Below are 47,775 nucleotides of genomic sequence, written 5' to 3'. Positions count from 1 at the left end.
TCGGCGCGAAACTGTCCACCCTGACCAAGGAACAGGCCGCCTACCTCGGAATCTCCCCCGAGGGCCCGTTCAAACCCGACCACTACCGCTACTGAGTCACGAACTGCCGGGCCGTCGCTGACCACCAGCGGCGGCCCGGCGGTCTCAGTCCGGCTCGCGGCGGCGCCGGGCAGGTCGGACCCACGTCCATCCGCACCACGCGAGCCAGGCGAGCGAGACCGCCGCGGCTCGGGCCGCCGAACACCGCCGGATTCAGCAGGGACTGGGTCGCCACGGGGTACGGCTCCTGTCGCCCTCCCGCGCGACCGGTGTGACAGGGGTGGCGCCGGTGGTGGCGCGGACCGGCACACCCAGGGATCATGGTGACACGCGGGATCCGATCGGACGGCCCCGTGGGCCCGGCGGCGACGTCGCGGGCGCGGGTTGCTGGGCTACGGCGGCCGACGGCAGTACCGTGCCGGAGGACGCGGATCCCACCGAAGGAAATGGGGATGGAAAATTAATCCCATGAGAGCCCGGGTACTGGTGGTCGACGACGACCCCGCGCTCGCGGAGATGCTCGGCATCGTCCTGCGCAGCGAGGGGTTCCTGCCTTCGTTCGTGGCCGACGGGGAACGCGCCCTGGCCGCGTTCCGGGAGAACCGGCCGGACATCGTCCTGCTCGACCTCATGCTGCCCGGCATGAGCGGCATCGACGTGGCGCGGTCGATCCGGGCCGAGTCGGGCGTTCCGATCGTCATGCTCACCGCCAAGAGCGACACGGTTGACGTCGTGCTGGGGCTGGAGTCCGGGGCCGACGACTACGTGGTCAAGCCGTTCAAGCCGAAGGAGCTCGTGGCCCGGATGCGGGCCCGGCTGCGGCGCGGTGAGGACGTGGCCCCCGAACTGCTCACCATCGGTCCGCCCGGCAACCAGATCACCATCGACGTGCCCGCCCACACCGTCAGCCGCAACGGCGAGGAGGTGAAGCTGACGCCGCTGGAGTTCGACCTCCTGGTCGCGCTCGCCCGCAAGCCGCGGCAGGTCTTCACCCGGGAGGTGCTGCTGGAGCAGGTCTGGGGTTACCGGCACGCCGCCGACACCCGGCTCGTCAACGTGCACGTCCAGCGGCTGCGGGCCAAGATCGAGCCGGATCCCGAGCGACCGGAAATCATCCTCACCGTGCGGGGCGTGGGCTACAAGGCGGGTACCGGATAACCTGGTCACACTGTGGCCAGCCCCCCGATCTCCGACCTCGCGACGGCAGCCTCCCAGCGGCGTGGCGCCGCCTGGGAGCTGTGGCGTGCGCTGAGCGGGCGGGGCGCGCGGCTGCTGGCGGGGCTGCACCAGACCTGGCGCCGCTCGCTGCAGGTGCGCGTGGTGACGATCACACTGCTGGCGTCCAGCCTGCTGGTCGGGGGCTTCGCGTACCTGATCGCTGACAAGATCACCAACATTCTGCTGGAGAACGCCAGGAACGACGTGGAGACCCGCCTGGACAGCGGCGCGGGGTACGCGGCCAAGCAGTTCGGGCTCTACAACCAGCCGCAGGAGGCGCAGTTCCAGGAGACCGTCGACGGCACGGTCAACTACCTGGCCGGCGGTGACCCGCAGCAGACCAACGGCGTGGTGGTCGCCCTCACCGCCGACAACTTCAGCGGTGTCATCCAGTCGCGCACGTCCCCGGCGGTCGGCAACCTCAACTCGGTGGTCAGCCCCGAGCTGCGCGCCACCGTCGCCGGGGGCAGCGTCGCCAGCCAGATCCGCACCGGCCGGCTCGGCGAGGAACGGACGAAGTACCTGGTCTACGGCTCGCCGGTGCCCACCCGGTTCGGTCAGGTCGAGCTGTACTACCTGGTTCCGCTGACCCGGCAGGACGCCGCCGCCACCGAGGCCCGGGCCACCGTGGTCGCCACCGGAGCCGCCCTGGTGCTGCTGCTCGGCCTGCTCGCCGCCCTGGTGACCCGCCTGGTCGTGACGCCGGTACGGGTGGCCGCCCGAACGGCCCAGCGCCTCTCCGCCGGCCTGCTCGACCAGCGGATGGTCGTCAACGGGGAGGACGACCTGGCGCTGCTCGCCGCCTCCTTCAACCAGATGGCGACGAACCTGCAACGGCAGATCCTCCGGCTGGAGGAGATGTCCCGCCTGCAACGACGCTTCACCTCGGACGTCTCGCACGAGTTGCGGACGCCGCTGACGACGGTCCGGATGGCCGCCGACCTGATCTTCGCCGAGCGGGACGAGTTCGACCCGGCGGTCGCCCGCAGCGCCGAGCTGCTCCAGGCCGAGCTGGACCGGTTCGAGGAGCTGCTGACCGACCTGCTGGAGATCAGCCGCTTCGATGCCGGCTTCGCCGCGCTCGACGCCGAGCCGACCGACCTGGTGCCGGTGGTGCACCGCGTCGCCGACCGGTTGTCCTGCCTCGCCGAACGGGTCGGGGTCACGATCGAGCTGGACGTGCCGAGCGGTCCGGTGATCGCCGAGATCGACCCGCGACGCGTCGAGCGGGTGCTGCGCAACCTGGTCGGCAACGCCGTGGAGCACGGCGAGGGCAAGCCGGTGCGGATCACCCTCGGCATGGACGACACGGCGGTGGCGCTCACCGTGCGCGACCACGGGGTCGGCCTCAAGCCGGGCGAGGAGAAGCTGGTCTTCAACCGGTTCTGGCGGGCCGACCCGTCCCGCGCCCGGCAGACCGGCGGCACCGGGCTCGGCCTGTCGATCAGCCTGGAGGACGCCCGGCTGCACGGCGGGTGGCTCGAGGCGTGGGGGGCGCCGGGCCAGGGGGCGCAGTTCCGCCTCACCCTGCCGGCTCGTGCCGGTGACCGCCTGACCACCTCGCCGCTCCGGCTCGTCCCCGCCGACGCGTCGCTGCCGTTCGGCGGCCCCCGCGACGGTGGCCTGCTGGCCATCGGCCCGGGCACCGCGGGCGCGCTGGCGGTCGGGCCGGCGCCGGCGGTGGAGCGCGCGGAGTCGCGGCCGTGAGCCGGCGACAGGTTCTGGGCGGCCTGCTCGCCGTGCTGCTGCTCGGTCCGGTCGGCTGCGGCATCCCGGCGAACACGGAGGTCCGCGTCGAAGGGTCGGGTCCGGCGGCGGAGGCGGGTGCCAGCAGCGGCGGCCGGGTCGAGCCGCCGACCCGGACCGCCGGCGACAGCCCGGAGGAGTTCGTCCTCAACTTCCTCTCCGCGGCGGCCGGTGAGCCGGACGGGTCGTACGACCGGGTCCGCCAGTTCGTCGACAGCGCCGACCGGGCCCGTCTCAAGGAGAAGCAGGGCAGCGCGGTCTCGCTGACCGTCGTCCGGCTGATCGCGCCCCCACGGATCGTCACCTCGCCCGACCAGAGCCGGGTCACGCTGCGGGTCCAGCAGGTCGGGCAGTTGCGGGCCGACGGCGTCCTGGAACCGCCGGAGGCGACCGCGACGTCGTACGAGTTCGGGCTGCGCCCGACCGTGCAGGACTCCGGCATCGAGACGGACTGGTACGTGGTCGACCCGCCGGCCGTGCTCCTGCTCAGCGTCGAGGCGCTGGAGCGCTACTACTCGCCCCGGCCGGTCTACTTCTGGAGTTCGGACCGCAGTCGCCTGGTGCCCGACGAGCGCTACCTGCCCCTGGCCGTGCCCAGGGACCGGCTGGTCAGCGAGGTGGTGCGGTGGCTCACCGGTGGCCCCTCGGACTGGCTGCGCAAGGGTGTCAGCCTCCTACCGGACCGCACCGAGTTGATCAACAACGCCACCCGGACGGACGGCCGCTGGGAGGTCAACCTGAACATGTCCGGTGCCGACCGCACCCAGCTCGATCAGTTGGGCACCCAGCTCGCGTGGTCGCTTCCGGAACTGGAAGGTCCGGTCGACCTGAAGATCAACAATCAGTCCCGGTTGACCATCGAGGACGTCGCGCAGCGTCGCCGGGCGTTCCCGGCCCACTCCGTCGACGACGCCCCGCAGCGGTTCTGCGTCTACGAGGGCGCGGTCCACTCCCTCGCGTACCCGGGCGAGCCGAGCGGCCCGGTGCCGGTGGCCGCGCCGGCGAACACCCGGGTGGTCGCGGCCGGGCTCAGCCGCCACGAGCGGGGCATCCTCGCCGCGCTCGTGGTGGCGAGTGAGAACGGCCGGCAGTACCTGTCGGTGGGGGTCGGCGCCGACCCGGTGACCACCTTCACCCGCAGCCGGGGCGCGGGCTTCGGCACGATGGGGCGGCCGGTCTGGCTGCGCTCGGCCGATCCGCCGTCCGGCCTGGTCGTCGCCGACAAGCGGCTGTTCCGCTTCGACGCCCAGGCCAGGCTTACCCCGGTGCCGTTGGGTGTCGCGGGGGACGTGACGGCGGTGGCCGCCTCCCCGGACGGCCACCGGCTCGCGGTGATCGTGAACGGTGGCCTGTACGTGCTGGCACTGAACCACGACGGCGGCGTGCTCGACGCCGGGTCTCCCCGCCGGTTGTTCACCGCGCTCACCAACCTCTCCGCCGTCGACTGGTACGGCGAGAACAGCCTGGTGGTGGGCGGGTCGGCGGGCCAGCCGGCGATCTACGAGATCAGCGTGGACGGCGCCCGGGAGAGCGCGTTGCGGGACTCCACCGGGGCCGCCGTGACGCACCTGTCGGCGTACCCGGCGAACCCGGCGGCCCAGTTCAGCGGCAAGGTGATGTACGAGGCCAACAGTGTGGCCTACCGTGGCGTCCCCTTCGAGCGGATCCAGCGGGAGCAGGTGCAGGAAGCGGCCGGTGTCCGGGCCGGCAACCCGACCGCCCCCTTCTTCCTGTACTGATCGCCGTGCGGGACGTCGGCCGGCTCCTCGCGGACCTGGGTGACCTGGTGCTTCCGGTGGAGTGCGCCGGATGCCGGGAACGCCGTGCGGGGCTGCGGCACGGCGTGTGCGCCGGCTGCGTCGCCGCGCTCGACGGCCTGCGCCCCCGTTCGGTGCGCCCGACGCCCGCACCGGCCGGCCTGCCGCCCTGCGTCGCGCTCGGCCCGTACGCCGGCCCGCTGCGGGAGGTGCTGCTGGCGTACAAGGACCACGGCCGCCACGGGCTGGCCCGGCCGCTCGGCGCGCTGCTCGCCGAGGTGGTGGCCGTCGCGGTCGGCGACGTACGCCCGGTGCTGCTGGTGCCGGTGCCGGACACCGCGGCGGCGGCCCGCGCACGCTACGGAGACCACCTGGGCCGGCTAACCCGGCACTGTGCGGGCCGGCTGCGCCGGGCCGGCTGGCCGGTCGAGGTCCGCCGGGCGGTACGCGCACTGCCCCGCCCCGACTCGGTGACGCTGGACAGCGCCGGCCGCGCCGCGGCGGCCGAGTCGGCCTTCCGGGTGCGGGACCGCCGGGCGCCGGTCCCGGCGGGCGCGGCGGTGGTCGTGCTGGACGACATCGTGACGACCGGCTCCACTCTCGCCGCGGTCAGCCGTGCGCTGAGCGCGACCGGTGGGTCACCGGCTGTGGCGGCCGTGCTCGCCGCGACGGAGAAACGCGCTCCGGTGTAACCGTTCGTGTTTCCGTTTCACCCGTTGGTGTATGAGCTGTGAAAATTCCTGGGCGGTCTCGGCAACCAGGGGTGACTGCCGGGCGAACAGGAGTTAGCGTTCTGCTGTCGGGGGTAGGAGGCTTCCCATCCACTCCCGGCGGTGAGAGGAGGCGTAGCCGTACCGACCGGTCGACGCCGAGTGGGGCCGCCCCGAGGACGCGCGACCGGGTAACGCATCGAACGACCGTCCGATCGAGGGAGGTCACGTGGACATCGTGGTCAAGGGCCGAAATGTCGAAGTGCCGGACCATTACCGGGTGCACGTAGCGGAGAAACTCGCAAAAATCGAACGCTACGACCACAAGCTTATCCGTGTCGATGTCGAGTTGTTCCACGAGCGCAATCCGCGCCAGTCGGACCACTGCCAGCGGGTGGAGATCACCTGCGTGTCCCGGGGCCCGGTGATCCGGGCCGAGGCCTGCACGAACGACTTCTACAGCGCGCTGGACTCGGCCATCGCCAAGCTCGACACCCGGCTGCGCCGGGCAGCCGACCGCCGCCGGGTCCACCGGGGCCGGCACGCACCCATCTCCGTCGCGGCCGCCACCGCCGGCCTGCCGGTCACCGACCTCGTCGCCTCGTCGCTCAACGGCGACGGCGCCTCCGCCGGTACGGCCACCGCCGTCGCGGAACGGGTCGAGGAGGAGTACGACGACCAGCCCTGGCACATCGCGCGGGAGAAGGTGCACCCCGCCGAGCCGATGACCGTCGACGACGCCCTGTTCCAGATGGAACTGGTCGGGCACGACTTCTACCTGTTCCAGGACAAGGAGTCCGGTCGGCCCAGCGTCGTCTACCGGCGGCACGCCTACGACTACGGGATCATCTCCCTGGACATCTGAACCGGCGCGTGCCGGGGGCCGGGTCGGGAGGACCGATCCGGCCCCGGCCGGCCGTCAGTCGGTCAGATCCGCGGGCAGGAGCCCGTAGACCGCGTCGTCGATCCGGGCGCCGTCGAGCCCCGGGACCGCGCCGCGGACCAGTCCCTCCCGGCGGAAGCCCACCCTCTCCAGCACCCGCTGCGACGCGGTGTTGTCGGTCAGGGTCGTGGCGGACAGCCGGGCCATCCCCACGGTGCCGAAGGCCCATCCGGCGAGCAGCCGGACCGTCCGGGTGGCGTACCCGCGTCCGCGCCACGCCGGCAACAGCGCGTACCCGACGGTGCCCTCCCCGGCCGCGTCGTCGTACGACAGCCCGGTGCTGCCGGCCGGGTCCCCGGTGGCGGCGTCGAGGATCAGCATCCGGGCGATGCTGCCGGTGAGCCAGGCGCTGCCGGACAGCGCACAGCGCCGGTCGACCGCCGCGCGGGTCGGCGGCACCGGGGGCGCCTGGTTCGCCACCACCTCGGGGCGGGTGTGCAGGGCGTACATGAGGTCCGCGTCGTCCGGGCCGAGTGGGCGCAACGTCACCGTGCCGTCGGTGAGCCGGCCGTCGGGCAGGTCGGGCAGCAGCCGCGGCGTGGGGCCCGTCGGGTCGTCGGCGAGGCGTACCCACGCCAGCAGGTCGTGTCGCCCGCCGCCGCGGGTGGGGTTCGCGTCCCGGCGTACGCCCTCGTGCCGGAAGCCGGCCGCCAGCGCCACCCGCTGGCTGCCGACGTTCTCGCCGCCGGTGAGCAGTTCCAGCCGGGCGGTTCCGGTGGCGAACGCCTGGTCGGCGAGCGCGCGGGTCGCGGCGGTGGCGACCCCCCGGCCTCGCGCCCGGGGGGCGACCCAGTAGCCGATCTCCGCCTGGTTGCGGGTCGGGACGGGGTTGCTCAACCCGATTCCGCCGAGCAGCCGGTCGCTGGTCCGGTCCGCGATCGCGTACGCGGCGCCGCCGGTGGCCCAGGCCGCCGGCGCGCCCTCGGTGATCCACCAGCGGGCGTCCGCCTCGGTGTACGGCGAGGGCAGGCCGGAGATGAACCGTTGCGTCTGCGGGTCCGCGCAGGCGGCGGCGGTGTCGGCGGCGTCCTCGGGGCGGAACAGGCGCAGCCGCACCCCGTACGCCTCGATGGTCTCGGGGGTCATGCCAGGTCCTCGGCGAGCAGCGCGCCGACCCACGCGTCGGTGCGGGTGCCACGGTGGTTCAGCGCCGCGCGGGCCGTGCCCTCGACGGTGAAGCCGGCCTTCTCGGCGGCCCGCCGGGACGCGGTGTTGCCGACGTTGGCCCGCCACTCGATCCGCGCCAGGCCCAGCGTGGTGAAGCCCCAGGCGGCCAGCGCGGCCAGTGCGGCGGGCAGGTAGCCGCGGCCCCGGGCGTGCGGAGCGGTCATGAAGCCGACGCTGGCCTGGAGCGGGTCGGCGGCGGAGAGCCGCAGGTCGATCGCGCCGGCGAAGCGGTCGTCGGCGCCGGCGATCGCGTAGCAGGCGCTCGTGCCGGCCGCCCACGCCTGCCGGGCGTACGCCAGGTAGTCCTCGGCGTCGGGACGGTCGTAGGGGTCGGGGACGGTGGTCCAGCGGATCGTGTCGGCGTCACGGCAGGTGACCACGATGGCGTCGACGTCCCGTGCCTCCATCGGGCGCAGCCGCACCTCGCCCTCGCCCGCCGTGGCGAACAGGACCGGCTGGGGCCGGCCGAAGACGGTGGCCCGGCGGGCGTCGAGCGTGCCCGGGCCGGCCGGCCCGACCTCGTCCGGTGCGGGCACCTCACCGGGCAGCAGGGAGCCGAACCACTCGTGGGTGCCGTACTCGGGGTCGGCGGCGCGGAGTCGGCCCTCGATCTGGAACCCGGTCCGGAGCGCGACGAGCCGGGAGGCGTGGTTGCCGACGAGCGCCCCCCAGAGCAGTCGGCGCAGCTTCAGCTCGTCGAACGACCAGCGGGCGAGGGCCCGGGCGGCACGGACGGCGACCCCGCGCCCGCGCGCCCAGGGTGCGGTCCAGTAGCCGATCTCGCTGGCCTGGTGGGCGGTCCGGTCGATCGTGACGAGCCCGCAGGCGCCGAGCAACTCGCCGGTCGCCGGGTCGCAGACCGCGAACGGCGCTCCGGTGCCGCTCTCCCACTGCCGGGTGGAGAACTCGGTGACGAACCCGCGGGCGTGTTCCGGCAGGTACGGGCGGGGAACGGTCGTCCAGCGCTGGATGTCCGGGTCCTGGCAGGCCCGGTGCACGGCGCCGGCGTCGGCGGCGCGCCACGGTCGCAGCAGCAGGCCGGCCTCGGTGATCTCGACGGGCTCCACCCGTGCCATCGTGCCGGATCTTTCGCCCACGGCGTAACCGGATATCGCGCCACCCGCGACCCAACCGACCCTTATGTCGGTTTCGCCCGTTCGGACCACCGCCACCAGTGACCATCGCGCTGATGGAGCGCCTACGATGGTTCGAGACCGTCTAGGGGAGCGTTGATCCGTGTCGATTCTGGAAAGGGTCCTCCGCGCTGGCGAGGGCCGCATGCTGCGTCGGCTCAAGGCCATCGCGGCCGCCGTCAACTCGATCGAGGACGACTACGTCAACCTCACGGACGACGAGCTGCGGGGGATGACCGAGCAGTTCAAGGACCGGCTGGCCGACGGCGAGACCCTCGACGACCTGCTGCCCGAGGCGTTCGCGGTCTGCCGGGAGGCGGCCGCCCGCGTCCTCGGCCAGCGCCCGTACGACGTCCAGGTGATGGGTGGCGCGGCGCTGCACTTCGGCAACATCGCCGAGATGAAGACCGGTGAGGGCAAGACCCTGACCTCGGTCATGCCGGTCTACCTCAACGCGCTTTCCGGCAAGGGCGTGCACGTGATCACCGTCAACGACTACCTGGCCCAGCGCGACGCCGCCTGGATGGGCCGGGTACATGAGTTCCTCGGCCTCACCGTCGGCGTGGTGCTGCCCAACCGGCCCGCCGCCGAGCACCGGGCCGCGTACGAGTGCGACATCACGTACGGCACCAACAACGAGTTCGGTTTCGACTACCTGCGCGACAACATGGCCTGGTCGAAGGACGAGCTGGTCCAGCGCGGGCACAACTTCGCGGTCGTCGACGAGGTCGACTCGATCCTCATCGACGAGGCCCGCACCCCGCTGATCATCTCCGGTCCGGCCGAGCACTCCGCCCGGTGGTACGGCGAGTTCGCCGCCGTCGTCGCCCGGCTACAGCCCGGCAAGGACGGCGAGGGCGACTACGAGGTCGACTACGCCAAGCGGACGATCGCGGTGACCGAGCGCGGCGTCGCCAAGGTCGAGGACCGGCTCGGCATCGACAACCTGTACGAGTCGGTCAACACCCCGCTCGTCGGCTACCTCAACAACGCGATCAAGGCCAAGGAGCTCTACAAGCGCGACAAGGACTACATCGTCTCCGAGGGCGAGGTCCTGATCGTCGACGAGTTCACCGGCCGCATCCTCCACGGGCGCCGCTACAACGAGGGCATGCACCAGGCGATCGAGGCCAAGGAGGGGGTGGAGATCAAGCAGGAGAACCAGACCCTCGCGACGATCACCCTCCAGAACTACTTCCGCCTGTACGAGAAGCTCTCCGGCATGACCGGCACCGCCCAGACCGAGGCGGGCGAGTTCAACAAGGTCTACAAGGTCGGCGTCGTGACCATCCCGACCCACCGGCCGATGGTCCGGGAGGACCGCCCCGACGTCATCTACAAGACCGAGAAGGCCAAGTTCAACGCGGTCGTGGAGGACATCGCCGAGCGGCACCACGCCGGCCAGCCGGTGCTCGTCGGCACGGTCTCGGTGGAGAATTCCGAGATCCTCTCCCAGCTCCTGCGCCGCCGCGGCATCCCGCACTCGGTGCTGAACGCCAAGTTCCACGCCCGCGAGGCGGAGATCGTCGCCCAGGCCGGCCGCAAGGGCGCGGTGACCGTCGCCACCAACATGGCCGGCCGTGGCACCGACATCCTCCTCGGCGGCAACGCCGAGTTCCTCGCCGCGAGCGAACTCCGCCAGCGCGGGCTCGACCCGATCGAGCACGAGGAGGAGTACGCCAAGGCGCTGGAGGAGGTCCTGCCCAAGTGGAAGCAGGCCTGCGAGGCCGAGGCGGAGGAGGTCGCCGGCGCCGGCGGTCTCTACGTGCTGGGCACCGAGCGGCACGAGTCGCGGCGGATCGACAACCAGCTGCGCGGCCGGTCGGGCCGGCAGGGCGACCCGGGTGAGTCCCGCTTCTACCTCTCCCTCCAGGACGAGCTGATGAAGCGGTTCCGCTCCGGGGCGGTCGAGGCCGTCATGGAGCGCTTCAACATCCCCGAGGACGTGCCCATCGAGTCGAAGATGGTCACCCGCCAGATCAAGAGCGCCCAGGCGCAGATCGAGGCCCAGAACGCCGAGATCCGCAAGAACGTCCTCAAGTACGACGAGGTGCTCAACAAGCAGCGCCAGGTGATCTACGCCGAGCGGCTGCGCGTGCTCAACGGCGAGGACCTGTCCGACCAGGTCCGCAACATGATCGACGACGTCGTCGAGGCGTACGTGCGGGGTGCCACGGCCGAGGGGTACGCGGAGGACTGGGACCTGGAGCAGCTCTGGTCCAACCTCAAGCAGCTCTACCCGGTGGGGGTCACCATCGAGGAGCTGGAGGAGGAGGCCGGCGGCTCGCGGGCCAGCATCGACGTCGACTTTTTGCTCAGCCGCCTCAAGGAGGACGCGCACGCCGCCTACGACCGGCGCGAGGAGCAGCTCGGCGAGGACGGCACGCGTCAGCTGGAGCGCATGGTCCTGCTCCAGGTGATCGACCGGAAGTGGCGCGAGCACCTCTACGAGATGGACTACCTCCAGGAGGGCATCAGCCTCCGAGCGTACGCCCAGCGCGACCCGGTGGTGGAGTACCAGCGCGAGGGCTTCGACATGTTCGCCACCATGATGGACGGTATCAAGGAGGAGACGGTCGGCTTCCTCTACAACCTGGACGTGCAGGTCCAGGAGCCGGAGCCGGCCGCCGACGAGGTGCAGTTGCTGGAGAAGCCGGTCGAGATCCGGGCCAAGGGCCTGGGCCGGGCGCCGCAGCAGCAGGGTCTCCAGTACTCCGCGCCGACCCTGGACGGCGAGGCGGGCGCCGGTGCCGTGGCTCTGGAGACTCCCGACGAGGCAGCGCCGACGGCGGGCCGGCCCGCTCCGGCCGCTCCGGCGGCCCCCGGGCGGACGGCCCCGACGGCTCCCCAGCGGCCGGCGAGCGGGCTGCGCGGGCCGGTCGTCCCGGCCGGTGCCGCTCGCCGGGCGGCACCGGGGCAGGCGGAGGCCGGCAACGGTCCGTCCCGCAACGCACCGTGCCCGTGCGGCTCCGGCCGCAAGTACAAGCGCTGCCACGGCGCGCCCAACGGCGGCGCCTGACGGTGATTCCGGCGGGCTCGCCCGCCGGTCCGCTTCGATCCGGGCCGCGGTCCCTCCGGGGGGCCGCGGCCCGATCCGTCTCCGGGCGCGCGGGCGTCGCTGTGGTTCGGGTCGGCCCGGTGCGGGTCGCGCGGGCGGTCGCCGCGGTTCGCGCCAGCCCCGGTCAGAGGACCTGGAGGGCGGTGCACAGCCAGGTGCCGCGGCGGTGTTCGAGGCGGAACGCCATCGCCCACACCCGGCCCGCCGGCCCGGCCAGCACCGCGGCCGCCTCGGCCGCCCCGCCTCGTGGCTCGCACACCCGCAGCCGGCGCAGGTGCACCGCCGGGCGGGTGGACCGGCGGCGCGCCGGACCGGAGCGACCGATCGCCCGGCCCACCTCGGGCAGCAGATCGGCTGCCCGGGCCGGGTCGAGCAACGGCCGGAGCTGGCCGGGTGGCCGGTAACCGTTGACGACCTCCAGGCAGGTGGCGACGAAGCGGTGGGCTGCCCGGGACGCCTCGGCAGTGGCGGTGACCAGGGCATCGGGCGGCACCGGACGGCCCGGCCGTCCGGGCGCGGGGCCGGGCCGGCGACGCCGGTCCGGCGGGCGGGCCGTCCCGCGCCGGGCCGCCTCGAACAGGTCGAGCGCGAGTTGACCGTGGACCGGCCAGCCGGCCGGGTCGTCCTCGACACAGGGCGGGTCGAAGGACGGGGCCGGGCGGAGCCGGACGGGAGGTCGGACCGGACCGGGGCGGCGCGAGTCGGTCATCATGATCTCCCGTTGTTCTTACGTTTGCCTTCGTTTGCCTCCGACTGACGTCATTCTCGGGTATGGGAGAGCCCAGGGTCAATGCCTCGCCGCACTCGCCGGCTCACTCCGGGTCGCGGTCGGCGAGCGGGTTGCCGCGCACCCACTCGGCGGTTTCCGCGTACTTCCGCTCGATGTACTCCTCCAGCCGCGCGCGCTCGACGCGCCACTGGCCGCGCCCACCGATCTTGATCGCGGGCAGTTCGCCGCTGCGCACCATGTGGTAGACCTGCGAATCCGACACGTTCAACTCGGTGGCCACGTCGGACAGGAGCAGGAACCTGGGCTCCGCCACGGAGACTCCCTCGGTTGACGGCGTTTGGTTCAGTTTGCCACCACCGCCTGACCCCGCCGAGGGACGGATCTCCGAGCGCTCACGAATTCGCCGGAGGACACTGCGGGGGAGAACTTCCACGTTCGCGGGTGCGAGGTGTATGACGGTCACGGCGTACGGCATGATCGGCGCCCGGGCCGGCACCCGCCGGTGGAGGACCTGAGCAGGGGAGACGAGCGGTGACCGACGAGCTTGTCCGGGTGTACGTGCCGGCGACCGTCCCGATGCTGACCCTGCTGCGCGCCGACGGCCTGCCGGCGGCGTCCGCGCACGCGGTCACCCCGGCGCTGCGGGAGTGGTACGCGGAGGGCGACGAGGAGGAGTTGGAGTACGTCGCCTTCACCCGTGCAGCCCAGGACGCGTTGCAGCTGCTCCGAGCCGATCCGGCCGCGCCCCGCCGCCGCGTCGTCGTGTCGGCGGACGTGCCGGCCGCCCTGGTCGGGCGCGGTGGCGGGGACCTCGGGTCCAGCACGGTGGAGCTGACCCGGGCGGTACCGGTGTCGGCGGTGGCCGCGATCCACGTCGACGGGACGGACGCGGTCGAGGACGTCGCCGCGGCGGCCGAGGTGGTGACCGAGGCGCTCGCCGGCGACCCCGACGCCCAGTTCACGGTCGACGGTGCCGAGGACCACGAGCTGGAGTGGTACGACGCCTCCGAGCTGGACCAGCTCCTCGACGCCGGCTGACGGCCGGTGCCGGCGTGACCTCAGTCGGCCGGCTCGGCCTCGGTCTCGTCCTCGTCGCGCGGCGCGGGGCCGAGGGTGCGGCCGAAGGCGACCATCGCGGTCAGCGCGCCCACGAAGAGCACCCAGATGGCGTTGTCCACGCGTGAGGTGCCCAGCGAGGTCTGCGCCACGGCGTCCGCCTCGCTCAGCGCGCTCGCCAGGTCGAGCAGCTTCCGGCCGCCGGTGCGGAGGATCACCTCGGCGACGAGCAGCAGCAGGCCCGGGCCGGCGCCGGCGAGCAGGTACGCCGGCCAGCGCAGGGCGGGCGCGGCCGGATCCCGCCGGGCGGCCCGGCGCCGGGCCCAGGTGAGGTAGCCGAAGGCGAGCAGCCCGGCCACCAGGCCGGCGAGCAGGGACTCGGTCCGGGAGACCCACTTGGCCGCGTTGAGCAGTGACTCCTGCGTCTCGCCCGCGCCGAAGAGGTCGAAGAGCGGGTCCCGGGCCCGGCTGAAGGCCACCACGAAGATCAGCGTGCCGAGCGCGGCGGCCACGACCGCGCCGACCACCGGCGCGGTGCGGGCACCGGCGACGGCCCCGCCGATGATCGCGGCCGCGGCGGTCGTGCCGGCGATCACGTTGGTGGTGGCGTTGTCGGCGTACGTCAGGTTGACGGCGAACGCGGCGGCCAGCCCGACCAGCAGGCCGGTGGCGACCGCCGCCACGAAGCGGAGGGTGGCCCGCTCCCGGCCCCGCCGGGCGAGCAGGTCCACGCCGAACAGCGCGAAGGCGGCCCCGGCGACCAGCGCGGCCGAGATCACGCCGGGAAGCGCGAAGGCGGAGAGGCTGATCGCGGTGACGCCGGCGGCCGCCGAGTGGATCGCCTCGCGGGTCGACCAGAGCATCGCGGCCAGCCAGCCGAGGGCCAGCAGCGCCAGGGCGGGCGCTCCGGGAGCGGGCGGCGGACCGGGCGAGCCATCGTCGGGGGCCGTCTCCGGCCGGTCCGGGGTCACGGGTGCCTCGTCGGTGACCGGGCTCGGCTGCTCCGACTCCGCGGCGGAGGAGCCGCCGGGCTGCTTGGTCATCGTCTTCCCTTCGACGGACACCCGGCCTCCAGCGGGGCCGGCGTTCACCGGTCACCCAGGGTACGCGCCCACGGCCGACGGCTCCGAGGGCGCGTCGACCAGCCTGCGGAGGCCGGGCGGTGGTGATGGGGCGGGGCGCCCGCCGTGGGAGAATCGGCCGAGGTCCCGCCGCCGTGACCGGCTCTGCCGTCCGGCGCCCGGCACCCGGCCGTCCGGCCGGTGCCCGCGGGTCCGATTTCGCCACCGCTGTCGAGATCGCACAGGAGCCTGTGATGGACGCCGTGTTCTCCGTACCCGAGCCGCGCAACGAGCCGGTACGCACCTACGAGCCGGGGAGCGCCGACCGGGAGCGGCTCCAGCGGCGGCTGACCGAGCTGGCCGCCGAGCGGATCGACCTGCCGATGACCATCGCCGGTGAGCAGCGCATGGCCGGCGGCGATTCGATCGACGTCGTGCAGCCGCACCGGCACGCGCACGTGCTCGGCGTCACCGCCCACGCCACCCACGACGACGCCCGCGCCGCCGTGAAGGCCGCGAAGGACGCGGCACCGATGTGGCGGGCCCTGCCGTTCGAGGAGCGGGCCGCGATCTTCCTGCGGGCCGCCGAGCTGCTGGCCGGCCCCTGGCGGGACACGCTGAACGCCGCCACGATGCTCGGCCAGTCGAAGACCGTGGTCCAGGCCGAGATCGACTCGGCCTGCGAGTTCATCGACTTCCTCCGGTTCAACGTGCACTTCGCCCGCAAGCTCCTCGCCGAGCAGCCGATGTCGTCCCCCGGCGTGTGGAACCGGTTCGACCACCGGCCCCTCGAAGGCTTCGTCTACGCGATCACCCCGTTCAACTTCACCGCGATCGCCGGCAACCTGCCCTCGGCGCCGGCCCTGCTGGGCAACACCGTGGTCTGGAAGCCGGGCCCCACGCAGCAGTTCGCGGCGCACTTCACCATGCGCCTGTTCGAGGCGGCCGGGCTGCCCCCGGGCGTGATCAACATGGTCACCGGGCGGGGTGAGGAGGTCTCCGACGTCGTGCTCGCCGACCCGGACCTGGCCGGCATCCACTTCACCGGCTCGACCAAGGTGTTCCAGCACCTGTGGCGGACCGTCGGGGAGAACATCGCCCGCTACCGGGGGTACCCGCGGCTGGTCGGTGAGACCGGCGGCAAGGACTTCGTGGTCGCCCACTCCAGCGCCGACGTGGACGCGCTGCACACCGCCCTGATCCGGGGCGCCTACGAGTACCAGGGCCAGAAGTGCTCGGCCGCCTCCCGCGCGTACGTTCCCCGGTCGATCTGGGAGGGTGGCCTGCGCGACCGGCTCGCCGCCACCGCGGAGGGCCTCGCCTACGGCGACGTGACCGACTTCCGCAACTTCGGCGGGGCCGTCATCGACAACAAGGCGTTCTCCCGGCACACCGCCGCGCTGGAGCTGATCTCGGACGACGACACCTGCCGGATCCTCGCCGGCGGCACCGCCGACGACTCCGTCGGGTACTTCGTCCGGCCCACCCTCTTCGAGTGCAGCGACCCGGCGCACGAGACGTTCACCACCGAGTACTTCGGTCCGATCCTCGGCGTGCACGTCTTCGACGACGGTCGCTTCGACGAGGTGGTCGCCCAGGCCGAGTCGATCGCGCCGTACGCCCTGACCGGGTCGATCTTCGCGACCGACCGTCAGGTGGTCGACGCGGTGGCGGAGAAGATGCGGTACGCGGCCGGCAACTTCTACGTCAACGACAAGCCGACCGGCGCGGTGGTCGGGCAGCAGCCCTTCGGCGGCGCCCGGGCCAGCGGTACCAACGACAAAGCCGGCTCCTGGCACAACCTCATCCGGTGGATGTCGCCCCGGACCATCAAGGAGACCTTCGTCCCGCCGACCGACCACACCTACCCCCACATGGGATGAGCTGCAAGGAGGGGCCCCTTCTTAACGCCTCGTGTAGAGCAGGGGCCCCTTCTTAACACCCGAGACGGCTGGGGCAGCGGATGCCACCGGTGGCGACCCTGCGCACTGTCGCCGGCCGACAGTGCACATAGGAAGTCCCAACGGGTGGCGAAACTGTGAAATCCTGGACGCCACGTCGGCAAAGTGGCAGCGTGAGGGGCATGGCGGATTCCGGAGTCAACCCCACGGCGGCGGCCCTGCTCGGGCTGCTCCATGAGGGCCCCATGACAGGTGGCCAGTTGATGGCCGCCGCCGAGCGCCGGCTGGCGCCGTACTGGTCGATGACCCGCAGCCAGGTCTACCGCGAACTGCCCGTCCTGGCCGAGAAGGGACTGGTCCGGCTGGGCAAGCCGGGGCCGCGGATGAGTCAGCCGTACGCGATCACGGCGTCCGGCAAGCGGACGTTCTCCAAGTGGCTGGCGGAGGACCCGGGCCGGGACACCATCCGCAACCCGATCGCCCTGCGGATCGCCTTCGGCAACCTGCATTCGGCCAGCCAGCTCAAGAGCCTCCAGGCCGCCGCGAACGAGTACCACACCGAAGCCCTGGCGCGGGTCCGGGAGCAGGTCAAGAGCGCGAAGAAGGAAGGCGACCCGTACGACGCCAGCGCGCTGGAGTTCGCCGTCGCCTACCACAAGGCCGCGCTCTCCTGGCTGAAGTCCGCCCCGGTCGGGTGACGCAGTACGCTTGTCTGTCGTGACCGCTGCCGACTACGCCGAACAGCTCAAGGCCCTCGACGCCACCCTGCGCAACATCGAGTCGGTGCTCGACATCGACAAGCTGCGGGCGGACAAGGCTCGCTTGGAGGAGGAGGCCTCCGCCCCCGACCTGTGGGACGACCAGGCCAAGGCACAGGAGGTCACCTCCCAGTTGTCGTACGTCAACGGCGAGATCAGCAAGCTCTCCGGCCTCCGCTCCCGCCTCGACGACGCCCAGGTGCTGCTGGAGCTGGCCGAGGCCGAGTCCGACCCGGGTGTCCTCTCCGAGGTCGAGTCGGAGATCACCGGGCTGTCCAAGGCCATCGAGGAGATGGAGGTCCGCACCCTCCTCTCGGGCGAGTACGACTCCCGGGAGGCGCTGGTCGCCATCCGGGCCGGCGCCGGTGGCGTGGACGCGGCGGACTTCGCCGAGATGCTGCTCCGCATGTACCTGCGCTGGGCCGAGCGGCACGGCTACCCGACCGAGGTCTACGAGACCTCGTACGCCGAGGAGGCGGGCCTCAAGTCGGCCACCTTCACGGTCAAGGTGCCGTACGCGTACGGGACGCTCAGCGTGGAGTCGGGTACCCACCGGCTGGTCCGGATCAGCCCGTTCGACAACCAGGGCCGCCGGCAGACCAGCTTCGCCGGCGTCGAGGTGCTGCCGGTGGTGGAGCAGACCGACCACATCGACATCCCCGAGAACGAGATGCGGATCGACGTGTACCGGTCGTCCGGCCCGGGCGGGCAGAGCGTCAACACGACCGACTCGGCGGTCCGGATCACCCACATCCCGACCGGCATCGTGGTCACCTGCCAGAACGAGAAGTCCCAACTTCAGAACAAGGCGTCCGCGCTGCGCGTCCTCCAGGCCCGGCTGCTGGAGCGGAAGCGCCAGGAGGAGCAGGCCAAGCTCCAGGGCCTGAAGACGGACGCCGCCGGCTCCTGGGGCGACCAGATGCGCTCGTACGTCCTGCACCCGTATCAGATGGTGAAGGATCTCCGAACCGAGCAGGAGACCGGCAACCCGTCGTCGGTGTTCGACGGCGAACTGGACGCCTTCATCGAGGCGGGCATCCGCTGGCGCAAGCAGCAGCAGCTCGCCGGCGACAGCGCGTGACCGATCGTGGGCGCAGCGCGTCGTCGATGTCCACGATCCCCAGTTAATCGATGACTCGTCCCGCAACCGTGGGGCGTGGGACTTGGCTCTCCGGTTACACCGCGTAGACTCACCACCCGTGATTCAGCTTGAGCAAGTGACGAAGACGTACCCGAAGGCGTCCCGGCCTTCGCTCGACAACGTGTCCGTCTCGATCGAGAAGGGCGAGTTCGTCTTCTTCATCGGCCCATCCGGCTCCGGCAAGTCCACGATCATCAAGATGCTGCTCCACGAGGTCAGCCCCAACAAGGGTCGGGTCGTCGTGAACGGCAAGGACGTGACGTCGATGCGCTCCTGGAAGCGACCGCACTTCCGGCGCTCGATCGGCTGCGTCTTCCAGGACTTCCGTCTCCTGCCGAACCGCACCGCGTACGAGAACGTGGCGTTCGCCCTCGAGGTGATCGGCAAGACCAAGGCGGTCGCCCGCCGGGTCGTGCCCGAGGTGCTGGAGCTGGTCGGGCTCGGTGGCAAGGAGCACCGGTACCCGCATGAGCTCTCCGGTGGTGAGCAGCAGCGGGTGGCCGTCGCCCGGGCGTTCGTGAACCGTCCGCTGATCCTGCTGGCGGACGAGCCGACGGGGAACCTCGACCCCGACACCTCGATCGAGATCATGCGCCTGTTGGACCGGATCAACCGCACCGGCACGACCGTGGTCATGGTCACCCACGACTCCAACATCGTGAACCAGATGCGCCGCCGGGTCGTCGAGATCGAGAGCGGCCGGATCGTGCGTGACCAGGCCCGCGGCGTCTACGGGTGAGCCGGCGCTCCACCCCGCCTGACGACGAAGACATGCCGGAGACCCGGAGGAATCCCCGATGCGCGTGAAATACGTCCTGTCCGAGGTACTGGTCGGACTGTGGCGCAACGTGACCATGACCATCGCGATGATCATCACGATGGCGGTCTCGCTGACCATGCTCGGTGCCAGCGGTCTTATCTACACCAAGGTCGCCGACATGAAGGAGCTGTACTTCGAGAAGATCGAGGTCTCCATCTTCCTCGACAACGAGGTGACCGATCAGCAGAAGGCGGACATCCAGGCCAAGCTCGACGCCGACCCGCTGGTCCAGGAGGTCACCCTCGTCACCAAGGACGAGGCGTACAAGCGCTTCCAGGAGATGTTCCGCGATTCGCCCGACCTGCTGAGCGCCGTCAAGCCCGACGTGCTGCCCGAGTCGTACCGGCTCAAGCTGGTCGACCCGCAGCAGTACACGGCGGTCAGCGACCAGTACACCAACGTCGAGGGCGTCGACCAGGTCGTCGACCAGAGCCGCGTGCTGGACAAGATCTTCAACCTGTTCACCGCCGGCCAGAACATCGCCCTCTTCGCGGCGATCGCGATGGCCGTCGCCGCACTGCTCCTGGTCGCCAACACGATCCAGGTCGCCGCGTACAGCAAGCGGCGTGAGGTCGCGGTCATGAAGCTCGTCGGTGCCTCGAACTGGTTCATCCAGGCACCGTTCGTCCTGGAGGCCGTGGTCGCCGGTCTGATCGGTTCGGTGCTCGCCCTCGGCGCCCTCATCGGCCTGAAGATCTTCCTCTTCGACGGCGCGCTCAGCGCGCTCCAGGGCCTCTTCGCGCCGGTCAGCTGGGGCGAGGTCTTCCTGACCTTCCCGGCGATGGCTGCCGTCGGCGGCTTGATCAGCGCGGTCACCGCCTGGGTCACCCTCCGCTTCTACCTGCGGGTCTAGTCGCCGTACGGTGCCTCCGAGGGCCCTTCCGTGCCGGAATAAACGGCGCGGAAGGGCTCTTGTTGTTCGGGTAGCATGATCTCCGCTCTACGGCCGACCCGGGGAGCGACCAGGAAGGGAGGTGGCGCCGAATGCCACGGGAAAAGGGACGGAAGGTCGTCGCCTCCAACCGCAAGGCCCGGCACGACTACTCGATCCTCGACACGTACGAGGCGGGGATGGCGTTGACCGGCACCGAGGTCAAGTCGCTGCGGGCCGGGCGGGCGTCGCTGGTCGACGCGTTCGCTCAGGAGCGCAACGGCGAGCTGTACCTGCACGGGATGCACATCCCGGAGTACACGCAGGGGACGTGGACCAACCACGAGCCCCGGCGTACCCGCAAGCTGCTGCTCAAGCGGCTGGAGATCGACCGGCTGATCGGCAAGACCCGGGAGAGCGGGCTCACGCTGGTGCCGTTGCAGGTCTACTTCTCGGACGGCTGGGCCAAGGTCGAAATCGGCCTGGCCAAGGGCAAGAAGGCGTACGACAAGCGGCAGGACCTCGCCAAGCGGGACGCGGACCGGGAGATCGCCCGGGTCGCCGGCCGGCGCGGCAAGGGGATGGATGACTGATTTGTCTGCCTTGTCCGGGCCGGCGCGCCGTCCCGGGGGCTCGGGATGAAACCCGTTGCGGCAGGCGTTAGGCTTGACGGTGCCGCCGAAAGGGGCGGCCTGTCGAGGGGGTGACTGGTTTCGACTTCGTACGTTGCGGCAGGGGAAGCGAGCCGAGGAAGCCGACGTCGTCTCGTGAATCGGTCGTCGGAAACCAATAAGCGCCAAGAACAATCGCGCTGACTTCGCTCTCGCCGCCTGAGGCGAGTAGCGAGTCTGTCGGCCTGGGAGCGCCTTCGACCCAGTTAGCCGGCATCAGCTAGAAGGCTGGCCAATCGGACCCGGTCGCGGGGTCCGTGCGGCGAGATCAATCAGCGACTGGGCCCGTCACACCGACTCGCTCGCGTGATCGGAGGGGCCGAGTAGAGGCACAGCGAGCTGCGCTCGGAGAAGCCCTGACAAGGCGGCGAAGGACCCGGGTTCGATTCCCGGCACCTCCACCACCTGACCTGTGCGCCCCGGTCCACCGGACCGGGGCGCACAGTCGTCTCCGGGCCCTTCGCCGGGACGATGTGACCGCCGGTGCCGGTGGGACGGATGGGGTGACTGTGGCGGGCGCCGGCCCTGGACAGGCCGGCCGGTGAGGTTCACCATCGGCGTACGCGGTCAGCAGCGCGGGGAGGTGCCCATGGTCACCGGTCCGATCCAGCAACCGTCCGTCGCCCCCACGTCGGCCCGGCCCACACCGGCCCGCCGACCCCGGGCCAACCTGCTTCCCGGCCCCCATGCGTTGAGTCGGGCGCTCGACACCGAGCCGTACTGGCGGGAGCGGCTCCTGCGCCGCCTCGGACCGGTGCGACAGGAGTTCGCCGAGCACGTCCGGCTCACCGAGGGCCCCGCCGGCAGGTACGCGGAACTGCTCCACCACGCACCCCGGCTGCAGCACGGCGTAACGCGCCTGGTGCGGGAGCACAGCGTCATCGTCGCCGCCCTCGACGCGCTGCGGCAGGCCGCCGAGCGTCCGGGCGTCGCCGCCGAGGAACTCCGCCGCGCCACCGAGCACCTGGTGTGGGCGCTCGCGCGGCACCGGCAGCGCGGCGCGGACCTGCTCTGGCAGGCGTACCAGACGGATCTCGGCGGCGAGGACTGATCTCCCGGCGGTGCGGGGGTACTCGCCGGGCGCACCCCGCATCGCCGAGGCGAACAAGTGGTGACGGAACCGGCGCATGCGTTGTCGCGTCCAAGCGGGTATGCGTCGAATGGTCACCTTGCTGAGCCTGTCCCTGCTGGTCGCCGCGGGCTGCGCGCCGGCCGGCTCCGAGTCGGACGTCGCCCTGCCCTCGCGCGACACGTGGCCGGCGTTCGACGAGCGGGCCGCCCAGGTCGCCGAGGCGTGGCGGCCCGACCCGCGGTGGAAGAGCGGGTACGTGCCGCTCCAGGAGCCCACCGTGCTGGTCGGGAAGCCCGGCTTCAGCCCCGACACCGAAACCGCCTTCCGGGCGGGGTGGTACCGGGACCAGATTCCACTGCCGACCGCCCGGCCCGCCGACGGCACGATCCGGTTCCCGGACGGCACGCTCAGCGTGCCGCTGGTCGCCGCCGCCGAGGCGTACCGGCAGCTCGACCAGGGGGACCCGCCACCCTGCGACGGGCGCCCGAAGGATCCCGGCACGCCGCCCCCGGCGACACCGGGTGGGCCGGACGGCGCGGTGAGCAGCGCCCCGCAGACCGCGTGCGTCCCGCTGACCGTGACCGCGGTGGAACTGGGCGCCGTGCCGGTCCGCACCAGCCGTGGCGAGGCGCAGGTGCCGGCGTGGCTGTTCACCGTCGACGAGTTGACCGCCCGGGTGGCCCGGCTCGCGGTCGCCCCGGCCGCCGTCGGCACGGTGCCGCAGCCGACCCTCCCGCCGGCGCCCGCCCCGGAGGGGGTGGTCGGCGCCCAGGACCTGCGCGCGGTGGACGGCGCCACGCTGACCGTGCGGCTGGGGCTCGGCGCCTGCGACACCGGTACGACCCCGCTGGTGCTCGAACGTGACGACGTGGTGGTGGTCGGCGGCGGTGTGATCCGGTCCACCGGCGTCTGCACCGACCAACTCGTGCTGGAGCCGGTGACTGTCCGGTTGGCCACGCCGCTGGGGGAGCGGCCCGTGCTCGACGTGCTCACCGGCGCGCCGCTGCGAATCACCACCGGCTGACGCGGCGCGGACCGCCCCGCGCCACCACCGCTCACCGGGTGCGCCCGGCTCTCCGGAACCCCGGGGCCGGAGCGGCTCAGAGCAGCCCGGGTATCTCGGTGCGGATCGGCACCGGCAGCACCGTGGGGCGGTCCGCCCGCAGGCCGGCGGCCAGCGCCTCGCCGAGCTGGTCCGGCGTCTCGACGGTCGCCGTCGCGCAGCCGTAGCCCCGGGCCAGGGCGGCGATGTCGAGGCCGGGCAGGTCGAGGCCGGGTACCCCGGGCGTCTGCTTGAAGTCGGCGAACGCCTTGAGGATCGCGTACTGCTGGTTGACCGGAACCACGACGACGAGCGGCAGGCGCAGCTGCGCGGCGGTCCACAGCGCCTGTATGGAGTAGTGGAACGACCCGTCACCGATCACCGCGACCACCGGCCGGGCCCGGCCGGTGTCCCGCTGCGCCAGGGTGACCCCCACCGCCGCCGGGAGCCCGTAACCGAGCCCGCCGCTGGCCATGGTGAAGTACGACGCCGGCCGGGTGATCGGCAGCCGGCGGCGCAGGGCGGACAGGTTCGACGGCGACTCCTGCACCAGGATCCCGTCGGCCGGCCAGTGCCCGGCCAACGCGGCGAACAGCGCGTCCGGACTGAGCGGCGTCCCGTCCTCGGGCGGAGCCGGCGCGGGCCGGGGCGGGGGCGGCGGGCGGTCACCCGGCGGGAGCAGGTCCAACAGATCGGCCAGGGTCAGGCCGGCGTCCCCCAGCAGGCTGTCGCCGACCGGGGCCCGGGCGGCCTCGTCCGGGTCGTCGGTGACGTGCAGCAGGCGAACCCCCTCGGGCAGGTGGTCGCCGGGGACGTGCGGGTAGTAGCGGAACACGGGTGCGCCCACGACGAGCACGGTGTCGTGGGTCCGCAGCTTCTCGGCCAGTGGCGCGATCGCGTACGGCAGCACGCCCTGGAAGTGCGGGTGGTCCTCGGGGAAGGTCGCCCGCTCCGGGGCGGGCGCCGTCCACACCGGGGCGCCGAGCCGCTCGGCGAGCGCGACGGCCGCCGGCCAGGCGCCGGCCCGGTCCACCCCGGCCCCGAACACGAGCGCCGGCGCGCGGCTGGCGGCCAGCACCGCGGCGAACTCGCCCAGCCGGTACGGGTCCGGCGCGATGCGGGTGGAAACCGTACGCGGCGGCCGGTACGGGTCGGCGGGCTGACCCCAGTCGTCCAGCGGCAGCGACAGGAACACCGGCCCGGCCGGAGGCTGCACGGCGGTGGCGTACGCCCGCATGAGCGCCGCCGGGACGTCCTGCGCCCGCACCGGCTCGTGGCTCCACTTGACGTACGGCTGGGGCAGCTCGGTGGCGCGGCGGTTCGTCAGCCGAGGCTCGATGAGCAGCATCTCCCGGGTCTGCTGGCCGGCGGTGACGATCAGCGGGGCCCGGTTGTGCCAGGCGGTCACCAGGTTGCCCATGGCGTTGCCGGTTCCCGGCGCGGTGTGCAGGTTGACGTGCGCCGGGCGGCCGGTGACCTGCGCGTACCCGTCGGCCATGCCGACCGCCGACGCCTCTTGTAGAGCGAGGACGTACTGGAAGTCGTCCGGGAAGGCGGCGAGGAACGGCTCCTCGGTCGAACCGGGATTGCCGAACACGGTCGTCATGCCGAGGTCGCGCAGCAGGTCGTAGGTGGTGTCGCGGACCGTGGCCATCGCACCTAAGGTATCGGGGCGGGCCGGGTGGGAAGGGTTGTTTCGGTCAGCCGTTACGGCAGTGCGAACGGCAGTTTGATGCCGTCCAGCGCCCGGCCGCAGTCGCAGTCCCGCTCGGCCGGCAGCGCCCGTACCGCCTCCAGCAGCAACCCGCGCAGCCGGTCGGTGTTCTCGCCGAAGACGCGGAACACCTCCTCCTGCGTCACCGAGCCGCCGCCCGCCACCCCCGCGTCGTGGTCGGTGACCAGCGCGATCGACGAGTAGCAGAGGGCCAGTTCCCGGGCCAGCACCGCCTCGGGGTGACCGGTCATGTTGACCACCGTCCCGCCGATCGACGCGAACCAGCGTGACTCGGCGCGGGTGGAGAAGCGTGGACCCTCCACCACCACCACCGTCCCGCCGTCCACCGCCGGCACGTCCCGTCGCTGCGCGGCGGCGAGCAGCGTACGGCGGCCGACCGGGCAGTACGGGTCGGCGAAGGAGACGTGCACGGCGCCCCGGTCGTAGTAGGTCTGCACCCGACCGCTGGTGCGGTCGATCAGCTGGTCCGGCACCACGAACGTGCCCGGACCCAGCTCGGGGAGCAGACCGCCGACCGCGCACGGGGCGAGCACCTGGCGGACGCCGAGCGAGCGCAGCGCCCACAGGTTCGCCCGGTAGGGGATCTTGTGCGGCGGGTGCCGGTGGTCCCGGCCGTGCCGGGGCAGGAACGCCACCCGCCGGCCGCCCAGGTCGGCGATGGTGACCGGGTCCGAGGGCGGCCCGAACGGAGTGTCGACCCGGTGCTCGGTGGCGTTGTCGAGCAGGGCGTAGAGGCCCGAGCCGCCGATCACCGCCAGTTCCGCAGTGGCACCCATCGGTCCTCCCTCATGTCTGTCGATCACCCGACGGTCAGACCTTAGCCACCGGCCCGGGTGCAGGCTATGGTGCCAGGCATGGTGTTAGGGCTTGTTGCGGAGGCGCTGACGGCGCGGCTGACACCGGTGCCCCCGACCGCACCGGCGTGGTCGGTCTGACGGGTGTCCGGCATGCAGGGAGAGGGGCAGGCGATCGGCGGGCGGGCGACGGAGTCGATGGCCGGGCGGCTGCTGGTCGCGACACCGACCCTGAAGGATCCGAACTTCGACCGTACGGTCGTGCTGTTGGTCGCCCACGAGCCCGGCGGCGCCTTGGGGGTCGTCCTCAACCGGGCCACCGAGGTGCCGGTGGCGGACGTGCTCGGCGACTGGGGCGAGCTGGCCGGGCACCCGGCGGTGCTCTTCGAGGGCGGCCCGGTGCAGCCGGACTCGGCGATCTGCCTCGCCCGGATGCGCCAGCCGATCAAGCGGGTCAAGGGTTTCCACCAGGTCTCCGGCGCGGTCGGCACCCTCGACCTGTCGGCCGACCCGGACCGGCTGCGGGAGAGCGTCGGCGGGATCCGGGTCTTCGCGGGCTACTCCGGCTGGGGTTCCGGTCAGGTGGAGCAGGAGATCGAGGAGGGCTCCTGGTTCGTGCTGGACGCGCTGCCCGGCGACGCCTTCGTCGACCGTCCCGACGACCTGTGGCCGATGGTGCTGCGGCGGCAGGGCGGCATGATGGCGGCGGTGGCCCACTTTCCGCCGGACGTGGCGCTCAACTGACCCCGCGTGGTCGGACCCCCGCGATGTGACCATGCCGGATGACGTGTGTATAGTTCTCCCGTGCCCGGGCGACCGGGACGACACCACGGGGCCGTGGCGCAGCTGGTAGCGCACCACACTGGCAGTGTGGGGGTCAGGGGTTCGAGTCCCCTCGGCTCCACCCGTGAGAAACGCCTTGGTGAGGGATCCGATCCCCATCAGGGCGTTTTCTGGTTTCTGGCCTGGTACCTTCCCCGAGCCGGACCCCTCCGCTTCAGCGGAAAAATTCCGCTATTGTCGTCGGGTGGATCTCGACGGACTCGGCTTGCGACTGCGCAGCCAGCGTCAACGACGGAGACTCAGCCTCGACGCGCTGGCCACCATCAGCGGCGTCAGTCGGAGCACGATCTCCGACATCGAGCGCGGCGCGAAGTCGCCCACCGTACTGGTTCTTGCCCGGGTCGCCACCGCGCTCGGCGTCACCGTCTCCCGCCTGCTCGGCGAGGACCAGCCCGAGCGGGTGATCACCCTCCGACACGATGACCAGCCGGTCATCGCCGACGCCGATGGCTGGCAGCGGCGAATTCTCTCCCCCAACCTGCCCGGCGTCGAGTTCGAGTTCATCCGTACCACCGTCCCGGCTGGCGTGGTGGTCGGAACGTTCGCGGCCCACGCACCCGGCTCCCGTGAGTACGTCGCGGTCGAGGTGGGGCACCTCACTGTGACCCTCAACGGCGTCCCCCACACCCTCGACGCAGGCGATGCCCTCTACTACGCGGGCGACTGCACCCACGCCTTCGCCAATCCCGGAGACATCGAGTGCGTCTACTACACCGCCATGCACGTCACCATCGACCACCACCGTTCGGCGCTGGAGGACACGTGAGCACCTTCGACATTCAACAGCTCAACCCGGCGATCCTGCCCGAAGCGACCGGCAACTACACGCACGGCACCGTGGTCACCGGCGCTCGACGCATGCTCTTCGTCAGCGGCCAGGTGCCTTGGGCGGAAGAGGGGAACATCCCGGAGGACTTCGAGAGCCAATGCCGGCTCACCTGGCGCAACGTGCTCGCGGTGCTGGCCGAAGCCGGCATGGTCGTGCGGAATCTGGCCAAGGTGACAATCTATCTTTCTGACCGGAAGTACCGCGAGGCGAACGGCCGGATCCGCGCCGAAATCCTCGGCGAGCACAAACCGGCACTGACCATCATCATCACCGACATCTACAGCGAGGACTGGCTGCTGGAGATCGAGGCGGTCGCCTTCGACGGTTGAGTCGAGCCCTTCGGGGACCGGGCGTCCGCTCACGTGAGCCGGCGGATGGCCAGCAGAGCGATGTCGTCGGCCGGGCGCTCGGCGTCGAGGGTCGCCATGATGGTCGTGGCGACGGTGCCGACGGGAGCCAGCGGTACGGCTTCCGTCAGGCGGGCGAGCCCGGTGTCGAACAGCTCACCGCGGCGCTCGATGAGCCCGTCGGTGTAGGCGACCAGGACCGCGCCGCGTGGGACGTCGACCGTCGTGGTGTGCCGCTGCGGGCGCCGGCGGCCGGTGCCGAGGGGAGGGTCGACGCGCGCGGGCAGGACGGTGTTCGGCTGGTCCGGCGCGGCCATCACGGGCCGGGGGTGCCCGGCCAGGGACAGGTGCATCGTGGCGTTGTCCGGGGAGATCATCGCGTACAGCGCGGTGGTCAGGCTGCCGGCCTCGAAGTGGACCACCTTACGGTCGAGGAGGGTCAGCGCCTCCGCCGGGTCGTCGCAGATCAGGGCGTACGCGCGCAGTGCACTGCGGACCCGGCCCATGACCACCGCCGACTGCAGCCCGTGGCCCGACACGTCCCCGACGACCACCCCCGACCAGCCGGAGGGCAGGGTGAAGACGTCGTACCAGTCCCCACCGACGCCGGAGGCGTGGCCGGGGATGTACCGGCCCGCCATCTCCAGCCCCGGCACCTCGGGCAGGTCGGTGGGGATGAGGCTGCGTTGCAGGGCCAGGGCCGCCGTCTGATCCAGGGTGTTCGCGCGGGCCCGGCTGGCGAGGCTGACCCGGTCGGCGACGAGTTCCAGGAGGCGGACGTCGTCGGGGGTGAACCGGCGGGGCGTGAGGGTGCCGACGTGCAGGACGCCGACCAGGTCCCCGCGTGCGGTGATCGGCACGCCGAGGAGGGACCGGACGCCGGTCTGCAACAGGACCGGGTTGACCACGTTCGCCGAGGTCACCTCCTGGAGGATCACCGGCTGCCTGGTGAGGGCGACCTGGCCGGCGAACCCCCGACCGATCGACACGCGGAAACCCTGGCGGACCTCCTCCTCCAGGCCTCTCGCCGCGGTGGCCACGAGCTGCTGAGCGCGTACGTCGAGCAGAAGGATGGCGGCGGTGTCGACCCGGAGCAGGTCGCGTACGCGGTCGAGCAGCTCGTCGAAGAGGTCGGCGACGTCGAGCCGGGACAGGGTTGCGTCGGTGACCGCCTCGATGCGGCGCAACCACTGCTCATCTCCGACCACGTCAACCGGGACCACCCCCGGATCCTAGTTGCGCAGGAGCAACTTCCGCTCCTACCGGACCTGGGGATATCGGCCACGGCCAGGAAAGCGGGCTCCGCCGTGCGTCGGGAAGCGACGTCGCTGCTGCCCGGTCAGGAGCACAGCGAGTTCGCCATGCCGCTCGACGAGTTCGTGGCGGAGGTCGTCGAGCTGATCGAGTCGCAGCCCGACGCGACGGAGATCCAGGTCGAGCGCGTCAAGTTCCTGCGGTACGGCGATCGCTGACCCCGTCGAACTCTTCGGCGATCGCGCCCGTACCAGTGTGCGGGAGGTGGACGCCATGCCCGTACGCCGAGTCGTCGCCGCGGCGCTGGCCGCGGTGGCCGCCGTACCGGTCGTCGGCACGCCGGCCCACGCGCACGGCGCGCCGACCAGCCCGCTGAGCCGCGCCGCGGCCTGCGGCCCCGAAGGTGGGCAGGCGGACGGTCCGGCCTGCCGGGCGGCCATCGCCGCCGGCGCGGCGCTGCGGGAGTGGGACAACATCCGCGTCTTCGGGGTCGACGGGAAGGACCGGGAGCGCATCCCGGACGGCGAGCTGTGCAGCGGTGGACTGTCCGCGTACCGGGGACTGGACCTGGCCCGGGACGACTGGCCGGCGACGGAGCTGACCGCCGGTGCGCGGTTCACCTTCCGGTACCGGGCGACCATCCCGCACGAGGGCACCTTCCGGCTCTACCTGACCCGGGCGGACTACGACCCGTCGAAGCGGCTGCGCTGGGCGGACCTGGAGCGGACGCCGTTCGTCCGGGTGACCGACCCGCCACTGCGGGACGGGGCGTACCAGTTCGCGGGGCGGTTGCCGCAGCGGACCGGGCGGCACCTGATCTACACGGTGTGGCAGAACTCCGACTCGCGGGACACCTACTACTCCTGCTCCGACGTGGTGTTCAAGGAGCCCGCCGGGAGAGCCGGCCTGGGCGGGCCCGGCGGGTCGCCGTCGCCGGCCGCCGAGGTTCCGGTGGCGGAGGGCGCCACGAAGGCGGGCCCGGTAGCCGCCGGAGGCGGAGGGCCCGCGGGTGCGCGTACCTCATCGGAGAGCGTGACCGACGGCGTGCCGGTGGCGTCGGTGACGGACCTGGACCGCGCCGGCTGGCCGGTGGTCGGCGGCGCCGGCGCGGCCCTGACGCTGCTGCTGGCCGTGGTGGTCGCGGCGCGCCTGCGCCGCGCGGGCGCCGTCCCGGTCGGCCGGCGGTGCGAGGTACGCAACCACCGGGCCGGCCGGCGACGGGAATGGTGAGCCTGCGCCCTAGGCGAGGTGGCCCTCGATCTCGGCCAGCTCCTCGGCGGTGAAGTCGAGGTTGGCCAGGGCGCCGATGTTCGCCTCCAACTGCGGGACGCTGCTCGCGCCGATGATGAGGCTGGTCATGCGCGGGTCCCGCAGGGCCCAGGCGAGGGCGAGCTGCGCGAGGGACTGGCCGCGCCGCTCGGCGATCGCGCCGAGCGCCCGGACCTGCACCAGGTGCTTCTCGCTCACGTCGCTCTCGTCCAGGAAGATGCTGGTGCGGACCCGGGAGTCCTCCGGGATGCCGCCCAGGTAGCGGTCGGTGAGCAGGCCCTGGGCGAGCGGGCTGTAGGCGATGCAGCCGGCACCGACCCGCTCCAGCGTGTCGAGCAGGCCGTCGGCCTCCGTCCACCGGTTGAGCATCGAGTACGACGGCTGGTTGATCAGAAGCGGCGTGCCGAGGTCGCGCAGGATCGCGGCGGCCCGCTCGGTCTGCTCCGAGTCGTAGTTGGAGACACCGACGTGGAGCGCCTTGCCGGAGCGCACGACGGCGTCGAGCGCGCCCATCGTCTCCTCCAGCGGGGTGTCCGGGTCGAACCGGTGCGAGTAGAAGATGTCCACGTAGTCGAGGCCGAGCCGGCGCAGCGACTGGTCCAGCGACGAGATCAGGTACTTGCGGGAGCCCCACTCGCCGTACGGGCCGGGCCACATCAGGTACCCCGCCTTGCTGGAGACGACCAGTTCGTCCCGGTACGGCTTCAGGTCGGTGGCGAGCATCCGGCCGAAGTTCTCCTCGGCCGCGCCGGGCGGCGGGCCGTAGTTGTTCGCCAGGTCGAAGTGGGTGACGCCGAGGTCGAAGGCGCGCCGGACGATGTCCCGCTGCCGCTCGTACGGCCGGTCCGGGCCGAAGTTGTGCCACAGGCCGAGCGAGATCGCGGGCAGCCGCAGCCCGCTGCGCCCGCTGCGCCGGTAGGTCATCGTGTCGTAGCGCTCATCGGCGGCGAGGTAGGTCACGATCATGAGCCTACTCGCGCCGCCGGCCGGCGGGACGGGCTGCGCCGGGCCCGACCTCCCCGACGTGGGGGAGTCGCCGCGTGGCGGGTCGGCGGCAGAATGAGCCGGTGAAACCCCCCGCGGTCCTCGCTCCGCTGCTGGCCGCCAGCACCTGGCGGCGTGGCGTGTTCCTGCTGCTCGGTGGGGTGCTGGCGCTGCCGTACGCGCTGCTGGCGGTGACCTTCGCGCAGCTGCTCACGCAGCAGGCGGTTCCCCGGGCGCTGGTGCTGGCGCTCCTGGCCGTGGCGGCCGGCATCGCCGCCGTGCCGGTGTTCCTCGACGGGCCGCGCGCCCTGGAGATCGCCGCGGCCCGCTCCCTGCTCGGCGTCGACCTGCCCGATCCCGCACCCGGGCACAGCACCGACCGGGAGACCCGGCTCCGGTCCGCGCTCTGGGTCGCGCTGCATCTGGTCAGCGGCGGCCTGGTGGTGGCGGCCCTGTTCAGTGCTGTGCCGATGGCGCTGGCGTTCATCGCACACCAGGCCGGCCTCGACACCGGACTGACCGCCGACGACCGGTTCGGACCGTTCGACGGGCGGAACACGGGGTGGCTCAGCGTCGCCGGCGTCGTCGTACTGGTCGCTCTCGGCTACGCCGTGGCCGGGCTCGGGGCCCTCGCCGCGTCGATGGCGCCGGTGCTGCTGGGGCCGGCCGAGTCGGAACGCGTCGCCGCGCTGGAGGCCCGCGCCGCCCGGCTGGCCGGGCGCAACCGGCTGGCCCGGGAGCTGCACGACTCCGTGGGACACGCGCTGACCGTGACCACGCTCCAGGCGGGGGCCGCCCGGCAGGTGCTGGACCGGGACCCGGAGTTCGTCCGGCGGGCGCTCACCGCGATTGAGGAGGTGGGGCGGACCGCCATGGACGACCTGGACCACGTGCTGGGGCTGCTGCGGGAGACCGGCGGCGGTACGGCCGTGCCGGCGCCGCAGCGTACGCTCGCCGACCTGGACCGGCTCCTCGCGGAGACCCGCGCGGCCGGGCTGCCGGTCGAGGCGCGGCACAGCGGCGACCTGGTCGACCTGCCGGCGGTGGTCTCCCGGGAGGGGTACCGGATCGTCCAGGAGGGGCTGACCAACGCGGCGCGGTACGGGCGGGGACCGGTGACCGTACGTGTCGACGCCGGGCCGGACGCCCTGGAGCTGGAGCTGGTCAACGCGCTGGGCCCGGTGCGCCGGTCCGGTCTCGGCCGGGGCGGCCGGGGGCTGGACGGAATGCGGGAGCGGGTGCTGCTGCTCGGTGGCCGGCTGACGGCCGGGCCGGACGCCGACCGGTGGCGGATCCGGGCCCGACTGCCGCTGGAGGGAACCCGGTGACGCCCATCGGCGTGCTGATCGTCGACGACGACGAGCTGGTCCGCGTCGGCCTGCGGGCCATCCTCGACGCCCAGCCCGACCTGCGGGTGGTTGGCGAGGCGGCGGACGGTTCGGCGGTGCCGCCGCTGGTCGCCCGGCTGCGCCCGCAGGTGGTGCTGATGGACGTACGGATGCCGGAGATCGACGGCATCCAGGCCACCCGGCGGCTGCTCGCCGCCTCCGCCGACCCGCCCCGGGTGCTGGTGATCACCACGTTCGCCAACGACGAGTACGTCTACGACGCGCTGCGCGCCGGTGCGAGCGGGTTCCTGCTCAAGCGCGCCCGGCCGGCGGAGGTGGTGGAGGCGGTACGGGTGGTGGCCCGGGGCGAGTCCCTGCTCTTCCCGGCCGCGATCCGCCGGCTCGCCGGCGCGTACGGGAGCCGGGGCGCCGACCGGCTCGCGGCCGCCCGGCTGACCGATCGGGAGGCCGAGGTGCTGCGGCTGATGGCCGCCGGACTGTCCAACCCGGAGATCGCCGACCGGCTGGTGGTCGGTGTGGAGACGGTGAAGACACACGTCGGGAACGTGCTGGCCAAGCTCGGGGTACGGGACCGTACGCAGGCGGTGATCGCCGCGTACGAGTCGGGGTTCGTCACCCCCGCCGGCTGATCGCTCCCCCGGGCGGGGGAGCGGGTTCCCCCTCGGCCGGGAGGGTTTCCGGGCCGCTCCGGCCGAGGCTGAGGACATGACGACGACTGCCGCACCCATCCACTCCCGGACGTCCCGCTGGCCCGACCGGCTCGCCCCGCTCGCTGCCGGGTGGCTAGGGCTCTGGGGCGTCCTGGCCCTGGTCGCCACGATCACCGGCGCCGGCTACCCGTTCGGCGCGACCGGCAGCGAGAACAACCTGCTGCGGCTGGTGCCCGCCGAGGCCGGGCCGCCGCTGTTCGCCGTGCTGCTGCTCACCGCCGCGGTGGCCGCGCTCACCATGACGGGCGCGGCCCGTCCGGCCGGCTTCCTGCGGGCGGTTCTGCTCAGCTACGGCTGGGCGGTCGCCTTCGTGCTGGCCGTCGTGGTGCCGGACGCCCGGGTGCTGGTCCTCCTCGGCTACGCGCCCATGCTGATCGTCGGCGCGCCGTTCGGCTGGCCGCCGGTGGACTACTCCGAGGTCTTCACCTGGGCGCTCTTCGCGCGGATCGCCGCGCTGGCGGGCGGCGTGCTGCTCGCCGGGGCGGTGCTCGCCTGGCAGCGGCGTACCGCCGGCGCCTGCGTGGCGTGCGGCCGCGGCGGCACCGACCGGGGCTGGGCCACGGCGGCGGCCGCGACCCGCTGGGGCCGCTGGACGGCCTGGACCGCCGCGGTCATCCCGTTCGGGTACGCGCTGACCCGGTTCGCCTGGGCGGCCGGCGTTCCGCTCGGCATCTCGCCGGACATGCTCGACGAGCTGACGGAGACCGGCGCGGTCTGGGCCGGTGCCGGGCTGGGCGCGTTCGCGACCGCCGGCGCGATCCTCACCCTCGGGCTGGTGCAGCGCTGGGGGGAGCGGTTCCCGCGCTGGCTGCCGGGGCTTGCCGGCCGGCCGGTGCCGGTGAAGCTCGCCGTGGTCCCGGCGACCCTCGTCGCGCTCGCCGTCACCGCCGCCACTCTCGGCCTGCTGAGCACCCCGGACTTCTGGCGGCTCGGCGGAAGCTTCAGCATGGCGTCGGCGCCGATGCTGCTCTGGCCGCTGTGGGGCGTTGCGCTCGGCGCGGCCACGTACGCGTACCACCTGCGGCGGCGGGGGACGTGCCGAGCGTGCGGGCGCGGCTGACGATGCCCGGACGGTCCGGTCCCGCCGTGGTGGGACCGGACCGCTGGGGTGCGGCGGCAGGGTCAGGGCAGGTCTCGGGCGTAGCAGACGGACAGCGGCTCGCCCTGGTAGACGCCGAAGTTGGGGATGCGCCGGTAGCCCTCGCGCTCGTAGAAGCGCATCGCGTCCGGCTGGGCGGTGCCGGTCTCCAGCAGCAGGGTGCGTACGCCCGCCGCGCGGGCCGCGTCCTCCAGGGCGCGCAGGATGGCCGTCGCGACGCCGGTGCCACGGGCGGACGGGTCGACGTACATCCGCTTGACCTCGGCCTCGCGGTCGCCGAGGAACCGCAGGCCGCCGCAGCCCAGCGCGGTGCCGTCGGCGTCCCGGGCGACCAGGAAGACGCTGACCGTCTCGCCGGTCGGCGGCTCGCCCGGCTCGTGATCGTCGTTGCCGTAGCGGGCGTCCAGCTCGGCGCGCTGGGCGGCGCACAGCCGGGTGGCGTCGGCCGACTCCCACGGCTCCCGGTCCACCGAGACGGTGCGGATCATGCTGCCCTCGTTTCCGTAACAAGCGTTACCGTAACGCATGTTACGGTACGCGGGTTGTCGGCGGAAAGAGGCAGCGGTGGCGCGACGGCGGGACCTGACCGGGCAGCGGGAGCGGCTCTCGGCGGCGACCTGGTCGGTGCTGGCCGACCACGGCCTCGCCGGCCTCACCCTGCGGGCGGTCGCCGAGCGCGCCGGCTGCACGACCGGCATGGTGCTGCACACCTTCGCCGACAAGCGTGCCCTGCTCGTGCACGCCCGCGAACTGCTGCACCAGCGGACCGGCGAGCGCGCCGACGCCGCCGCGTCCGCCGGCGGTGACCCGCCGGACGCGCTGCGGGCGGTGCTCCTCCAGGCTGCCTCCACCACCGAGGAGAAGCGGGAGGAGGCCCGCGTCTGGATCGGCTTCCTGGCCGCCGCGCTGGCCGACCCGGCCCTCGCCGAGCTGCACCGGCGCTACAACCGCTCCTTCGTGGAGCGGATCCGGCGGCTCGTCGCCGCCGCCCGCCCCGACTGGGAGCCGGCGGCCTGCACGGCGACCGCCACGACCCTGGTCGCGCTCGTCGAGGGGCTGAACACCCTCGCCGCCGTCGATCCGGAAACCTACCGCGACGAGGCGCAACGCTCCGCCATCGACGCCGCGCTCGCGCCGGTCCGGCTGAACGCTCCGTGAACAGGGGGCTGAAGCTCGTCGGCGCGCCCGCCACGGTGGGAGCGCCGAGATAGCCTGGGTCGGGTGACTGCGCCTTCCCCGGTTACCCCGGTCCCGCCCGCCGACCTGCCCGGCACACTCGGTGAGCTGCGCGCGGCGGGCCACCGGTACCGCACCGTCAAGCAGGAACTCCGGGACAACCTCCTGGCCCGGATGCGCTCCGGCGCCGACCGGTTCCCCGGCATCGTCGGGTACGACGACACCGTGCTGCCCGAGGTCGAGCGGGCGCTGCTCGCCGGCCACGACATGGTGCTGCTCGGCGAGCGCGGCCAGGGCAAGACCCGGCTGATCCGGTCGCTGGTCGGGCTCCTCGACGAGTGGACCCCGGTGATCGCCGGTTCGGTGCTCAACGAGCACCCGCTGCACCCGATCACCCCGGCCTCCCGGGCACTCGTCGCCGAGGCCGGCGACGACCTCCCGGTGGGCTGGCTGCACCGTTCGATGCGGTACGGCGAGAAGCTCGCCACCCCGGACACCAGCGTGGGCGACCTGATCGGCGACGTGGACCCGATCCGGATCGCCCAGGGGCGTACGCTCGGCGACCCGGAGACCATCCACTTCGGACTCGTACCCCGGACCAACCGCGGCGTCTTCGCCGTCAACGAGCTGCCCGACCTGGCCGAGCGGATCCAGGTGGCGCTGCTCAACGTGCTGGAGGAGCGGGACATCCAGGTCCGCGGCTACCAGCTGCGGCTGCCGCTGGACCTGTTCCTCGTGGCCAGCGCCAACCCGGAGGACTACACCAACCGGGGCCGGATCATCACCCCGCTCAAGGACCGGTTCGGCGCCGAGATCCGTACCCACTACCCGCTCGACCTGGACCTGGAGCTGGACCTGATCCGCCAGGAGGCGGACCTGGTCGCCGAGGTGCCCGAGCACGTCCTGGAGGTGCTGGCCCGGTTCGCCCGCGCGGTCCGCGAGTCACCCTCGGTGGACCCGCGCTCCGGGGTGTCCGCGCGGTTCGCCATCGCCGCCGCTGAGACGGTCGCCGCCGCGGCGCTGCGCCGCGCCGGCCTGCTCGCCGCGGGCACGCAACCCGCCGAGGCGTTAGGAAGGGACCCTTATACAACCGGAGGCGATAACAAGGGTCCCTTCCTTACACCCGTGGCGCGGGTGGGGGACGCGGTGTCGGTCACGAGCACGCTGCGGGGGAAGGTCGAGTTCGAGAGCGGTGAGGAGGGGCGCGAGATCGAGATCCTCGGGCACCTGCTGCGGACCGCCACCGCGGAGACGTTCCGGGCCCGGCTGGCCGGGCTGGACCTCTCCGGCTTCACCGCCCTGGTCGACGACGACCGGGTGATCGAGACCGGTGAACTGGTCAGCTCGGCGGAGCTGCTCCGGCAGGTCGGCACGGTCCCCGGCCTGGCCAAGGTGCTCGACCGGCTCGGTCTCGGCGACGCGCCCAGCCCCGAGCAGGCCGCCGCCGGCGTCGAGTTCGTGCTCGAGGGGCTGCACCTGACCCGCCGGCTCGGCAAGGACGTCACCGACTCCGGCCGGACCCGCTACGGCGGCCGGGACTGACCATGGCCGGCGACCGGTTCCGGTACGGGCAGTGGCGCGGCGGCCCCGACCCGCTCGCGCCTCCGTACGACGTGCGGGCGGCGATCGACGACGTCGGCGCCGAGGTGCTCGCCGGCGGCAGCCTCCGGGAGGCGCTGCGTAACCTGCTGCGACGCGGTCCGCAGGGACGGGGCGGCCTCGACGACCTGGCCGCGCGGGCGCGCCGGCTGCGGCGGGAGGCGCTGCGTCGGGGCGACCTGGACGGAGCGGTGACCCGCGCGCGGGCGCTGCTCGACCAGGCGCTCGCCGCCGAGCGGGACGAGCTCCGTGGTCGCGACGACGAGGGCGCGCGGTTCGCCGAGGCGGTGCTGGACAACCTGCCCCGCTCGACGGCCCGGGCGGTGGAAGAGCTGGCCGGCTACGAGTGGGCCAGCGCGGAGGCCCGGGCGACGTACCAGCGCATCCTCGGCGGGCTGCGCGACGACGTGCTCGGGCAACGCTTCGCCGGGCTGCGCGACGCCGTCCGGGCGTCGGCGGACCCGGCCGCGCAGCAGCGGCTGGCCGAGCTGATGCGCGACCTGAACGAGCTGCTGGCCCGGCACGCCCGGGCCGAGGACACCACCGACGCGTTCGCCGAGTTCATGCGCCGGCACGGCGAGTTCTTCCCCGAGCAGCCGCGCGACACCGACGAGCTGGTCGACGTCCTGGCCCGCCGGGCGGCGGCCGGGCAGCGGCTGATGAACTCGCTCTCCGACCGGCAGCGCGAGGAGCTGGCCGGGCTGATGCGCCAGTCGCTGGGCGACCGGCTGGCCGGCGAGCTGGCCTCGCTCGACGCGAACCTGCGGGCGCTCCGGCCCGACCTGCGCTGGGGTCGCGGGGAGCGGGTCCGGGGCGAGCAACCCCTCGGGTACGCGGACGCGGCCGGCGCGCTCGGCGAGATCGGCGAGCTGGACGACCTGCTCGACGCCCTCGAGCAGGAGCACCCGGGCGCCACCCTGGACGACGTCGACGTCGACGCGGTGGCCCGGACGCTCGGGCGGGACGCCGCCGACGACGTACGCCGGCTGCGGGAGCTGGAGCGGGAGCTGCGCCGGCAGGGCTGGGTGAACCGGGACGCGGAGGGGTTGACCCTCAGCCCGAAGGCGCTGCGCCGGCTCGGTGGGACCGCGTTGCGGCGGGTCTTCGCCGACCTGACCGCCGGGCCGCGCGGTCAGCACGACCTGCGCTCGGCCGGCGCCGCCGGCGAGGTGAGCGGCGGGTCCCGGCCCTGGGAGTACGGCGACGAGCAGCCGCTGGACGTCGTGCGTACCCTGACCCGGGCCGTCCGGCGTTCCGGCACCGGGGTGCCGGTGCAGCTCGCCGTCGACGACTTCGAGGTGGTGGAGACCGAGCGGCGGGCGTCGGCGGCGGTGGTGCTCTGCGTCGACCTGTCGTACTCGATGATCTCGCAGGGCCGGTGGGGCCCGATGAAGCAGACGGCGCTGGCGCTGGCGCACCTGATGGCCACCCGCTTCCCGCAGGACGCGCTCCAGATCGTCGGCTTCGGCCGGGAGGCGCTGCCGCTGACCCAGCAGGAGTTGGCGGCGGTCGAACCGGACCTGCAGCAGGGCACCAATCTCCAGCACGCGCTGCGGCTGGCCGGCCGGCACCTGCGCCGGCACCCGGACGCGGAGCCGGTGGTCCTGGTGGTGACCGACGGCGAGCCGACCGCCCATCTCGACCCGGACGACGGGGAGGCGCTGTTCCACTGGCCGCCGCTGCCGGAGACGGTCGAGGCGACGATCCGCGAGGTGGACCGGCTGAGCCGGTACGGCGCGACGCTCAACCTGTTCCTGCTCGGGGACGACCCGGGCCTGCGCCGCTTCATGGCCGCCGTGGCCCGCCGCTCGAAGGGCCGACTATTCACCCCCGACCCGGAGGACCTGGGCGAGTACGTGGTGTCCGACTACCTCCGCGCCCGCCACGGCCGCCGCTGAGCGCGTCGGTCATGGGACGGTGGTGGATCACAGCTGCCCGTCCGGGTGAACCGGGCACCACAACTCCATGATCGGCGGGGCGGGGCGGGGTTGACTGACCGCATGGACAGCACCGCGCTACGGCGGGCGTACGAGGAGGTGCTCGCCGAGGTCGACGTCGGCGAGTTCGGGGGGCCGCCGGAGGGGCAGCTCAGCGCCGAGCAGATCGTGGCGCACCTCGCGGCCAACGACGAGCTGATGAGTGAGGCGACCGAGGCGGTGCTCGCCGGCACGCCGTACGCATACTACGACCTGGCGGGGGTGCACCGGCCGGACCTCGACGCCCTGGCCGCTGGATGCGGCGGCCTGGCCGGCCTGGCGACCCTGCTGCGCGCCACCAGCCAGAAGCTGGTGGCCCTGGTCGACCGGCTCGGCCCGGCGGCCGACACCCCCGTCGAGACGCACCTGCGCGAGGGCTTCGACCTGATCGTGGACGAGCCCCTGCCCTGGGCCCGGGTGCTCGACCTGCACACCCGCGTCCACCTGCCGAAACACCTCGCCCAGCTGCGGATGCTGCGCGCCACGGCCTGACCGCCGAGGGCGTCACGTGCCGCGGAAGGCGCGGCGGTACGTCGACGGGGAGACGCCGACGCGGTGGTGGAGGTGTTGGCGGAGGGACGCTGCCGTGGTGAAGCCGCTGCGGCGGGCAACCTGGTCCACCGACAGGTCGGTCGTCTCCAGTAGCAGCCGGGCGTGGTCGGTGCGCTGCTGGAGCAGCCACTGCGCCGGGCTCAGCCCGGTCTCCGACCGGAACCGCCGGGTGAAGGTCCGTACGCTCATCCGCGCCTGGTCGGCCAGGTCGCGCAGGCTGACCGGCTCGTGCAGCCGCTGCCGGGCCCACTCCCGGGCCCCGGCGGTGCTCGCGTCGGCCACCTTCGGCACCGGGCGCTCGATGAACTGGGCCTGACCGCCGTCGCGCCAGGGCGGCACCACGCAGCGGCGGGCCGCCCGGTTGGCCACCTCGCTGCCGTGGTCGGTGCGGACGACGTGCAGGCACAGGTCGATCCCGGCGGCCACCCCGGCCGAGGTGAGGACCCGGTCGTCGGCGACGAAGAGGACGTCCGGGTCGAGATCCACGTCGGGGTACCGGGCCCGGAAGCGCTCCGCGTACGCCCAGTGGGTGGTGGCGCGGCGGCCGTCCAGCAGCCCGGCGGCGGCCAGGGCGAACGCGCCGGTGCAGATCGACATGATCCGAGCGCCCCGGTCGTACGCGGCGCGCAGTGCGCCGGCCGCACCCGCGGCGACGATCCGGTCCGGCGGCAGCGCGCGGCCGTGCACCCCGGGGACGATCACCGTGTCGGCGGTCTCCAGCAGCTCCGGCCCGTGGTCGGGGAGCACCTGGTAGCCGGCGGTGCTGCGGACGGGCCGCCCGTCGGGGGTGCACACCTCGACGGTGTAGAGGCGGGCGCCGGCCGGGGTCCGGGCGGCACCGAAGACCTGTGCCGGCGTGCCGAGGTCGAGGCCCACGACGTCGTCGAGAGCGAGGACGGCGATCCGGTGCGGGGCGGCGACCATGGCCCGATTATTGCGCATGATGGCTTTCCGGCCACTCGTCGGCGATCCACTCACCGCCGAGACTCGACACCGTGACCCGTACGACCACGGGCCCGGCCGCGCCGGGCCGCACGCGACCCGGCCGCCCGGGCCGTAACCGCCGCCTGCACCCCGCCTGGACGGTCGCCGCCGTCGCCTTCGTCGCGCTGGTCGGCGCCGCCGGCTTCCGCGCCACCCCGTCGGTGCTGCTGCACCCGCTGCACGCCGAGTTCCGCTGGCCACTGGCCACGATCTCGGCGGCCGTCTCGGTCAACCTGCTCCTCTACGGGCTCACCGCGCCGTTCGCCGCCGCGCTGATGGACCGGTTCGGTATCCGGCGGGTGGTGGCCGTGGCGCTGCTGCTGGTGGCCGCCGGCAGCGGGCTGACCGTGTTCATGACCGCGAGCTGGCAGCTCGTCCTCTGCTGGGGCGTACTGGTCGGGCTGGGCACCGGCTCGATGGCGCTGGCGTTCGTGGCGACCGTCACCGGCCGCTGGTTCGTCCACCGCCGTGGGCTGGTCACCGGTGTGCTCACCGCCGGTGGGGCCGCCGGTCAGCTGGTCTTCCTGCCCCTGATGGCGGTGCTGGTCGCCGAACACGGCTGGCGGGTGGCGGCGCTCGTCGTGGCCGCGGCGGCGCTGGCGGTCGTACCCCTGGTGGCCTGGCTGCTGCGCGAGCACCCGGCGGACGTCGGGCTGCCCGCGTACGGCGCGGCAGAGGTCGTACCCCCGACGCCGCCGGCCGGCGGGGCGGCGGCGCGCGCGGTCTCGGTGCTCGCCCAGGCGGCGCGGACCCGGCCGTTCTGGCTGCTCGCCGGCGGGTTCGCGATCTGCGGCGCGACCACCAACGGGCTGGTCGGCACGCACTTCGTGCCGGCGGCGCACGACCACGGCATGCCGCAGACCACGGCCGCCGGGCTGCTTGCCCTGGTCGGCCTCTTCGACATCGCCGGCACGATCGCCTCGGGCTGGCTGACCGACCGGGTCGACGGCCGGGTGCTGCTCGGCGTCTACTACGCGCTGCGCGGCGGCTCGCTGCTGGTGCTGCCGGGGCTCTTCGCCGCCACCGCCGAACCGAGCATGCTGGTGTTCGTCATCTTCTACGGGCTGGACTGGGTCGCCACGGTCCCGCCCACGGTGGCGCTGTGCCGGGAGTACTTCGGCGACTCCGGCCCGGTGGTCTTCGGCTGGGTGTTCGCCGCGCACCAGGTCGGTGCGGCGATCGCCGCCACCGGGGCGGGCCTGGTCCGCGACCAGCTCGGGAGCTACGCCCTGGCCTGGTACGTCGCCGGGGCGTTGTCGATCGGCGCGGCGGTGCTGTCACTGTTGCTGCGCCGCCGGCGGGTGGCGCCGCCGGTGCCGGCCGTCACGGCGGCGCCGCGGGCCTGGAGCTACCGGGGGTAGGGCACCGGGCCCTGGGTCACCCGAGCCGCCACTGCTGCTCGGGTGCGCTCGTGCAGGTCACCTGCTCGATGTCGGTGCCGGCGTCGGTGCCCGCGTCGTCGGCCTGGGCGCAGCGACCGCTCTGCAGCGCCGCGAGCAGCACCCGCCCGCCGCCGACGGGCACCAACCGCCACTGCTGGTTGGCCTGGCCGTGGCAGCCGTACTGCTGGAGCTTCGCGCCGTCGTCGCCGCTGGCGCCCTCCACGTCGAGGCACATCCCGGTCGCCGCGTTGGTCAGCGTCACCAGGTCCGCGCCGACCGGATTGGCGACCCACCGCTGCTCGGGGCCGCCGGTGCAGTCGGCGAGCTGGGCGACCGCCTTCTCGCCGCCGCCGTCGAGCCCGAGGCAACGGTTCGCGGCGACGCCACGGAACACCTTCGGCCCGGTGAGCGGGACCGGCGCGACACTCGGGGTGGCGCTGGGAGTGGGCGGCGGCGCGGCCGGTGTGGTCGGGGCGGGCTCGCTCGCCGGCGCGGTGGCCTCGGCCGTCGAGGGCGTGCCGGCCGCCGCCGGCACCACCGGCGCGTCGGCACCGCCGCCCAGGACACCGGTGGCGAAGAACGCCCCCAGCAGGACGCCGACCACGCCGACGACGACCGCGACCCGCAGCAGCGGATCGCGGGGCAGCCCGCGGCGGGGGGCGCGGCGGCCGTAGACCGTGCCGGACGGGTCGGGACGTTCAGCGGGGACCGACATACCGGCATCCTGACCCACCCCGCCGGTCCACTGCCAGCCGGCCCGGCTCAGTCGACGACCCGGACGTCCTTCCAGAACGCCACCCGGTCGCGGACCATCTCCGCCTCCGGCTTCGGGTCGGGGTAGTACCAGACCGCGTCCGGGCTGGTCCTTCCGCCGTGGTCGAGGGTGTAGTAGGAGGCGGTGCCCTTCCACGGGCACACGGTGTGGGTGTCGGACTCGCGGACCAGGTCGTCCCGCAGCGCCGAGCGCGGGAAGTAGTGGTTCCCCTCGACCAGCACGGTGTCGTCGCTCTCGGCGACGACGATGTCGTTCCAGATGGCCTTCGGCATGTCCCCACGCTAGGCCGTGTCCCGTGCGGACGGCCACCGGAACCGTGCGGAGGCGCGCGATGCGAAGTGGCCACGGTGGACATCCCACCCGACCGGGCGTCGACAGCGTAAGGTGATCTCATGTACGCCGTGCGTGATCATGACCAGGCGGTGGCCCGGCTCCGGCGGTCGTACGCGGCGGTGCCGCCCGACCAGCCGGTCCGCCTCGCCAAACGCACCTCCAACCTGTTCCGCCCCCGCAACGCCCCCCGGGCACCCGGCCTGGACGTGAGCGGCCTCGGCGGGGTCCTGCGCGTCGACCCGGCGGCCCGCACCGCCGACGTGCAGGGCATGTGCACGTACGAGGACCTCGTCGACGCCACCCTGCCGCACGGCCTGATGCCGCTGGTGGTGCCGCAGCTGCGCACCATCACGCTGGGCGGGGCGGTGACCGGCCTCGGCATCGAGTCGACCTCGTTCCGCAACGGCCTGCCGCACGAGTCGGTGATCGAGCTGGACGTGCTCACCGGGGCGGGCGAGATCGTCACCGCCCGCCCGGAGGGGGAGCACGCCGACCTGTTCACCGCGTTCCCCAACTCGCTGGGCAGCCTCGGGTACGCGATCCGGCTGCGCATCGAGCTGCAACCGGTCGGCCGGCGCGTGGCCCTGCGCAACGTCCGGTTCACGCGGCTGGAGGAGCTGACCGACGCGATCGGGGAGGTGAGCGCCACCCGGTCGTGGGCCGGCGAGACGGTGGACGCGATGGACGGGGTGATGTTCAGCCCCGGCGAGGCGTACCTGGTGCTCGCCACGTTCACCGACGGGGCCGGGCCGGTCAGCGACTACACGGGCCAGGACATCTACTACCGGTCGGTGCGCCGGCGGACCCGCGACGCGCTGACCGCGTACGACTATCTGTGGCGCTGGGACACCGACTGGTTCTGGTGCTCGGCGGCGTTCGGGGTGCAGCACCCCGTGGTACGGCGGATCTGGCCGGCGCGCTGGCGGCGCAGCGACGTGTACCACCGGCTGGTCCGGCTGGAACACCGGCACCAGGTGGCCGCGCGCATCGACCGGTGGCGCGGCCAACCGGCGCGGGAACGGGTCGTGCAGGACGTGGAGAATACGTTGGACCGCACGGCCGACTTCCTGCGCTGGTTCGACAAGGCCGTGGGGATGACCCCGGTCTGGCTCTGCCCGTTGCGGCTGCGGGAGCCGTCCGGCCCGGGGTCGGCGCGGGCCTGGCCGCTGTATCCGCTTCGGCCGGGGCAGGACTACGTGAACATCGGTTTCTGGGGGAGCGTGCCGATCCTCCCGGGCGCCGCCGACGGCGACGTGAACCGGGCGATCGAACGCGAGGTGTCGGAGCTCGGCGGGCACAAGTCGCTGTACTCCGACGCGTACTACGACCGGGAGGTGTTCGACCGGCTCTACGGCGGCGACACCTGGCGTGCGGTCAAGGACCGCTACGACCCGGACCACCGGCTCACCGGACTGTACGAGAAGGCGGTAGCACGACAATGAGCCTCATCGATCGAGATCAGGGGGCGGCAAGCGCTCCCGCGACACCGCCGGCGGGGGGCCGGCGCCCGCGGCCGACCGTGGCCGACGTCGTCCGGGCGTTGACCACCGGGGCCCTGCCGGTCCGGGTCACCGGGTACGACGGCAGCGCCCTCGGCCCGGCCGACGCCGGGATCACCCTCGCCATCCGTTCCGAGCGCGGCCTGTCGTACCTGTTGACGGCCCCCGGCGACCTGGGCATGGCCCGGGCCTACGTGAGCGGCGACCTCGGGCTGGAGGGGGTGCACCCGGGTGACCCGTACGAGGCGCTGCGGGTGCTGAAGGACGAGGTGCGGCTGCGCGTTCCACCCGTGGCCGAGGCGCTGTCCCTGGCGCGGGCGCTCGGCTGGGAGCGGCTGCTGCCGCCGCCGCCCCCGCCGCAGGAGGCGTTGCCCCGCTGGAAGCGGGTGGTGAACGGGCTGCGGCACTCCCGCACCCGGGACAGCAGCGCGATCTCGCACCACTACGACGTGTCGAACGCCTTCTACGAGAAGGTGCTCGGCGGGTCGATGACGTACACGTGCGCGGTGTTCCGCTCCCCGGACGACAGCCTGGAGACGGCGCAGGCCGCGAAGTACGACCTGGTCGCGCAGAAGCTCGCGCTCAAGGCGGGGATGCGGCTGCTCGACGTGGGCTGCGGCTGGGGCGGCATGGTCCGGCACGCGGCCCGGGAGTACGGCGTGAAGGTGCTGGGCGTGACCCTGTCGCGGGCGCAGGCGCAGTGGGCCCAGGGCGCGATCGAGCGGGAGGGGCTGACCGGTCTCGCCGAGGTGCGCCACCTCGACTACCGGGACGCCCCGCGTGAGCAGTTCGACGCGGTCTCCTCGATCGGGCTGACCGAGCACATCGGGGTGCGCAACTATCCCGGGTACTTCGGTTTCCTGCGGAACCGGCTGCGTCCGGGCGGACGCCTGCTGAACCACTGCATCACGCGCGCGGACAACCGGGCGCCGCACCGCTCGGGCGCGTTCATCGACCGGTACGTGTTCCCCGACGGCGAGCTGGCCGGGCCCGGCCGGATCATCTCGGAGATCCACGACGCCGGTCTCGAGGTGCACCACGAGGAGAACCTGCGGCAGCACTACGCCCTGACCCTCGCCGCGTGGTGCCGCAACCTCGTGGCGAACTGGGACTTCTGCGTGTCGGAGGTCGGCGCCGGCACGGCCCGGGTGTGGGGCCTGTACATGGCCGGTTCACGGATGGCGTTCGAGCGCAACGGGATCCAACTGCACCAGGTGCTCGCGACCCGCACCGGCCCGGCCGGCGAGACGACCTACCCCCTGCGCCCTGACTGGCTGCCCTGACCGCCGCTCGGCACCGGCACGAAGGCTGCGCCGTGGGTCGGCGCGGCCTTCGTCGTAGCCATTGACAAAGAAGTTTTGTACGTACAAACTGATTTTGCCATGAGAGATGTCCTGTACCTGGAGCAGCTTGAGCAGGCCGAGGTCCTGCTCAAGCCGCAGCGCGTCGAGATCCTGCGGCAGCTGGCCGAGCCGCGCACCTGCACCGAGGTGGCCGCGCGGCTCGACCAGACGCCGCAGCGCGTCTACTACCACGTCAAGCAACTCGTGGCCGCCGGCCTGGTGACGCAGGTCAGCGAGCGCAAGGTGCGGGGCATCAGCGAGGGCATCTACCAGGCCGCCGCCCGGTCGTACTGGCTGTCGCCCCGGCTCGTCGGGCGCATCGGCCTGCGCCGGGCCCGCGACGAGCTGAGCCTCGGCTACCTGCTCGACCTCATGGAGGAGGTCCAGGCCGACATCGCGGCGCTGGACCGCGCCGCCCCCGAGCTCCCCTCGGTCGGGGTCTCCGGCGAGATCCGCGTGCCCGCGGAGCAACGCCAGCAGTTCCTGCACGACCTGCAGGCGACCCTGCAGGACCTGTTCACGCGCTACGGCGGCGCCGAGGGTGACGCCTTCAAGCTCGCCGTGGCCGTCTATCCGAAGGGAACAGACCGTGAGTGAACCGATGAAGCTGACCGTCCTCCTCGCCGCTCCGGTCGAGGTCGTCCGCCGCGCCCTCACCGACCCGGCCGAGCTGCGTGTCTGGCTCACCGAGCACGCCCGTGTCGAGCTGCCGACCAGGTACGAGTTCTGGGGTCGGCACACGCCCGAGGGCGACGCCCCGCACCAGCGGCTGCTGCACGTCGACGACGACACACTGCGCTTCGCCTGGCTGCTGGACGGGGTGGAGACCACCACCGAGATCTCGCTGCGTCCGGAGGGCCCGGCCGCCACCGTGCTGACCCTCGCACAGAGCCACGTCACCTTCGCCGAGGCCATCAGCGGCGGCACCATCCGGGGGGTCCTCCAGACCTGGTGGAGCCTGGCGCTGGCCAATCTCGACGCGCACCTGGCCGGGCAGCCGCTGCTGCCGAAGGTCGACTTCACCTCCGCCGAGATGCGCGGCGAGCTGCTCATCGCGGCCCCGATGGCGAAGGTCTGGGAGTCGCTGACCGACTCGGAGCAGGCCAGCGCCTGGTTCGGGTACCCGATCGGCATCGAGCCCTGGGTCGGCGGCCGGTACGCGATGGGCGGCTTCGAGGCCGGCCACGCCGCCACGGTGGTCGACGTGGAGCCGGGGCGGCGGATGTCCGTCGACTGGGGTCCCATCGGCGTCACCACGTGGGAGCTGGCCGAGTCCGCGGGGAAGACGAAGCTGACCTTCGTGCAGAGCGGCTTCGACGAGCAGAACCCGCCGTACTCGGGCTGGGCCGGGTCGGTCTCGGGGCTCGCCGAGCTGCGCCGCTACCACGAGATGGCCGAGTGGCGGCCGATCTGGCTCTCCGCCGAGGTGCCGGGCATGGAGCCCGCGCCAGCGGCCGGCTGAGCATCCCCGGCAGGACGAAAGGAGCCCGACCGCGCTGGTCGGGCTCCTTTCGTGGTAAATGTCCCCCAATAGCGGTACGTCCGGGAGATACCCGAAGGCCAAATCAGTAAGCTCTTCATCTCTTGCGTGGCGAATGTGTAACTATTTCGCTATAGGCACCTGATCAGGACGGTTGGCGTAGATCCTCACACTCTGCCCCTGACTGAACGGTGCCTCCGCCTGTGTCCTCAAACGAATGGATGACCTATCCGTCGATGAGTCTGGCCAGGCAAGACCTAGGTGAGGAGCAGCAGTGATGATGGGACGTACCCGACTGTGGGCAGTGGCGCTGGCGGCCGGCGCGGCGGTGGCGGCCACCGCTGCGGGCGGCGTGGCCATGGGCGGCGGCAAGGACGACGCCGGCGACCGCCGCGACTGGAGTGACTCCCGGGACCGGGATGACGCCAAGGGCGAGCGGTTCGACGTGCGGGCGAAGCTCGACGGCTACCAGGAGGACCCGCTCACGATCTCGACACCGGGCAACGGCCGGTTCGATGCGCACGTCGACGAGCGGAAGAAGGAGATCGAGTTCCGGCTCAGCTACCAGG

General features: G+C 72.9%; 47 protein-coding genes, 1 tRNA gene and 1 other RNA gene (1 of these 49 cut by a window edge). 36 read left to right on the top strand and 13 right to left on the bottom strand.

Annotated features, from left to right (window positions below):
* The 6 genes from AB0873_RS05500 to raiA all read left to right on the top strand — a co-directional run.
* Positions 1–95 (top strand): adenosylhomocysteinase (locus AB0873_RS05500; RefSeq protein WP_366598577.1); only part of this gene is annotated, 95 nt, incomplete at its 5' end.
* 412 nt (positions 96–507) lie between these two features.
* Entirely contained in the window at positions 508–1,197 is a 690-nt protein-coding gene (gene mtrA / locus AB0873_RS05495; RefSeq protein ID WP_350653182.1) for an MtrAB system response regulator MtrA, read from the top strand.
* A gap of 90 nt (positions 1,198–1,287) precedes the next feature.
* A complete protein-coding gene (mtrB, locus tag AB0873_RS05490) occupies positions 1,288–2,964 on the top strand; it encodes an MtrAB system histidine kinase MtrB (RefSeq protein ID WP_366598576.1) in 1,677 nt (558 codons plus the stop codon).
* Positions 2,961–4,742, top strand: a complete 1,782-nt coding sequence (locus tag AB0873_RS05485; protein WP_366598559.1) for an LpqB family beta-propeller domain-containing protein — start codon at positions 2,961–2,963, stop codon at positions 4,740–4,742. The genes mtrB and AB0873_RS05485 overlap by 4 nt, the downstream gene beginning before the upstream one ends.
* 47 nt (positions 4,743–4,789) lie before the next feature.
* Positions 4,790–5,452: a phosphoribosyltransferase family protein gene (locus AB0873_RS05480; protein ID WP_366598575.1), complete on the top strand. Its 663-nt coding sequence runs from the start codon at positions 4,790–4,792 to the stop codon at positions 5,450–5,452.
* A gap of 247 nt (positions 5,453–5,699) precedes the next feature.
* Positions 5,700–6,335, top strand: a complete 636-nt coding sequence (gene raiA / locus AB0873_RS05475) for a ribosome-associated translation inhibitor RaiA (RefSeq protein ID WP_366598558.1) — start codon at positions 5,700–5,702, stop codon at positions 6,333–6,335.
* 54 nt (positions 6,336–6,389) lie between these two features.
* On the opposite strand, the gene AB0873_RS05470 is transcribed toward raiA, so the two are convergent.
* Positions 6,390–7,499: a GNAT family N-acetyltransferase gene (locus AB0873_RS05470; RefSeq protein ID WP_366598557.1), complete on the bottom strand. Its 1,110-nt coding sequence runs from the start codon at positions 7,497–7,499 to the stop codon at positions 6,390–6,392.
* Entirely contained in the window at positions 7,496–8,656 is a 1,161-nt protein-coding gene (locus AB0873_RS05465; RefSeq protein ID WP_366598556.1) for a GNAT family N-acetyltransferase, read from the bottom strand. Before AB0873_RS05465 ends, AB0873_RS05470 begins: the two co-directional genes overlap by 4 nt.
* A gap of 160 nt (positions 8,657–8,816) precedes the next feature.
* Here AB0873_RS05465 and secA point away from each other — a divergent pair, with 160 nt between their 5' ends.
* Complete coding sequence (gene secA, locus AB0873_RS05460; protein ID WP_366598555.1) at positions 8,817–11,732, top strand: preprotein translocase subunit SecA; 2,916 nt, start codon at positions 8,817–8,819, stop codon at positions 11,730–11,732.
* A 163-nt stretch (positions 11,733–11,895) separates the two neighbouring features.
* Here the strand turns inward: secA and AB0873_RS05455 are convergent, their stop codons facing one another.
* Positions 11,896–12,480, bottom strand: a complete 585-nt coding sequence (locus AB0873_RS05455) for an Rv3235 family protein (protein WP_366598554.1) — start codon at positions 12,478–12,480, stop codon at positions 11,896–11,898.
* Between the two features lie 103 nt (positions 12,481–12,583).
* Positions 12,584–12,814, bottom strand: coding sequence for a helix-turn-helix domain-containing protein (locus tag AB0873_RS05450; RefSeq protein ID WP_366598552.1), 231 nt, complete (start codon positions 12,812–12,814; stop codon positions 12,584–12,586).
* A gap of 218 nt (positions 12,815–13,032) precedes the next feature.
* Here AB0873_RS05450 and AB0873_RS05445 point away from each other — a divergent pair, with 218 nt between their 5' ends.
* A complete protein-coding gene (locus AB0873_RS05445) occupies positions 13,033–13,539 on the top strand; it encodes a hypothetical protein (RefSeq protein ID WP_366598551.1) in 507 nt (168 codons plus the stop codon).
* 20 nt (positions 13,540–13,559) lie between these two features.
* Here the strand turns inward: AB0873_RS05445 and AB0873_RS05440 are convergent, their stop codons facing one another.
* Positions 13,560–14,600, bottom strand: coding sequence for a hypothetical protein (locus tag AB0873_RS05440; RefSeq protein ID WP_366598574.1), 1,041 nt, complete (start codon positions 14,598–14,600; stop codon positions 13,560–13,562).
* A gap of 272 nt (positions 14,601–14,872) precedes the next feature.
* Between AB0873_RS05440 and pruA the strand changes: the two genes are divergently transcribed.
* The 9 genes from pruA to AB0873_RS05395 all read left to right on the top strand — a co-directional run bounded on the left by pruA (position 14,873) and on the right by AB0873_RS05395 (position 22,876).
* The gene (gene pruA / locus AB0873_RS05435) at positions 14,873–16,501 is read left to right on the top strand and encodes an L-glutamate gamma-semialdehyde dehydrogenase (protein ID WP_366598550.1); all 1,629 of its coding nucleotides are present in this window, start codon (positions 14,873–14,875) and stop codon (positions 16,499–16,501) included.
* Positions 16,502–16,701: 200 nt separating this feature from the next.
* On the top strand, positions 16,702–17,217 hold the full coding sequence (locus AB0873_RS05430) for a helix-turn-helix transcriptional regulator (protein ID WP_366598549.1): 516 nt from the start codon (positions 16,702–16,704) through the stop codon (positions 17,215–17,217).
* 19 nt (positions 17,218–17,236) lie between these two features.
* Positions 17,237–18,358 carry a peptide chain release factor 2 gene (prfB, locus tag AB0873_RS05425; protein ID WP_366598548.1) on the top strand — a complete coding sequence of 374 codons (1,122 nt, stop codon included), beginning with the start codon at positions 17,237–17,239 and terminating at the stop codon, positions 18,356–18,358.
* 118 nt (positions 18,359–18,476) lie between these two features.
* Positions 18,477–19,157 carry a cell division ATP-binding protein FtsE gene (gene ftsE / locus AB0873_RS05420; RefSeq protein WP_109802316.1) on the top strand — a complete coding sequence of 227 codons (681 nt, stop codon included), beginning with the start codon at positions 18,477–18,479 and terminating at the stop codon, positions 19,155–19,157.
* A gap of 58 nt (positions 19,158–19,215) precedes the next feature.
* Positions 19,216–20,091 (top strand): permease-like cell division protein FtsX, encoded by an 876-nt coding sequence (ftsX, locus tag AB0873_RS05415; protein ID WP_366598547.1) that lies wholly within the window; start codon positions 19,216–19,218, stop codon positions 20,089–20,091.
* 131 nt (positions 20,092–20,222) lie between these two features.
* Entirely contained in the window at positions 20,223–20,702 is a 480-nt protein-coding gene (gene smpB, locus AB0873_RS05410; RefSeq protein ID WP_366598546.1) for an SsrA-binding protein SmpB, read from the top strand.
* Positions 20,703–20,808: 106 nt separating this feature from the next.
* Positions 20,809–21,184: a transfer-messenger RNA gene (gene ssrA, locus AB0873_RS05405) on the top strand.
* 137 nt (positions 21,185–21,321) lie between these two features.
* Entirely contained in the window at positions 21,322–21,831 is a 510-nt protein-coding gene (locus AB0873_RS05400) for a hypothetical protein (RefSeq protein ID WP_366598544.1), read from the top strand.
* A gap of 100 nt (positions 21,832–21,931) precedes the next feature.
* Positions 21,932–22,876, top strand: coding sequence for a hypothetical protein (locus AB0873_RS05395; RefSeq protein ID WP_366598543.1), 945 nt, complete (start codon positions 21,932–21,934; stop codon positions 22,874–22,876).
* A 76-nt stretch (positions 22,877–22,952) separates the two neighbouring features.
* On the opposite strand, the gene mdlC is transcribed toward AB0873_RS05395, so the two are convergent.
* Both mdlC and AB0873_RS05385 read right to left on the bottom strand, forming a co-directional pair.
* Positions 22,953–24,548 (bottom strand): benzoylformate decarboxylase, encoded by a 1,596-nt coding sequence (gene mdlC / locus AB0873_RS05390; protein WP_366598542.1) that lies wholly within the window; start codon positions 24,546–24,548, stop codon positions 22,953–22,955.
* A gap of 53 nt (positions 24,549–24,601) precedes the next feature.
* Positions 24,602–25,405: an S-methyl-5'-thioadenosine phosphorylase gene (locus tag AB0873_RS05385; RefSeq protein ID WP_366598541.1), complete on the bottom strand. Its 804-nt coding sequence runs from the start codon at positions 25,403–25,405 to the stop codon at positions 24,602–24,604.
* A gap of 171 nt (positions 25,406–25,576) precedes the next feature.
* Between AB0873_RS05385 and AB0873_RS05380 the strand changes: the two genes are divergently transcribed.
* The 4 genes from AB0873_RS05380 (at position 25,577) to AB0873_RS05365 (ending at position 27,424) form a co-directional block, all read left to right on the top strand.
* Complete coding sequence (locus AB0873_RS05380) at positions 25,577–26,167, top strand: YqgE/AlgH family protein (protein ID WP_366598540.1); 591 nt, start codon at positions 25,577–25,579, stop codon at positions 26,165–26,167.
* Between the two features lie 87 nt (positions 26,168–26,254).
* Positions 26,255–26,327 (top strand) — tRNA-Ala (locus tag AB0873_RS05375).
* 123 nt (positions 26,328–26,450) lie between these two features.
* On the top strand, positions 26,451–27,032 hold the full coding sequence (locus AB0873_RS05370; protein ID WP_366598539.1) for a helix-turn-helix domain-containing protein: 582 nt from the start codon (positions 26,451–26,453) through the stop codon (positions 27,030–27,032).
* Positions 27,029–27,424 carry a RidA family protein gene (locus AB0873_RS05365; protein WP_366598537.1) on the top strand — a complete coding sequence of 132 codons (396 nt, stop codon included), beginning with the start codon at positions 27,029–27,031 and terminating at the stop codon, positions 27,422–27,424. The genes AB0873_RS05370 and AB0873_RS05365 overlap by 4 nt, the downstream gene beginning before the upstream one ends.
* Positions 27,425–27,453: 29 nt before the next feature.
* On the opposite strand, the gene AB0873_RS05360 is transcribed toward AB0873_RS05365, so the two are convergent.
* Positions 27,454–28,665: a GAF domain-containing SpoIIE family protein phosphatase gene (locus AB0873_RS05360; RefSeq protein ID WP_366598536.1), complete on the bottom strand. Its 1,212-nt coding sequence runs from the start codon at positions 28,663–28,665 to the stop codon at positions 27,454–27,456.
* Between the two features lie 84 nt (positions 28,666–28,749).
* Between AB0873_RS05360 and AB0873_RS05355 the strand changes: the two genes are divergently transcribed.
* Positions 28,750–28,914 (top strand): hypothetical protein, encoded by a 165-nt coding sequence (locus AB0873_RS05355; RefSeq protein ID WP_366598535.1) that lies wholly within the window; start codon positions 28,750–28,752, stop codon positions 28,912–28,914.
* Positions 28,915–28,969: 55 nt separating this feature from the next.
* Positions 28,970–29,926 (top strand): lytic polysaccharide monooxygenase, encoded by a 957-nt coding sequence (locus AB0873_RS05350; protein WP_366598534.1) that lies wholly within the window; start codon positions 28,970–28,972, stop codon positions 29,924–29,926.
* Between the two features lie 9 nt (positions 29,927–29,935).
* On the opposite strand, the gene mgrA is transcribed toward AB0873_RS05350, so the two are convergent.
* Positions 29,936–30,931, bottom strand: a complete 996-nt coding sequence (gene mgrA / locus AB0873_RS05345; protein ID WP_155333908.1) for an L-glyceraldehyde 3-phosphate reductase — start codon at positions 30,929–30,931, stop codon at positions 29,936–29,938.
* 101 nt (positions 30,932–31,032) lie between these two features.
* Here mgrA and AB0873_RS05340 point away from each other — a divergent pair, with 101 nt between their 5' ends.
* The 3 genes from AB0873_RS05340 to AB0873_RS05330 all read left to right on the top strand — a co-directional run bounded on the left by AB0873_RS05340 (position 31,033) and on the right by AB0873_RS05330 (position 34,068).
* On the top strand, positions 31,033–32,277 hold the full coding sequence (locus AB0873_RS05340) for a histidine kinase (RefSeq protein WP_366598533.1): 1,245 nt from the start codon (positions 31,033–31,035) through the stop codon (positions 32,275–32,277).
* On the top strand, positions 32,274–32,927 hold the full coding sequence (locus tag AB0873_RS05335) for a response regulator transcription factor (protein WP_366598532.1): 654 nt from the start codon (positions 32,274–32,276) through the stop codon (positions 32,925–32,927). The genes AB0873_RS05340 and AB0873_RS05335 overlap by 4 nt, the downstream gene beginning before the upstream one ends.
* Before the next feature lie 76 nt (positions 32,928–33,003).
* Positions 33,004–34,068: a hypothetical protein gene (locus AB0873_RS05330; protein WP_366598531.1), complete on the top strand. Its 1,065-nt coding sequence runs from the start codon at positions 33,004–33,006 to the stop codon at positions 34,066–34,068.
* Positions 34,069–34,130: 62 nt separating this feature from the next.
* On the opposite strand, the gene AB0873_RS05325 is transcribed toward AB0873_RS05330, so the two are convergent.
* A complete protein-coding gene (locus AB0873_RS05325; RefSeq protein WP_366598530.1) occupies positions 34,131–34,595 on the bottom strand; it encodes a GNAT family N-acetyltransferase in 465 nt (154 codons plus the stop codon).
* A 76-nt stretch (positions 34,596–34,671) separates the two neighbouring features.
* Between AB0873_RS05325 and AB0873_RS05320 the strand changes: the two genes are divergently transcribed.
* The 4 genes from AB0873_RS05320 (at position 34,672) to AB0873_RS05305 (ending at position 39,350) form a co-directional block, all read left to right on the top strand.
* A complete protein-coding gene (locus tag AB0873_RS05320; RefSeq protein WP_366598529.1) occupies positions 34,672–35,265 on the top strand; it encodes a TetR/AcrR family transcriptional regulator in 594 nt (197 codons plus the stop codon).
* 54 nt (positions 35,266–35,319) lie between these two features.
* Positions 35,320–36,825 carry a magnesium chelatase gene (locus AB0873_RS05315; RefSeq protein ID WP_366598573.1) on the top strand — a complete coding sequence of 502 codons (1,506 nt, stop codon included), beginning with the start codon at positions 35,320–35,322 and terminating at the stop codon, positions 36,823–36,825.
* Positions 36,826–36,827: 2 nt separating this feature from the next.
* Positions 36,828–38,780: a VWA domain-containing protein gene (locus tag AB0873_RS05310; protein WP_366598527.1), complete on the top strand. Its 1,953-nt coding sequence runs from the start codon at positions 36,828–36,830 to the stop codon at positions 38,778–38,780.
* A gap of 102 nt (positions 38,781–38,882) precedes the next feature.
* Positions 38,883–39,350 carry a hypothetical protein gene (locus AB0873_RS05305; RefSeq protein WP_366598526.1) on the top strand — a complete coding sequence of 156 codons (468 nt, stop codon included), beginning with the start codon at positions 38,883–38,885 and terminating at the stop codon, positions 39,348–39,350.
* A gap of 12 nt (positions 39,351–39,362) precedes the next feature.
* On the opposite strand, the gene AB0873_RS05300 is transcribed toward AB0873_RS05305, so the two are convergent.
* A complete protein-coding gene (locus AB0873_RS05300) occupies positions 39,363–40,352 on the bottom strand; it encodes a helix-turn-helix domain-containing protein (protein WP_366598525.1) in 990 nt (329 codons plus the stop codon).
* A 125-nt stretch (positions 40,353–40,477) separates the two neighbouring features.
* Here AB0873_RS05300 and AB0873_RS05295 point away from each other — a divergent pair, with 125 nt between their 5' ends.
* The gene (locus AB0873_RS05295) at positions 40,478–41,755 is read left to right on the top strand and encodes an MFS transporter (protein WP_366598572.1); all 1,278 of its coding nucleotides are present in this window, start codon (positions 40,478–40,480) and stop codon (positions 41,753–41,755) included.
* A gap of 16 nt (positions 41,756–41,771) precedes the next feature.
* Here AB0873_RS05295 and AB0873_RS05290 read toward each other — a convergent pair whose 3' ends face one another.
* Both AB0873_RS05290 and AB0873_RS05285 read right to left on the bottom strand, forming a co-directional pair.
* The gene (locus tag AB0873_RS05290; RefSeq protein WP_366598524.1) at positions 41,772–42,491 is read right to left on the bottom strand and encodes an RICIN domain-containing protein; all 720 of its coding nucleotides are present in this window, start codon (positions 42,489–42,491) and stop codon (positions 41,772–41,774) included.
* 47 nt (positions 42,492–42,538) lie between these two features.
* Entirely contained in the window at positions 42,539–42,823 is a 285-nt protein-coding gene (locus AB0873_RS05285) for a DUF427 domain-containing protein (RefSeq protein ID WP_366598523.1), read from the bottom strand.
* A gap of 120 nt (positions 42,824–42,943) precedes the next feature.
* Here AB0873_RS05285 and AB0873_RS05280 point away from each other — a divergent pair, with 120 nt between their 5' ends.
* The 5 genes from AB0873_RS05280 to AB0873_RS05260 form a co-directional block, all read left to right on the top strand.
* A complete protein-coding gene (locus tag AB0873_RS05280) occupies positions 42,944–44,326 on the top strand; it encodes an FAD-binding oxidoreductase (RefSeq protein ID WP_366598522.1) in 1,383 nt (460 codons plus the stop codon).
* A complete protein-coding gene (locus AB0873_RS05275; protein WP_366598521.1) occupies positions 44,323–45,666 on the top strand; it encodes a class I SAM-dependent methyltransferase in 1,344 nt (447 codons plus the stop codon). The genes AB0873_RS05280 and AB0873_RS05275 overlap by 4 nt, the downstream gene beginning before the upstream one ends.
* 99 nt (positions 45,667–45,765) lie before the next feature.
* Positions 45,766–46,323, top strand: coding sequence for a helix-turn-helix domain-containing protein (locus AB0873_RS05270; protein WP_366598520.1), 558 nt, complete (start codon positions 45,766–45,768; stop codon positions 46,321–46,323).
* The gene (locus AB0873_RS05265; RefSeq protein WP_366598519.1) at positions 46,316–47,188 is read left to right on the top strand and encodes an SRPBCC domain-containing protein; all 873 of its coding nucleotides are present in this window, start codon (positions 46,316–46,318) and stop codon (positions 47,186–47,188) included. Before AB0873_RS05270 ends, AB0873_RS05265 begins: the two co-directional genes overlap by 8 nt.
* Before the next feature lie 298 nt (positions 47,189–47,486).
* Positions 47,487–47,775, top strand: partial view of a CHRD domain-containing protein gene (locus AB0873_RS05260; RefSeq protein WP_366598518.1) — the 5' end (the start) only. 542 nt of this gene lie beyond the right edge of the window; 289 of the gene's 831 nt are visible here — the first part of the coding sequence; its start codon is at positions 47,487–47,489; its stop codon lies beyond the right edge, outside the window.

Origin of the sequence: Micromonospora sp. NPDC047707, assembly GCF_040704235.1 — a bacterium.
Lineage (GTDB): Bacteria > Actinomycetota > Actinomycetes > Mycobacteriales > Micromonosporaceae > Micromonospora.
Note: the sequence above shows the minus strand (reverse complement) of the source record. Positions and strands in the feature narration are given on the sequence as shown.

What these genes read in the sequence shown, in the direction of transcription:
- AB0873_RS05465 (WP_366598556.1), bottom strand. Translation starts at nt 8,656, where the DNA reads ATGGCACGGGTGGAGCCCGTCGAGATCACCGAGGCCGGCCTGCTGCTG.
- AB0873_RS05380 (WP_366598540.1), top strand. Translation starts at nt 25,577, where the DNA reads ATGCAGGGAGAGGGGCAGGCGATCGGCGGGCGGGCGACGGAGTCGATG.
- mtrA (WP_350653182.1), top strand. Translation starts at nt 508, where the DNA reads ATGAGAGCCCGGGTACTGGTGGTCGACGACGACCCCGCGCTCGCGGAG.
- AB0873_RS05285 (WP_366598523.1), bottom strand. Translation starts at nt 42,823, where the DNA reads ATGCCGAAGGCCATCTGGAACGACATCGTCGTCGCCGAGAGCGACGAC.
- AB0873_RS05385 (WP_366598541.1), bottom strand. Translation starts at nt 25,405, where the DNA reads ATGGGTGCCACTGCGGAACTGGCGGTGATCGGCGGCTCGGGCCTCTAC.
- AB0873_RS05350 (WP_366598534.1), top strand. Translation starts at nt 28,970, where the DNA reads ATGCCCGTACGCCGAGTCGTCGCCGCGGCGCTGGCCGCGGTGGCCGCC.
- pruA (WP_366598550.1), top strand. Translation starts at nt 14,873, where the DNA reads ATGGACGCCGTGTTCTCCGTACCCGAGCCGCGCAACGAGCCGGTACGC.
- AB0873_RS05430 (WP_366598549.1), top strand. Translation starts at nt 16,702, where the DNA reads ATGGCGGATTCCGGAGTCAACCCCACGGCGGCGGCCCTGCTCGGGCTG.
- AB0873_RS05305 (WP_366598526.1), top strand. Translation starts at nt 38,883, where the DNA reads ATGGACAGCACCGCGCTACGGCGGGCGTACGAGGAGGTGCTCGCCGAG.
- mdlC (WP_366598542.1), bottom strand. Translation starts at nt 24,548, where the DNA reads ATGGCCACGGTCCGCGACACCACCTACGACCTGCTGCGCGACCTCGGC.
- AB0873_RS05325 (WP_366598530.1), bottom strand. Translation starts at nt 34,595, where the DNA reads ATGATCCGCACCGTCTCGGTGGACCGGGAGCCGTGGGAGTCGGCCGAC.
- mgrA (WP_155333908.1), bottom strand. Translation starts at nt 30,931, where the DNA reads ATGATCGTGACCTACCTCGCCGCCGATGAGCGCTACGACACGATGACC.
- AB0873_RS05470 (WP_366598557.1), bottom strand. Translation starts at nt 7,499, where the DNA reads ATGACCCCCGAGACCATCGAGGCGTACGGGGTGCGGCTGCGCCTGTTC.
- AB0873_RS05395 (WP_366598543.1), top strand. Translation starts at nt 21,932, where the DNA reads ATGCGTCGAATGGTCACCTTGCTGAGCCTGTCCCTGCTGGTCGCCGCG.
- AB0873_RS05310 (WP_366598527.1), top strand. Translation starts at nt 36,828, where the DNA reads ATGGCCGGCGACCGGTTCCGGTACGGGCAGTGGCGCGGCGGCCCCGAC.
- AB0873_RS05270 (WP_366598520.1), top strand. Translation starts at nt 45,766, where the DNA reads ATGAGAGATGTCCTGTACCTGGAGCAGCTTGAGCAGGCCGAGGTCCTG.
- ftsX (WP_366598547.1), top strand. Translation starts at nt 19,216, where the DNA reads ATGCGCGTGAAATACGTCCTGTCCGAGGTACTGGTCGGACTGTGGCGC.
- AB0873_RS05455 (WP_366598554.1), bottom strand. Translation starts at nt 12,480, where the DNA reads ATGACCGACTCGCGCCGCCCCGGTCCGGTCCGACCTCCCGTCCGGCTC.
- smpB (WP_366598546.1), top strand. Translation starts at nt 20,223, where the DNA reads ATGCCACGGGAAAAGGGACGGAAGGTCGTCGCCTCCAACCGCAAGGCC.
- AB0873_RS05290 (WP_366598524.1), bottom strand. Translation starts at nt 42,491, where the DNA reads ATGTCGGTCCCCGCTGAACGTCCCGACCCGTCCGGCACGGTCTACGGC.
- AB0873_RS05300 (WP_366598525.1), bottom strand. Translation starts at nt 40,352, where the DNA reads ATGCGCAATAATCGGGCCATGGTCGCCGCCCCGCACCGGATCGCCGTC.
- AB0873_RS05440 (WP_366598574.1), bottom strand. Translation starts at nt 14,600, where the DNA reads ATGACCAAGCAGCCCGGCGGCTCCTCCGCCGCGGAGTCGGAGCAGCCG.
- AB0873_RS05280 (WP_366598522.1), top strand. Translation starts at nt 42,944, where the DNA reads ATGTACGCCGTGCGTGATCATGACCAGGCGGTGGCCCGGCTCCGGCGG.
- AB0873_RS05330 (WP_366598531.1), top strand. Translation starts at nt 33,004, where the DNA reads ATGACGACGACTGCCGCACCCATCCACTCCCGGACGTCCCGCTGGCCC.
- AB0873_RS05275 (WP_366598521.1), top strand. Translation starts at nt 44,323, where the DNA reads ATGAGCCTCATCGATCGAGATCAGGGGGCGGCAAGCGCTCCCGCGACA.